This window comes from Amycolatopsis sp. VC5-11 (assembly GCF_037034185.1).
Lineage (GTDB): Bacteria > Actinomycetota > Actinomycetes > Mycobacteriales > Pseudonocardiaceae > Amycolatopsis > Amycolatopsis nivea.
This window is the reverse complement of record NZ_JBAGKF010000020.1, coordinates 1-56,097: the sequence shown is the minus strand read 5'-3', so window position 1 is coordinate 56,097 and position 56,097 is coordinate 1. Positions and strand designations below refer to the sequence as shown.

At 70.1% G+C, this 56,097-nt stretch carries 51 protein-coding genes and 1 pseudogene (1 of these 52 only partly in view); 26 read left to right on the top strand and 26 right to left on the bottom strand.

Annotated elements, in window-relative coordinates; all coding sequences use genetic code 11:
- On the top strand, positions 1–730 hold the 3' portion of the coding sequence (locus WA670_RS38015; RefSeq protein WP_336161046.1) for a PHP domain-containing protein. 254 nt of this gene lie to the left of the window's left edge; the window shows 730 of its 984 coding nt (coding positions 255–984); the start codon falls outside the window, past its left edge; it ends in the stop codon at positions 728–730.
- Here WA670_RS38015 and WA670_RS38010 read toward each other — a convergent pair.
- Positions 719–853, bottom strand: a complete 135-nt coding sequence (locus WA670_RS38010; RefSeq protein ID WP_255443417.1) for a hypothetical protein — start codon at positions 851–853, stop codon at positions 719–721. The two genes, WA670_RS38015 and WA670_RS38010, sit on opposite strands and share 12 nt — an antisense overlap.
- 109 nt (positions 854–962) lie before the next feature.
- The gene (locus WA670_RS38005) at positions 963–1,814 is read right to left on the bottom strand and encodes a chitosanase (RefSeq protein ID WP_043838950.1); all 852 of its coding nucleotides are present in this window, start codon (positions 1,812–1,814) and stop codon (positions 963–965) included.
- A gap of 290 nt (positions 1,815–2,104) precedes the next feature.
- Here WA670_RS38005 and WA670_RS38000 point away from each other — a divergent pair, with 290 nt between their 5' ends.
- The 3 genes from WA670_RS38000 (at position 2,105) to hrpA (ending at position 7,609) form a co-directional block, all read left to right on the top strand.
- Entirely contained in the window at positions 2,105–2,422 is a 318-nt protein-coding gene (locus WA670_RS38000) for a hypothetical protein (RefSeq protein ID WP_134730513.1), read from the top strand.
- A 41-nt stretch (positions 2,423–2,463) separates the two neighbouring features.
- Positions 2,464–3,657, top strand: a complete 1,194-nt coding sequence (locus WA670_RS37995) for a cation:proton antiporter (RefSeq protein ID WP_037817486.1) — start codon at positions 2,464–2,466, stop codon at positions 3,655–3,657.
- Between the two features lie 76 nt (positions 3,658–3,733).
- A complete protein-coding gene (hrpA, locus tag WA670_RS37990; RefSeq protein ID WP_134730515.1) occupies positions 3,734–7,609 on the top strand; it encodes an ATP-dependent RNA helicase HrpA in 3,876 nt (1,291 codons plus the stop codon).
- Positions 7,610–7,612: 3 nt separating this feature from the next.
- Here hrpA and WA670_RS37985 read toward each other — a convergent pair whose 3' ends face one another.
- The 3 genes from WA670_RS37985 to WA670_RS37975 all read right to left on the bottom strand — a co-directional run bounded on the left by WA670_RS37985 (position 7,613) and on the right by WA670_RS37975 (position 9,794).
- Positions 7,613–7,750: a hypothetical protein gene (locus WA670_RS37985; RefSeq protein WP_167754218.1), complete on the bottom strand. Its 138-nt coding sequence runs from the start codon at positions 7,748–7,750 to the stop codon at positions 7,613–7,615.
- 72 nt (positions 7,751–7,822) lie between these two features.
- On the bottom strand, positions 7,823–7,948 hold the full coding sequence (locus tag WA670_RS37980; RefSeq protein WP_276323737.1) for a hypothetical protein: 126 nt from the start codon (positions 7,946–7,948) through the stop codon (positions 7,823–7,825).
- 151 nt (positions 7,949–8,099) lie between these two features.
- Entirely contained in the window at positions 8,100–9,794 is a 1,695-nt protein-coding gene (locus WA670_RS37975; RefSeq protein ID WP_336161045.1) for a bifunctional 3'-5' exonuclease/DNA polymerase, read from the bottom strand.
- A 208-nt stretch (positions 9,795–10,002) separates the two neighbouring features.
- Between WA670_RS37975 and WA670_RS37970 the strand changes: the two genes are divergently transcribed.
- Positions 10,003–11,628, top strand: coding sequence for an acyl-CoA synthetase (locus WA670_RS37970; protein WP_134730517.1), 1,626 nt, complete (start codon positions 10,003–10,005; stop codon positions 11,626–11,628).
- Between the two features lie 6 nt (positions 11,629–11,634).
- On the opposite strand, the gene WA670_RS37965 is transcribed toward WA670_RS37970, so the two are convergent.
- A complete protein-coding gene (locus WA670_RS37965) occupies positions 11,635–12,231 on the bottom strand; it encodes an ATP-binding cassette domain-containing protein (RefSeq protein WP_134730519.1) in 597 nt (198 codons plus the stop codon).
- Positions 12,228–13,166 (bottom strand): hypothetical protein, encoded by a 939-nt coding sequence (locus WA670_RS37960; RefSeq protein WP_134730521.1) that lies wholly within the window; start codon positions 13,164–13,166, stop codon positions 12,228–12,230. Before WA670_RS37960 ends, WA670_RS37965 begins: the two co-directional genes overlap by 4 nt.
- Before the next feature lie 393 nt (positions 13,167–13,559).
- Here WA670_RS37960 and WA670_RS37955 point away from each other — a divergent pair, with 393 nt between their 5' ends.
- The 4 genes from WA670_RS37955 to WA670_RS37940 are packed head-to-tail and all read left to right on the top strand — an operon-like array spanning position 13,560 to position 16,786.
- Positions 13,560–14,315: an SDR family oxidoreductase gene (locus tag WA670_RS37955; RefSeq protein ID WP_134730523.1), complete on the top strand. Its 756-nt coding sequence runs from the start codon at positions 13,560–13,562 to the stop codon at positions 14,313–14,315.
- 13 nt (positions 14,316–14,328) lie between these two features.
- The gene (locus WA670_RS37950; RefSeq protein WP_134730525.1) at positions 14,329–14,985 is read left to right on the top strand and encodes a histidine phosphatase family protein; all 657 of its coding nucleotides are present in this window, start codon (positions 14,329–14,331) and stop codon (positions 14,983–14,985) included.
- 9 nt (positions 14,986–14,994) lie between these two features.
- Positions 14,995–15,915 (top strand): SMP-30/gluconolactonase/LRE family protein, encoded by a 921-nt coding sequence (locus WA670_RS37945; protein ID WP_134730527.1) that lies wholly within the window; start codon positions 14,995–14,997, stop codon positions 15,913–15,915.
- A gap of 49 nt (positions 15,916–15,964) precedes the next feature.
- On the top strand, positions 15,965–16,786 hold the full coding sequence (locus tag WA670_RS37940; protein ID WP_134730529.1) for a MerR family transcriptional regulator: 822 nt from the start codon (positions 15,965–15,967) through the stop codon (positions 16,784–16,786).
- On the opposite strand, the gene WA670_RS37935 is transcribed toward WA670_RS37940, so the two are convergent.
- Together WA670_RS37935 and WA670_RS37930 are read right to left on the bottom strand one after the other, a co-directional pair.
- Entirely contained in the window at positions 16,787–17,614 is an 828-nt protein-coding gene (locus tag WA670_RS37935) for an enoyl-CoA hydratase family protein (protein WP_134730530.1), read from the bottom strand.
- Complete coding sequence (locus tag WA670_RS37930; RefSeq protein WP_037817472.1) at positions 17,611–18,315, bottom strand: SDR family NAD(P)-dependent oxidoreductase; 705 nt, start codon at positions 18,313–18,315, stop codon at positions 17,611–17,613. The genes WA670_RS37935 and WA670_RS37930 overlap by 4 nt, the downstream gene beginning before the upstream one ends.
- An 88-nt stretch (positions 18,316–18,403) precedes the next feature.
- Between WA670_RS37930 and WA670_RS37925 the strand changes: the two genes are divergently transcribed.
- From WA670_RS37925 to WA670_RS37910, 4 genes are all read left to right on the top strand, one after another.
- Positions 18,404–19,177 carry a PaaX family transcriptional regulator gene (locus WA670_RS37925; protein WP_051173119.1) on the top strand — a complete coding sequence of 258 codons (774 nt, stop codon included), beginning with the start codon at positions 18,404–18,406 and terminating at the stop codon, positions 19,175–19,177.
- Between the two features lie 8 nt (positions 19,178–19,185).
- Positions 19,186–19,977, top strand: a complete 792-nt coding sequence (locus tag WA670_RS37920; RefSeq protein WP_037817470.1) for a tryptophan 2,3-dioxygenase — start codon at positions 19,186–19,188, stop codon at positions 19,975–19,977.
- Positions 19,974–21,173, top strand: coding sequence for a kynureninase (locus tag WA670_RS37915; RefSeq protein ID WP_134730534.1), 1,200 nt, complete (start codon positions 19,974–19,976; stop codon positions 21,171–21,173). The genes WA670_RS37920 and WA670_RS37915 overlap by 4 nt, the downstream gene beginning before the upstream one ends.
- A 147-nt stretch (positions 21,174–21,320) precedes the next feature.
- Complete coding sequence (locus tag WA670_RS37910) at positions 21,321–22,394, top strand: Glu/Leu/Phe/Val dehydrogenase dimerization domain-containing protein (RefSeq protein ID WP_037817468.1); 1,074 nt, start codon at positions 21,321–21,323, stop codon at positions 22,392–22,394.
- A 614-nt stretch (positions 22,395–23,008) separates the two neighbouring features.
- On the opposite strand, the gene WA670_RS37905 is transcribed toward WA670_RS37910, so the two are convergent.
- From WA670_RS37905 to WA670_RS37895, 3 genes are all read right to left on the bottom strand, one after another.
- On the bottom strand, positions 23,009–23,194 hold the full coding sequence (locus tag WA670_RS37905; RefSeq protein WP_037820589.1) for a DUF5302 domain-containing protein: 186 nt from the start codon (positions 23,192–23,194) through the stop codon (positions 23,009–23,011).
- Positions 23,195–23,265: 71 nt separating this feature from the next.
- Positions 23,266–23,682, bottom strand: a complete 417-nt coding sequence (locus WA670_RS37900) for a hypothetical protein (protein ID WP_134730535.1) — start codon at positions 23,680–23,682, stop codon at positions 23,266–23,268.
- A 93-nt stretch (positions 23,683–23,775) separates the two neighbouring features.
- Entirely contained in the window at positions 23,776–24,642 is an 867-nt protein-coding gene (locus WA670_RS37895) for an alpha/beta fold hydrolase (protein ID WP_134730536.1), read from the bottom strand.
- A 69-nt stretch (positions 24,643–24,711) separates the two neighbouring features.
- Here WA670_RS37895 and WA670_RS37890 point away from each other — a divergent pair, with 69 nt between their 5' ends.
- Entirely contained in the window at positions 24,712–25,422 is a 711-nt protein-coding gene (locus WA670_RS37890) for a TetR/AcrR family transcriptional regulator (protein ID WP_037820595.1), read from the top strand.
- A 204-nt stretch (positions 25,423–25,626) separates the two neighbouring features.
- Here the strand turns inward: WA670_RS37890 and WA670_RS37885 are convergent, their stop codons facing one another.
- The 6 genes from WA670_RS37885 to WA670_RS37860 form a co-directional block, all read right to left on the bottom strand.
- Positions 25,627–26,256 carry a TetR/AcrR family transcriptional regulator gene (locus WA670_RS37885; protein WP_037715077.1) on the bottom strand — a complete coding sequence of 210 codons (630 nt, stop codon included), beginning with the start codon at positions 26,254–26,256 and terminating at the stop codon, positions 25,627–25,629.
- Between the two features lie 106 nt (positions 26,257–26,362).
- A complete protein-coding gene (locus tag WA670_RS37880) occupies positions 26,363–28,057 on the bottom strand; it encodes a flavin monoamine oxidase family protein (RefSeq protein WP_134662496.1) in 1,695 nt (564 codons plus the stop codon).
- Complete coding sequence (locus WA670_RS37875; protein ID WP_134730538.1) at positions 28,054–28,830, bottom strand: carbon-nitrogen hydrolase family protein; 777 nt, start codon at positions 28,828–28,830, stop codon at positions 28,054–28,056. The genes WA670_RS37880 and WA670_RS37875 overlap by 4 nt, the downstream gene beginning before the upstream one ends.
- Entirely contained in the window at positions 28,827–30,212 is a 1,386-nt protein-coding gene (locus WA670_RS37870; RefSeq protein WP_037820601.1) for an amino acid permease, read from the bottom strand. Before WA670_RS37870 ends, WA670_RS37875 begins: the two co-directional genes overlap by 4 nt.
- Before the next feature lie 810 nt (positions 30,213–31,022).
- Complete coding sequence (locus tag WA670_RS37865; RefSeq protein WP_037820602.1) at positions 31,023–32,288, bottom strand: sensor histidine kinase; 1,266 nt, start codon at positions 32,286–32,288, stop codon at positions 31,023–31,025.
- A gap of 5 nt (positions 32,289–32,293) precedes the next feature.
- Positions 32,294–32,977 carry a response regulator transcription factor gene (locus WA670_RS37860; RefSeq protein ID WP_037820604.1) on the bottom strand — a complete coding sequence of 228 codons (684 nt, stop codon included), beginning with the start codon at positions 32,975–32,977 and terminating at the stop codon, positions 32,294–32,296.
- A gap of 91 nt (positions 32,978–33,068) precedes the next feature.
- Here WA670_RS37860 and pip point away from each other — a divergent pair.
- The 4 genes and pseudogenes from pip to lpdA all read left to right on the top strand — a co-directional run.
- Positions 33,069–34,007: pseudogene (pip, locus tag WA670_RS37855) on the top strand (prolyl aminopeptidase); the annotation flags it as partial.
- Between the two features lie 75 nt (positions 34,008–34,082).
- Entirely contained in the window at positions 34,083–34,487 is a 405-nt protein-coding gene (locus WA670_RS45265; RefSeq protein WP_439098613.1) for a nitroreductase family deazaflavin-dependent oxidoreductase, read from the top strand.
- A gap of 55 nt (positions 34,488–34,542) precedes the next feature.
- A complete protein-coding gene (locus WA670_RS37850) occupies positions 34,543–35,322 on the top strand; it encodes a lysophospholipid acyltransferase family protein (RefSeq protein WP_078870824.1) in 780 nt (259 codons plus the stop codon).
- Positions 35,323–35,513: 191 nt separating this feature from the next.
- Positions 35,514–36,899 (top strand): dihydrolipoyl dehydrogenase, encoded by a 1,386-nt coding sequence (lpdA, locus tag WA670_RS37845; RefSeq protein WP_037820608.1) that lies wholly within the window; start codon positions 35,514–35,516, stop codon positions 36,897–36,899.
- On the opposite strand, the gene WA670_RS37840 is transcribed toward lpdA, so the two are convergent.
- Positions 36,889–37,389, bottom strand: coding sequence for a GNAT family N-acetyltransferase (locus tag WA670_RS37840; RefSeq protein ID WP_037820653.1), 501 nt, complete (start codon positions 37,387–37,389; stop codon positions 36,889–36,891). The genes lpdA and WA670_RS37840 overlap by 11 nt on opposite strands.
- Positions 37,390–37,426: 37 nt before the next feature.
- Positions 37,427–38,620 (bottom strand): MFS transporter, encoded by a 1,194-nt coding sequence (locus WA670_RS37835; protein ID WP_238604947.1) that lies wholly within the window; start codon positions 38,618–38,620, stop codon positions 37,427–37,429.
- A 163-nt stretch (positions 38,621–38,783) separates the two neighbouring features.
- Between WA670_RS37835 and WA670_RS37830 the strand changes: the two genes are divergently transcribed.
- A complete protein-coding gene (locus WA670_RS37830) occupies positions 38,784–40,685 on the top strand; it encodes a S8 family peptidase (RefSeq protein WP_134730545.1) in 1,902 nt (633 codons plus the stop codon).
- Between the two features lie 45 nt (positions 40,686–40,730).
- On the opposite strand, the gene WA670_RS37825 is transcribed toward WA670_RS37830, so the two are convergent.
- Positions 40,731–41,363 carry a class I SAM-dependent methyltransferase gene (locus tag WA670_RS37825; RefSeq protein ID WP_134730547.1) on the bottom strand — a complete coding sequence of 211 codons (633 nt, stop codon included), beginning with the start codon at positions 41,361–41,363 and terminating at the stop codon, positions 40,731–40,733.
- Positions 41,364–41,421: 58 nt separating this feature from the next.
- Between WA670_RS37825 and WA670_RS37820 the strand changes: the two genes are divergently transcribed.
- Positions 41,422–42,159, top strand: coding sequence for an SDR family oxidoreductase (locus WA670_RS37820; protein WP_037370137.1), 738 nt, complete (start codon positions 41,422–41,424; stop codon positions 42,157–42,159).
- Here WA670_RS37820 and WA670_RS37815 read toward each other — a convergent pair.
- Entirely contained in the window at positions 42,143–43,174 is a 1,032-nt protein-coding gene (locus tag WA670_RS37815; RefSeq protein ID WP_134730549.1) for an SDR family oxidoreductase, read from the bottom strand. The two genes, WA670_RS37820 and WA670_RS37815, sit on opposite strands and share 17 nt — an antisense overlap.
- A 71-nt stretch (positions 43,175–43,245) precedes the next feature.
- Here WA670_RS37815 and WA670_RS37810 point away from each other — a divergent pair, with 71 nt between their 5' ends.
- Positions 43,246–44,124: a LysR family transcriptional regulator gene (locus WA670_RS37810; RefSeq protein ID WP_101433999.1), complete on the top strand. Its 879-nt coding sequence runs from the start codon at positions 43,246–43,248 to the stop codon at positions 44,122–44,124.
- Here WA670_RS37810 and WA670_RS37805 read toward each other — a convergent pair.
- The gene (locus tag WA670_RS37805; RefSeq protein ID WP_134730551.1) at positions 44,121–45,587 is read right to left on the bottom strand and encodes a peptide ABC transporter substrate-binding protein; all 1,467 of its coding nucleotides are present in this window, start codon (positions 45,585–45,587) and stop codon (positions 44,121–44,123) included. The genes WA670_RS37810 and WA670_RS37805 overlap by 4 nt on opposite strands.
- A gap of 101 nt (positions 45,588–45,688) precedes the next feature.
- Between WA670_RS37805 and WA670_RS37800 the strand changes: the two genes are divergently transcribed.
- Positions 45,689–47,020 (top strand): LVIVD repeat-containing protein, encoded by a 1,332-nt coding sequence (locus WA670_RS37800; protein ID WP_134730553.1) that lies wholly within the window; start codon positions 45,689–45,691, stop codon positions 47,018–47,020.
- 177 nt (positions 47,021–47,197) lie between these two features.
- On the opposite strand, the gene WA670_RS37795 is transcribed toward WA670_RS37800, so the two are convergent.
- Together WA670_RS37795 and WA670_RS37790 are read right to left on the bottom strand one after the other, a co-directional pair.
- Positions 47,198–47,602 (bottom strand): hypothetical protein, encoded by a 405-nt coding sequence (locus WA670_RS37795; protein WP_134730555.1) that lies wholly within the window; start codon positions 47,600–47,602, stop codon positions 47,198–47,200.
- A 2-nt stretch (positions 47,603–47,604) separates the two neighbouring features.
- Positions 47,605–48,531, bottom strand: a complete 927-nt coding sequence (locus tag WA670_RS37790; RefSeq protein WP_134730557.1) for a TetR/AcrR family transcriptional regulator C-terminal domain-containing protein — start codon at positions 48,529–48,531, stop codon at positions 47,605–47,607.
- A gap of 117 nt (positions 48,532–48,648) precedes the next feature.
- Here WA670_RS37790 and WA670_RS37785 point away from each other — a divergent pair, with 117 nt between their 5' ends.
- The 3 genes from WA670_RS37785 to WA670_RS37775 all read left to right on the top strand — a co-directional run bounded on the left by WA670_RS37785 (position 48,649) and on the right by WA670_RS37775 (position 51,762).
- Positions 48,649–49,710 carry an FAD-dependent oxidoreductase gene (locus tag WA670_RS37785; RefSeq protein WP_134730559.1) on the top strand — a complete coding sequence of 354 codons (1,062 nt, stop codon included), beginning with the start codon at positions 48,649–48,651 and terminating at the stop codon, positions 49,708–49,710.
- A gap of 100 nt (positions 49,711–49,810) precedes the next feature.
- Positions 49,811–50,773, top strand: a complete 963-nt coding sequence (locus WA670_RS37780) for an alpha/beta hydrolase fold domain-containing protein (protein WP_134730561.1) — start codon at positions 49,811–49,813, stop codon at positions 50,771–50,773.
- Positions 50,774–50,796: 23 nt separating this feature from the next.
- Complete coding sequence (locus tag WA670_RS37775) at positions 50,797–51,762, top strand: helix-turn-helix domain-containing protein (protein WP_134730563.1); 966 nt, start codon at positions 50,797–50,799, stop codon at positions 51,760–51,762.
- Here WA670_RS37775 and WA670_RS37770 read toward each other — a convergent pair whose 3' ends face one another.
- Entirely contained in the window at positions 51,763–54,360 is a 2,598-nt protein-coding gene (locus tag WA670_RS37770) for a bifunctional FO biosynthesis protein CofGH (RefSeq protein ID WP_336161044.1), read from the bottom strand.
- 135 nt (positions 54,361–54,495) lie between these two features.
- Between WA670_RS37770 and WA670_RS37765 the strand changes: the two genes are divergently transcribed.
- Positions 54,496–56,094, top strand: coding sequence for an IS1634 family transposase (locus tag WA670_RS37765; RefSeq protein WP_442893160.1), 1,599 nt, complete (start codon positions 54,496–54,498; stop codon positions 56,092–56,094).
- The last annotated feature ends 3 nt before the right edge of the window (positions 56,095–56,097 follow it).

Here is a 56,097-nt window from a genome sequence, read left to right as displayed (position 1 = left end):
GCCGGACGGCGGTGCGCTGCGTACGGCACTTCGCGGCGACTGTCACACGCACTCCGACTGGTCCGACGGCGGCAGCCCGATCCTCGAGATGGCCGAGACGGCACGCGACCTGGGGCACGAGTGGATCGTGCTCACCGACCACTCGCCGCGGCTGACCGTCGCGCGCGGTCTGTCTCCGGAGCGGCTGCGGGCGCAGATGGACGAGGTCGCGCGAGTGAACGAGCAACTGGCGCCGTTTCGCCTGCTGCACGGCATCGAGGTCGACATCCTCGACGACGGCGCGCTCGACCAGACCGAGAAGCTGCTGGACCGGCTCGACTTCGTGGTGGCGAGCGTGCACTCGAAACTGCGGATGCCCGCGCGGGAGATGACGCCGCGGATGCTGGCCGCCATCGAGAACCCGCACGTCCGCGTGCTGGGGCACTGCACCGGACGGCTGGTCGGCGGACGCAGCAGGCCGGAGTCGCAGTTCAACTCGGAGAAGGTGTTCACCGCGTGCCGCGAGAACGGCGTGGCGGTGGAGATCAACTCGCGGCCGGACCGGCTCGACCCGCCGATGCGGTTGCTGCGCCAGGCCGTCGAGCTGGGCTGCGAGTTCGCGATCGACAGCGACGCGCACGCGCCCGGCCAGCTCGATTGGCAGGCTTACGGCTGCGAGCGCGCGGAAAAGGCGGGCATCGGACCGGACCGGGTCGTCAACACGCGGACGGCCGATCAGTTACTGCGATGACCGCGCGGGATCGAGCCAGCGCAGCACCGCGATCAGGTCGTCTTGCGCGAGAGCGACACAGCCCGCGGTCGGCCCGCCAGTGGACACGTGCAGAAAGAACGCCGAACCGGCCTTCGCGCGCAACGCCGATTCCTTGCTCGCCGACGTCCGCTGGGTACGGGCCGAGCTCCCGTACCCAGCGGTCGCCGTCGCGGTCCCACGCGGAGGCGGAGTGCGAGAACCTGCTGCGGGCTCAGTTGATCTCGTACGGGTCGCCGTAGACCTTCCACTTCAGCGGCGTGTGCAGATCGAGGTTGCCGTCGTTGAGGAACACCAGCTGCTCGGTGTCGACGCGGGAGGTGTCCGCATGCGCTTCCTCCTTCTTCATGACCACCTTGCGCGCGTCGAGGAACGCCTTGAGGTAGGCGGTTTCGTCGCCGCCCTGGGACGGCGGCTTCGCCTGCGACAGCGCGGCGTCGCGGATCCCGCCGAAGCTGTCGGTGCTCGTGCCGGGGCCGTGCATCACGATGGCGTCGTAGTAGATGAACTGGCCGAGCGCGCCGAGACCGTCGGACTTGCCTTGGTTCACCGCCGGGTCGAAGTACACGCGGTCGCGCTCGCTGTTCTGCGCGGCCTGGAATTCCTCGGTGCCCGCGGCCTGCTTCCACGCGCTTTCGAAGGCCGAGCCGAGACCCTCGTGCGAATCGGAGCCGTTGACCTTTTCCAGCGCGGGCAGGAACTTCGCCAGCGGGTTGTCCGGCACGGACTTGGTGTAGGCCTGCACGAGTTCCAGCATGTCGCCGGTGCCGGAGCAGAACCCGATGATGCCCGCGGTGTACCCGCGCCCGTCGCCGATGTCCTCGATGTAGGAGTACTGCTTCTTCCAGTCGAGCGACGAGTTTTCCGCGCTCGACACCAGTTGCATCGCGATCTCTTTTTTCTCCGGGGAGGCGAGGTCGCCGCCCGAGCCGAGCACCGAGGACGCCGAGGCGGCGAGCGGGGCGGGCACGGCGGCGGCCGAGAGAGCGGGAGTGCTGAGGACGAGAGCGAGGGCCGAGGCAGCCGTGAGACCGGCGGCCAGCGCGGGCCGCATCGTCTTGCGCATGGGGGGAATCCCTTTCCGCGGTACGTGGGCAAGGCGGCCGGACCGGCGAATGAACCGGTTCCGGGTACTGCTGCGGCGTAGCGCCACGATAACCGAGCGTGAAGTGGCGAGGCAAGGGATACGAAAATTTTTCACGGATGTGAATGTCAGTGGTCCACTATGGACGATGAAGGTTGCCTGAAGCAGGCCGGAAAATGACTGGGACCACGGGATCCGGCCGTCATCTGTCTACTGTGGACTCAGGGTGGAGCTCCCGGCGAACCTTAAAGACATGGTAAACTCGTCCCGAGATGACGACTGCTGCCGCCGCTCCCGCGCCGCGGCACCGGTCCATCCTCGTCCTGCTGCTCGCCGCGCTGCTCCTGCTCGGCGTGGCCGTCCCCGGGCCAGGACCGGCTGGCCCGCGTCCGCACGACGCCGAACCCGCCCTGGTCCAGGAACAGGGCCCGCATCTCGTCGCCGCGCATCCGCTGCCGCTCGCCGACGCTCCCGGCGAGATCCGCCTCGCCCGGCCGGATTGGTGCACCGTCCCGTTTTCCGCCGCGCCGCCGGTCGAACTGGACCGCGCGCCCGCAGCCGCCGCGGCACGCGCTCCTCCGGGTTGCTGAGTACTCGTTTCCCACCTGTACCCGGCTCTCAAGAGGATCTCATGAGCAACGGTCATGCTTTGCTGGCCGTCGGCGGCGCGTTTCTCGCCGCCGGCGCCCTCGCCCGCGTCGGCGCCCGGATCGGGCTGCCCACGATTCCCCTGTTCATGCTTGCCGGTTTCGTCTTCGGCCCGCACACCCCCGGACTGTCCCTTGTGGACGATCCGGCCGAGTTCGGCGTACTGGCCGGGCTCGGTCTCGTGTTCCTGCTCTTCTATCTGGGACTGGAGTTCTCGCTCGACGACCTCGCCCGCGGCGGCGCCAGACTCGCCGGCGCGGGGGTGGCCTACCTCGTGCTGAACATCGGCGGCGGGCTCGCGTTCGGCTTCGCGCTCGGCTGGGGCACGCGCGAGGCGCTGGTGATCGCCGGCGCGATCGGCATCTCCTCGTCGGCCATCGTCACCAAACTGCTCCTGGAAACCCGGCGGATGAACAACCGGGAATCCCGCCTCATCATGGGCATCGTCGTGCTCGAAGACCTGTTCCTCGCGTTGTACCTGGCGTTGCTGCAGCCGGTGCTCAGCGGTGCGGACGGCTTCGGCGCGGCGCTCGCCGACTTCGGCAAGGCGTTCGGCTTCCTGCTCGTGCTCGCCGCACTGGCGCGCTGGGGCGGACGGCTCGTGTCGCGGCTCTTCGGTTCGGCGGACGACGAACTGCTCACCGTCTGCTTCGTCGGCGTGGCCGTGCTCGGCGCCGCGGTGGCCGAGGAGGTGGGCGTGTCCGACGCGATCGGCGCGTTCATGGTCGGCATGATGCTCGGCAATTCCCAGGTCGCGCCACGGGTGCACAAGCTGGTGCTGCCGCTGCGGGACGCGTTCGGAGCGTTGTTCTTCTTCATCTTCGGGCTGTCGATCGACCCGGGCGCGGTCGGCACGGTCGTCCTCCCGGTGCTCGCCGCGGTCGTGTTGACGCTGGTGCTGAACCTCGCCGCCGGCGCGTTCGCGGCCCGGTTGCACGGCTTCGACCGCCAGGAAGGCGTGAACATCGGCCTGACTGTGCTCACCCGGGGCGAGTTCTCGCTCGTCTTGGCGACGATGGCGACCGCGGCCGGGCTGGATTCGCGGGTGGCCCCGTTCGTCGCCGGGTACGTGCTGCTCCTGGCCGTGATCGGCCCGCTCGCCGTGCTCCGCTCGGACCGGCTGACCTGGCTGCTTCCGGCCAAGCTCGTGCGGCCGCGTCCGGCCCCGGTGCCGTGAGCCGGGGACGCCGGGCTGTCGCTCGCGGCATATTCGGAAGCCACGACGGTCACGCACGGCTATCCTTGGCCCAAGTATGTCCACTCCAGCCCCCTTCGCAGAGCTGCGCGCCCAGCTGCCCGAATTGATGCTGCGCGACGAGCACCGGCTGCGCCGCCGTCTCGACGGCGCGCGCCGGTCTCGCGACAAGCAGCAGACGGCCGAGCGCATCGCCGCCGACGTCGAAACGGCGCTGCTGCGCGTGCAGCAGCGCCGCGAAAGCGTGCCGAAGATCGAGTACCCCGCCGAGCTGCCGGTCAGCAGGCTCAAGGACGAGATCGGCGACGCGATCCGCGACCACCAGGTGGTGATCGTCGCGGGGGAGACCGGGTCGGGCAAGACCACGCAGCTGCCGAAGATCTGCCTCGAGCTGGGCCGCGGCGTGCGCGGGCAGATCGGGCACACCCAGCCGCGCCGGCTGGCCGCGCGCACGGTCGCCGACCGGATCGCCAGCGAGCTGAAGACCGAACTGGGCGACACCGTCGGCTACAAGGTCCGGTTCACCGACCAGTCCGGCCAGGACACCCTGGTCAAGCTGATGACCGACGGCATCCTGCTGGCCGAGATCCAGACCGACCGGATGCTGCGCCAGTACGACACGCTGATCATCGACGAGGCGCACGAGCGCAGCCTCAACATCGACTTCATCCTCGGCTACCTCAAGCAGCTGCTGCCGCGCCGTCCCGACCTGAAGGTGATCATCACCTCGGCGACCATCGACCCGGAGCGGTTCTCGCGGCACTTCGACGACGCGCCGATCGTCGAGGTCTCCGGCCGGACCTACCCGGTCGAGGTGCGCTACCGGCCGCTCGTGGACCCGGACGATCCCGAGGGCGATCCGGACCGCGACCAGACGCAGGCGATCGCCGAGGCGGTCCAGGAGCTGTCCGGCGAAGGTCCCGGCGACATCCTCGTGTTCCTCTCCGGGGAACGCGAGATCCGCGACACCGCGGACGTGCTGAACCGGCTGGAGCTGCGGAACACCGAGGTGCTGCCGCTGTACGCGCGGCTGTCCGCGGCTGATCAGCACCGCGTGTTCCAGCGGCACACCGGACGGCGGATCGTGCTGGCCACGAACGTCGCCGAGACGTCGCTGACCGTGCCGGGGATCAAGTACGTGATCGACCCGGGCACCGCGCGCATCTCGCGCTACAGCCACCGCACGAAGGTGCAGCGGCTGCCGATCGAGGCGGTTTCGCAGGCGTCGGCGAACCAGCGCAAGGGCCGGTGCGGGCGTACCTCGGACGGCATCTGCATCCGGCTGTACTCCGAGGAAGACTTCGAGTCCCGGCCGGAGTTCACCGATCCGGAGATCCTGCGGACGAACCTCGCGTCGGTCATCCTGCAGATGACGTCGCTCGGCCTCGGGGACATGAACGCGTTCCCGTTCGTCGAACCGCCGGACCGCCGCCAGGTCACCGACGGCGTCCAGCTGCTGCAGGAACTCGGCGCGTTCGAGACCGGCGATTCCTCGAAGCTCACCGAGGTCGGCCGCAAGCTCGCGCTGCTGCCGGTGGACCCGCGGATGGGCCGGATGGTGCTGGAGGCCGCGCAGAACGGCTGCGTGCGCGAGGTCATGATCATCGCTGCCGCACTGTCCATTCAGGACCCGCGCGAACGGCCCGCGGAGAAGCAGCAGGCCGCCGACGCGCAGCACGCCCGGTTCGCCGATCCGACCTCGGACTTCCTCTCCTACCTCAAGCTGTGGGAGTACGTCAGCGAACAGCAGAAGACGCTGACCGGCAACCAGTTCCGCCGGATGTGCCGCACCGAGTACCTGAACTACCTGCGGATCCGCGAGTGGCAGGACATCTTCGGCCAGCTGCGCCAGCTCGCCAAGCCGCTCGGCATCACGCTCAGCACCACCCCCGCCGAGCCGCAGCACGTGCACACGGCGCTGATTTCCGGGCTGCTGTCGCACATCGGGCTCAAGGACCCGGCGAAGGGCGACTACCTCGGTGCGCGCGGGGCCCGGTTCTCGGTGTTCCCGGGTTCGGCGCTGTTCAAGAAGCAGCCGCGCTGGGTGATGTCGGCGGAACTGGTCGAGACGTCGCGGCTGTGGGGCCGGGTCAACGCGCGGATCGAGCCGGACTGGGTCGAACCGCTCGCGCAGCACGTCGTGAAGCGTTCGTATTCGGAGCCGCACTGGGAGCGCAAGCAGGGCGCGGTGATGGCGACCGAGAAGGTGACGCTGTACGGCGTGCCGCTCGTGGCCGACCGGCGCGTGAACTACGGCCGGATCGACCCGGAGATCTCGCGCGCGATGTTCATCCGGCACGCGCTGGTCGAGGGCGACTGGCATACGAACCACCGGTTCTTCGCCGAGAACCGGGCGCTGCTGGACGAGGTCGAGGACCTGGAGAACCGCGCTCGGCGGCGCGACATCCTGGTGGACGACCAGACGCTGTACGAGTTCTACGACGCGCGAGTGCCCGAGGACATCGTGTCCGTGCGGCATTTCGACAGCTGGTGGAAGAAGGCGCGGCGGAACGAGCCGGACCTGCTGTCGTTCGAGAAGTCCATGCTCATCAACGAGGTCGCGGGCGCGGTCCGCGAATCGGACTACCCGGACTCGTGGACGCAGGGCACGCACGTTTTCAAGCTGACCTACCAGTTCGAGCCCGGAGCAGACGCCGACGGCGTGACCGTGCACATCCCGCTGCCGGTCCTGAACCAGGTGACGCCGGACGGTTTCGACTGGCAGGTGCCCGGTCTGCGCGGCGAACTGGCGACGCAGCTGATCAAATCGCTGCCGAAAGCGTTGCGGCGCAACTTCGTCCCGGCTCCGGACACGGCTGCCGACGCGTTGACGCGAGTGTCCCCTTCGGACGGTCCGCTGCTCGACATCCTCGGCGACGAACTGCACGCGATGCGCGGCATCGACATCCCGCACACGGCGTGGGACCTCTCAACGGTGCCGGACCACCTCCGGATCACCTTCCGCGTGGTGGACGAGCGCGGCAAACGGGTGGCCGAGGGCAAGGATCTGGACGAGCTGAAGCGCCGTCTCGCGCCGCGCGTGCGGGAGACGATTTCCAAGGCCGCCAACAGCATCGAGAAGGCCGGCCTGGTGCAGCCGGCGTTCGGCGAGCTGCCGAAGGTGTTCGCGTCGACCCGGCGCGGCCACGACGTGAAGGCGTATCCGGCGCTGGTGGACGAGGGCGCGTCGGTGGCCGTGCGGCTGCTGGACACGCCCGCCGAACAGCAACACGCGATGTGGTCCGGCACGCGGCGGATGCTGCGGCTGAACCTGAACTCGCCGATGAAGTTCATTACGCGGTCGCTGTCGAACTCCTCGAAGCTCGTGCTGAACCGCAACCCGCACGGCAGCGTCGCGGGCCTGCTGGAGGACTGCGTCGACTGCGCGGTCGACGCGCTGATGGCCGCGGCGGGCGGCCCGGTCTGGGACGAGGCGGGTTTCGCCGCGCTGCTGGAAAAGGTACGCGCGGGGTTGAACCCGAAGGTGCTGGAAGTGCTGACGGAGGTCGAGCGGATCCTGCGCGCGGCCATCGACGTGGAGACTCGTCTCGCGGACACTCGCGGCCCGGCCGAATCGCTGGCGGACATCCGCCGTCAGCTGGACGGTTTGGTGCACGCGGGCTTCGTGACGGAGACCGGCGCCGCCCGGCTGCCCAACGTGGTCCGGTACCTGCGCGGCATCGAGCGGCGGCTGGAGAAGCTGCCGCTTGAGCAGACGCGCGACCTGCAGCGGATGGCGGACGTCGCCTGGATCACGAAGGAGTACGAGGACGCGATGGCCACGCTGCCACCGGGGACGTCGTCGCCCGCGCTGGCGGAGGTGCGGTGGATGATCGAGGAGCTTCGGGTGAGCTTCTTCGCACAGACACTGGGGACGGCGCATCCGGTGTCGCTGAAGCGGATCACGAAGGCGTTGGACGAGGCGCTGGCGTAGCCGTCACTTCACCAGGAGCGTGATGGTGGCGGCACCGGCGGAAACCGTTCCGGCGACGGCGGAAAGCGAGGCTGCCACTCCCTTCACGTTGCCGAGCATCCTTCCGAGGGCTTTCGCTGGTGCTTGCGCCTTGAACGCCATTTTGAGCTTCTGCCATTTGTGCTGCCGGATGTGACAACCGAGCAGGATGCCGTTGGCGTTGTTGCGGCAGAACTAGTTCTTCCTGGTGTTCGCGACGCCCGGCCCGATCGACGGGATCGCCCACAGCGCGATGACCGCGATGAAGGCAAGAAAGCTCCAGAAGCTGCCAAGTGTGCGTTGTGTTTTTCTCCCCACCATGGCGCACGACGGTACTGATCATTTCCGATCCGCGGATAGCGCCTTTGCGGTGGAATGTCCCGCAGCGAGTGCGACCGACGGCAACTCCGCGTCCCCCGAACGGATTTCCCGGGTGCCGCCATGTGGTTGCTGGGAAACATGAGTCAGCTGATCACTTCGCCTCCGCGTAATTGTCCACCGATTTCGCTTCCATGGGAAATCGCACCGGGCACGCCTCGCCGAAGACCAGTCGGGCCGCTTCCTGGATCGCTGTCTCCACGATTTCCGCGACCTCATCAGCCAGCTCCGCAGGGGCATGCACGATCACCTCGTCGTGCAGGAAGAACACCAGATGCGCCGGTTCGGGCAGCCGACCGCGCAAAGTCGCCAGCAAGACCGCCGTCAGGTCGGCCGCACTTGCCTGCACCACGAAATTCCGCGTGAACCGGCCCCAACTGCGCGACGCCCGCCGCGCGCGGGTTTCTGTTGCCTCGTCTTCGGTGAGCCCGCCGGTCAAAGCACGCCAAGCAGCAGACGGAGCCGGAGAAGTACGGCCCAGCCTGGACCGAACCCGTTCACCCCGTTCGCCCGCCGCGGCGGCGTGCTCCACATAGGACACTGCGTCCGGGAAACGCTGGCGCAGCAACGCGAGCAGCGGACCGGCCTCGCCGGAGGTGCCGCCGTACATCGCGGACAGCATGGCGATTTTCGCGCGGGAACGGTCGTCTCGCGTGTCTCCGGGGCGGAGCGGGACGTAGCGGGTGCCGGAGAATAGCGCTTCCGCCAGCCGGGCGTACAGGTCGGTAGCCGCGGCGACTTCGGCAAGGCGGCGGTCGCCGGACAGCGCGGTGAGGACGCGCGGCTCCAGTTGCGCACCGTCGGCGACGACGAGTTTCCAGCCGGGATCCGCGGACGCGCACGAGCGCAGCGCGCGCGGGATCTGCAGCGCCCCGCCGCCCCGGGTAGCCCACCGGCCGGACACCACGCCGCCGACCACGTAGTGCGGCCGGAAGCGTCCGTCGGCTACCCATTCGTCCAGCCACGCCCAGCCGTTGACCGAGTGCAGCCGCGACAGTTCCTTGTACTCCAGCAGCGGCGCGACCGCGGGATGGTCGATGTCCTGCAGCAGGTACTTCCGCGCCGCCGGGATTTCGATGCCCTCCCTGGCGAGCGCGCGGACGACGCTGGCCGAGGAATCGGGATTGACCGGCCGCCCGCCCAGCGCCGCGGAGATTTTCGCGGCGAGCTCGACCAAGACTTTCGGGCGTTGACCAGCGGGTACGCGGGGGCCGAGGCGTTCTTCCAGCAGCTGCAGGTGCCGGTCGGCGCGCCAGGGCAGCCCGGCGGCCGAGATTTCCGCGGCGGCCAGTGCGCTGGCGGATTCGGCCGCGAGCAGCAGCCGCATCCGCGCGGGGGCCTCGGTGGCGGCGACGCGTTTCTCCTGTTCGGCCAGCACTCGCCGGGCCGCCGCGGCGACGGTGACTCCCGGCGGCAGCCCGGGGCCGCGCGGGGAGAACAGCGTGGGCTGCGCGTCCTCGCCGAAGGCCGGGCCGTCGTCGGGCGGTTCCTCCCCGTTCGCCCGGGCCCACGCTGCCCGCAAACTGCGCGATTCGCCCTCCCGGCCCTCGTAGGCGAGCAGCAGCCCTTCGGCGAGCGACAGGTCGTGGCAGCGACCCAGCCGCACCCCCGCCTTGATCAGCGTGGGATAGATCTCCTCGGCTGAGGGCAGCACCCAGCGCGGGCTCTCGGCCGCCTCCAGCCGGCGGACCTCGTCGGCCCAGTCGGCGCGCGAAAGCCCGCGGAGGGTCCCCGCGGGGCCCTCGATCGTGTAGCCGGAGTCCTCCTCCCGGCCGGTGATCACCTGCACCGTCCCATTGTGCGGACCAGCACCGACAATTTCTGAGCACCGGCTCTCGAAGCGCTTCCCGGACGGTCCGTGACCGGCATGGGAGATTTCCTCCCCGGCCGGGCACTGGTGCGCGGACGGGCCTTGCTTTACTGTCGAGTAACTCCCATACCGGCGGTACGGAGACCGTCGGCGTGGGCGCTCCCGCCGCAGCAATGGAGGTGCCCGGATGAGTGTGGCCGAGCTGGCCGGCCAGGTGGCAGGCAAGCTGACCGAGACCGTGCGCAGCGTCGAGGTGATGCGCCGCGCCGGCCTGGTGCCGTTTCCCCGGCTCGACGAGGGCCTGCGCTCCCTCGTCGCGATCCGCAAGTACGGCCCGTTCGCCGGCGCGAACCACATCGCCGCGCGGCGCGATTCGACGGCCGTCGGGATCGTCGACGACCTCGGCCCGCTCACCTTCAAGCAGCTCGACGACCAGTCCAACGCGCTCGCCCGCGCCTGGTCGCAGCGCGGGCTCGGGCCCGGTTCGGTGATCGCCGCGCTGTGCCGCGACCACCGCGGGCTCGTGCTCACGATGGCCGCCTCGGGCAAGCTCGGCGCGCGGCTGCTGCTGATGAACACCGGGTTCGCCAAACCGCAGTTCGCCGACGTCGCCCAGCGCGAGGGCGTCACCGCGCTCGTCTACGACCAGGAGTTCACCGGCCTGCTCGACGCGATCGACGAGAACGTCGACCGGTACCTGGCCTGGGTGGACGAACCGGCCGGGCACGAGATCCCGGTGCTCGCCGAGATCATCGCCAGCACCGACGACCGCCCGCTGCCCGCGCCCGCCAAACCCGGCGGTTTCGTCCTGCTCACCAGCGGCACCACCGGCACCCCCAAGGGCGCACCGCGACCGCACACGTCCGCGCTGGCGTCGGCGCAGTTTCTGGACCGCATCCCGCTGCGCTCCGGCGAAGCGACCTTCATGGGCGCGCCGCTGTTCCACGGCACCGGGCTGTCGCAGTTCATCCTCAGCTTCGCGCTCGGCTGCACGGTGGTGATGCGCCGGAAGTTCGACCCGGAGGCGACGCTGAAGGGCGTCGCCACGCACCGGTGCACCGCGCTCGTTCTGGTGCCGACGATGCTGCAGCGGATCGTCGACCTGCCGAAGGAGGTTCGCGACCGGTACGACACGTCGTGCCTGCGGATTATCTTCGTCGCCGGGTCCGCGCTGTCGCCGGATCTCGGCAACCGGGCGAACGAGGAATTCGGCGACGTCGTGCACAACCTGTACGGCTCCACGGAAGTCGCGGTGGCGACGGTCGCGACGCCGGAGGACTGGAAACGCGCACCCGGCACGGTCGGCCGCGCGCCGGTCGGCTGTCGCGTCGCGCTGTACGACGAACATGGCACCAAGATCACCGAGCCGCACGTGACCGGGCGGGTGTTCGTCGGCAGCGGGCTCAGCTTCGGCGGCTACACCGACGGCCGCAACAAGGAAATCATCGACGGCCTGCTCTCTAGCGGCGACGTCGGCCACTTCGACGAGGACGGTCTGCTGTTCATCGACGGCCGCGACGACGAAATGATCGTCTCCGGCGGCGAAAACGTGTTCCCGATCGAGGTGGAGAACCTCTTGGTGGAGCGCGAAGACGTCCTCGAGGCGGCGGTGATCGGCGTCGAGGATCCGGACTTCGGCGAACGGCTCAAGGCGTTCGTGGTGCGCACCGAGGGCTCGACCCTCGACGAGGACGGCGTGCGCGAGTACGTGAAGGCGAACCTGGCGCGCTACAAGGTGCCGCGGGACGTGGAGTTCCTGGACGAATTGCCGCGCAACGCGACCGGGAAGGTGTTGCGGACCAAGCTGAGCTGAGCGCGGTCAGGGGAAGAAACCCTGCACGTAGGGATCGGCGAGGGAGCGGATTTCGGCGGGGGACCCGGCGGCACCGGTGTCGGCGTACGCGCGCAGGCTGGCCCACACGTCGTACGCGGTGCCGCGGTCGAGGGACGCGCTAGGTTCGTCCACAACGAGCAGGTCCGGTTCGGACAGCAAGGCCGCCGCGAGCGCAGCGCGCTGAATCTGCCCGCTGGAAAGCTGGTGGGGAAAGAGCTCCAGCGTCTCCATGGAACAGACCGCTGCCTTGCAGGAGTCCTCGACGCTCCGTCCGCGATAGAGCTGCTGACGCTCGTCCAGCTGCGCGCCGACGGTTCGCTCTGCAGCGAACGCCGTGACCCCGGACTGCGGCACCAGGCCGACGGTGCCGTTGATCCGCACGTCTCCCGAGCTGCGCGCCACCGAGGGAAGCGAACCCGTCAACGCCGCCGCGACGATGGATTTGCCGCATCCGGATTCGCCGAGCAACGCGGTGATCCGTCCCGCTGGCACCGCGAAACACACCGAGTCCAGAACCGTCTCGCGCCACCGTCCGGTGTCGACCACGACGGTCAGCTCGCGCACCTCGGCTACCGGAGTCACGAACCCCAGCCGATGCCGAAGATCCCCGGCCCGAAATCCAGCGCGATCGCGTGCACGCCGTTGCCGCTGTCGAGCCGCAGCCGGCGCCGGGCCGGTGCTTCGTCGGTGGCGTTCGCGTACTGCCAGCACCGGGCGGGCACTGCGGTCGGGTCGAAGCGGATCTCCAGCAGGTACTCGCGGACCGGGCGGCGGAATTCCCGGTAGTGCGTCGCCCGGCATTGCGGGTACGGCGGCCCGGAGTTGCGCAGGGTGTACTCGATGAGGTGCGTTTCGCCGCGTTCCAGCGCGCGGTCGAAGAGCAGTTCGGCCACCAGGATGCCGTGGTCGTCGTCCACTTCGGCGCGGCCGACGCGGCAGTTGCGCACCGGCTGCAAGTCGGGCACCGCCGTCGCGTCGCCCTGTGCGTACACCAGCAGCCAGCGGTCCTGACCGTCCGCACCGGACTGGAACACCGCGCGCGAGGTGACCGAGAGCTGGCCGCCGTCGGCCGCGATGTCGCAGCGGTCGTGCAGGCCGATCAGCTTCAGCTGGTGCTGCTGGTCCAGCGCGTCGGGCGCGCCGACGCGTTCCAGCAGCGGCTGCAGGATTTCGCGGGTGAAGGTGACCGGTTCCTCGCCCGCCCGGTCGCGTCTGCTCGCGCCGCGCGGGCGGGGCGGCGGCAGCAAACCGAGCAGCGCGCCGTCGGGGACGTCGAGGATTTCCTCCAGCACCCGCACCGCCGAAAGCGATCCGGCCCGCTCCGGCTGGCGTTTGCCCGACTGCCAGTAGCTGAGCGCGGTGACGCTGACCGTCGCGCCCCGCGCGCGCAGCCGTGCCTGGATCCGGTCCAGGGAAAGCCCGCTGGCTCCGATCGCGGCGCGCAGCGCGCTCGCGAACGCGGTCCGGCCACCTCCGTCGGTGTCCGGACCGGCGTGGTCCGCCTGCCGCTGCGTCATGTCCCGCCGCCCGCCCCCGCTGGTAACCGACCGTGCCGAGCCCGACACAGGCACGGTAGCAGCCGTCCGACCAGGTTGTACCGCCGTGCCATTCGGACGAACGGGCTAGTACTGGCAACTGGGAACCATTGCCGTGACCTGCGCGGTCGCGCTTCCATGGCCAGGACGGAACGCGCCGCCCCCGGCGCGTCCGGAGCCTCGGCCCCGGCAGCGCGGACCGCGCCCCGCGCCCGGCCGGCGGCCGCGCCCGGAACCGGTGGCCCGGCATGCCCCCAGAGGCCGGGCCACCGGTCATCCGCCGCGGCGAGCGCGAAACTCCTTCGGTTTTCTCCCGGGCCTTCGACGGGATCACACGGACCGCCAGGTGCGGTTACCAGCGGGTAGGCTCCGGGCATGGTCTTGCGGCAGAACATCCTGATCACCGGAGCCAGCTCCGGTCTCGGCGAGGGAATGGCCCGGCAGTTCGCCGCTCGCGGCCGCAATCTCGCGCTGTGCGCCCGGCGCACCGAACGGCTCGACGACTTGGCCGCGGAACTGCGTGCCGCATACCCCGGGATCACCGTCGCCACGCGCGCGCTCGACGTCACCGACCACGACCGCGTCTTCCAGGTATTCGAGGAATTCCGGGCGGAACTCGGCAGGCTCGACCGCGTGATCGTCAACGCCGGGCTCGGCAAGGGACAGCCGGTCGGCGCGGGACGGTTCGACGCCAACCGGCAGACCCTCGAGACCAATCTCGTCGGCGCGGTGGCCCAGATCGAGGCGGCGGCGGGCATCTTCCGCGAACAGCGCGACGGGCACCTCGCGGTGATCTCGTCGTTCATGGCGCTGCGCGGTTTTCCCCGGAATCTCACCGCGTACTCCGCGTCCAAGGCGGGGATCTCCGCGTTCGCCGAGGGTGCGCGGCTGGAGCTGAGCAGCCACGGCATCACGGTCACCGACGTGCGGCCCGGCTACATCAGTTCGGAGATGACCGCTCGCTCGACCAAACGCAACCCGCTTATGGTGTCCGCCGAAGCCGGTGCGCACGCGCTGGTCAAGGCGATCGAAGCGGAACCGAAGCGCGCGTACGTGCCTTCGTGGCCCTGGGTGCCGCTGAGCCTCGCGGTACGCTTGGCTCCTGGCCGGTTGCTGCGGATGTTTTCCTGACGGGACGGGATAAATGGGTGCGATTTACCTGATCCGGCACGGCCAGGCGTCGTTCGGCGCGGCGGATTACGACGCGTTGTCGCCGCTGGGGTTCGAACAGTCCACATTGGTCGGCGCGGAGCTGAAACGGCGCGGGGTCGAGTTCACGCAGGTGCGCTCGGGAACGCTGGCCCGCCAGCGGGACACCGCGGCGACGGCGTTGAAGGCCCTCGGCTGCGACGTGCCGGCGATCGAGGACGAACGCTGGAACGAATACGACCACGTCGACATCGCCGCGCACCACGCGGGCGGTGCGCCGCAAGAGGATCCGCGCGAGTACCAGCGGTTGCTGGACGCCGCGCTGACCGCGTGGGTCGACTCCGGCGACAGCGGCCCGTGCACGGAAAGCTGGCCTGCTTTCCTCGGCCGCTGCACGGCGGCGCTGGCCGAGCTGGCCGGTTCGCTGGGCAAGGGCGAGAACGGGCTCGTGTTCACCTCGGGCGGAGTGCTGGGCGCGGTCGCCGGGTCGTTGCTGGGCACGCCGGGGCCCGGGCTGCTGAAGCTGAACCGTGTCACCGTGAACACCGGCATCACGAAATTGACGTCCGGCCGCGGCGGCGTGAACCTGTTGTCCTTCAACGAGCATCCGCACCTCGAAGGCGAGAACGCGCGGCTGCTCACCTACCGGTAGGAGGCCGGCGTGCAGTTCGGTGAGGTCACCATCGTGCCGGTGAACGGGCACGGTCCGGAAGACGTGGTCGTGGACGCCGAGGGCCGGGTCTACACCGGTGTCGACGACGGCCGGATCCTGCGCGTTTCGCCGGACGGACGGCGGATCGACCTGCTTGGCGACGCCGGCGGCCGCCCGCTCGGGCTGGAGCTGTACGGCGACGACGAGCTGCTGATCTGCGACGCCCGCGCCGGTTTGCTGACCATGCCGCTGGCCGGCGGCGAGACCACGACCCTCGCGACGTCCGGGGCCGGGCTGGACTTCGTGTTCTGCAACAACGCCGCGGTCGCCGCCGACGGAACGGTCTACTTCACGGATTCCTCGCGCCGCTTCGGCATCGACAACTGGCGCGACGACCTCATCGAACAGACCGCGGGCGGACGGCTGCTGCGCCGCACGCCGGACGGGCACATCGACCTGCTCGGCGACGGTCTCCAGTTCGCGAACGGCGTCGCGCTGCCGCCGGACGAGTCCTATGTGGCGGTCGCCGAAACCGGCGCGTGCCGGGTCAGCCGGGTCTGGCTGTCCGGACCGCGCGCGGGCGACCGCGACGTCCTGATCGACGACCTGCCGGGCTTCCCGGACAACATCGCGACCGGTTCGGACGGGCTGATCTGGATCACCGAGGCCAGCCCGCGCCTCCGTGCCCTCGACGTCGTGCGCCGCCTGCCCACGGCGGTCCGGACCGCGGTGCGCGCGTTGCCGGATTCGCTGCAGCCCGCCCCGAAACGCCAGGTGGGCGCCGTCGCCGTCACCCCGGCGGGCGCGGTGGTGCGGGAATTGCGCGGCGAGATCCCGGGATTCCACCTGCTGGTGGGGATCCGCGAGTACCACGGCCGGCTGTGGTTCGGGTCTTTGGAAGAGAACGCGATCGCCTACACGGATCTCTGAAAGGCTTCTTGACTCTCACACCGTGTCAGGCGGTCAACTCGAAGGCGTCATGTTCAGTATCGGAGACTTCGCCCGCCACGGCCGCGTTTCGGTCCGCATGTTGCGGCACTACGACGCGACCGGGCTGCTGCGCCCGGCTCAGGTCGACCTCGCCACCGGTTACCGCTACTACGCCGCCGCCCAGCTGGCGCGCCTCAACCGCGTCATCGCGCTCAAGGATCTCGGCTTCACTCTCCAGCAGGTGCAGGAGATCCTCGACGAGAAGGTCACCACTGAGCAGCTCGGCACCATGCTGCGGCTGCGCCGGGCAGACCTGGAAGCGGCGATGGCAGCCGCGGCGGCTCGGCTGGTCCGGGTCGAGGCGAGGCTCCGAGCGATCGAAAGCGAGGGGCACATGCCCGAGAACGACGTCGTCGTCAAGAACGTCCCCGCGGTGCGGGTCGCGGAGCTGACCGCGATCGCCGCGAGTTTCGAGCCGGAGGACATCGGTCCCGTCATCGGACCGCTCTACGACGAGCTTTTCCGGCGAATGGAGGCGGCGGGCATCGCCTGCACCGGCCCTGGGGTGGCCTATTACGAGGACGTCCCGGAGGGCGACGGCAAGGTCGTCGTCCACGCCGCCGTCGAGGTTTCCGCCCCGCTGCGGGACGGCGACATCCGGGTCCTCGACCTACCGTCGCTGGAGCACGCGGCGACCATCGTGCACCGCGGTTCCATGGAGACGATCGATCCAGCGGCCCAGGCTCTGGCCCGCTGGATCGACGCGAACGGCTACCAGTCGGCCGGCTACCCGCGCGAGGTCAACCTGGAGTGCCCGGAAAACCGCGACGACTGGGTGACGGAACTCCAGGTCTCGGTGACCCGGGCCTGATCAGCGTCCGGTCCACTGTGGACTGCGGCCGGCGGCCCAGGCGGCGTAGAACTCCTTGTGGTCCTTGGCGGTCATCAGCAACGCCTGCGTGATGGCTTCCAGTTCGATCGAGCTGCCGAGGTCGCTGTCGAGTTCGCGGGTCAGCAGCACCTTCGTGGTCGAGTACGCCAGCGCCGGACCGTCCGCGAGGCGGCGCGCTAGCGCGGCGGCCTCACCGGCCAGTTCGGCGTCTGGCACGACCCGGTTCGCCAGTCCGATCGCCTCGGCGCGCGCGGCGGGGAGTTTGTCGCCCAGCATCAGCAGTTCCGTCGCGCGGCCGAGGCCGACCAAGCGCGGCAGCAGATACGCCGAACCCATGTCCGCGCCCGCCAAGCCGACCTTCGTGAACAGGAACGCGAACTTCGCCGATTCGGCCAGCAGCCGGAAATCGCTCGCCAGCGCGAGAACCGAACCGGCGCCCGCCGCGACGCCGTTGATCGCCGCGATGATCGGGATCGGCGTCTCGCGCATGGCTTTCACCACCGCGCCGGTCATCCGGGTGAATTCGAGCAGTTCCGCGGTGTCCATTTTCTGGAGTTCGCCGATGATTTCCTCGACGTCGCCGCCCGAGCAGAACCCGCGGCCCTTCCCGGTGAGCACGAGCACCCGCACGTCGCCGCGGTGCGGCAGTTCGGCGACGAGGTCGCGCAGGTCGGCGTAGACGTCGAAGGTGAGCGCGTTGAGCTTCTCCGGCCGGTCGAAGGTCACCGTCGCGACCCCGTCGTCCACCGTGAACTCGAAGTGCTCCCACGATTTCGTGAGCGGGACACTGGCGCGGAACGGGCTCATTTCTGGATTCCTCCACCGTCGAGTACGAGGGTCTGTCCGTTGATCGCGGCCGCCTCCGGGGCGGCGAAAAACTCCACGGCGTACGCGATTTCGCCGGGTTCGAGCAGCCGTCCGAGCGGGGACGCGGCAGCGAGCGCGGCTTCCGCGTCGGCCTCGTCGCGGCCGGTGCGCTCGCGGATCCGGGCGACCGAGGTCGCGGTCATGTCGGTGCGCACGAACGACGGGCACACCGCGTTCGACGTGACGCCCGTGCCGGCCACTTCCGCCGCCACCGCGCGCATCAGGCCGACCGCCGCGTGCTTCGACGCGGTGTAGCCCGAGGTGTAGCGCGCCCCGGCCAGACCCGCGGTCGACGCGACCGTGACGATCCGCCCGAAGTCGCGTTCGCGCATTCCCGGCAGCACCTCGCGCGTGCACAGGAACGCGCCGGTCGCGTTCACCTCGAACTGGCCGCGCCAGTCGTCGAGGCCGGTCTTCGCCAGCGGCGCGCTCGAGGACACCCCCGCGTTGTTGACCAGCACGTCGACCGGTCCGAGTTGGGCGAAATACGCGCGGACGGCGGCCTCGTCGGTGACGTCGCATTCGGCTCGGCCAGGGGAGTGCACGGTCGCACCGGCGCCGCGGAACCGCTCGGCGACGGCCGCGCCGATGCCGCGGGTGCCGCCGGTGACCACGACGACTCGGTCGGAAAAACTGCTCACTCCCGAAAGCTACACCGCAGCGGGCTGAGGTGTATAGAGTTGGCTCGTGCCCGACACCGAACCCGCCCGCACGCCCCAGGAGCTCGTGATGACGCTGCTGGGCAGCTACGTGCGCCCGCGCGAGAGCAGGCGCGTGTGGTCCGGCGGGCTCGTCGCGCTGCTGCACGAGCTGGGGTTCTCCGACGGCGCGGCGCGGATCGCGCTGACCCGGCTGGTGCGCCGCGGTCTGCTGTCGCGGCACCGCGAGGGCAGGCTGGTGCACTACTCGCTGACCGCGCGCACGGTCGCCCTGCTCGACGACGGCGACCGGCGGATCTTCGGCCTCGGCCGCCGCGACGAACCGGCCGGGACCTGGACCGTGCTGTGGCAGAACATCCCGGAAACCCGGCGCAAATCCCGCGAACGGCTGGTGCGGCGGCTGCGCTTCCTCGGTTTCGGCCCGGTCCAGGACGGCACCTGGCTCGCCCCGCACGACCGCGAGGCCGAGGTGCTCGCCCTGCTCACCGAACTCGAGGTCGCCGAACACGCCGGTCTGATGCTCGGCACGCCGTCCGCCGCGCTGGACGTGCGCCGGCTCGCCGGACGGGCCTGGGACCTCGACGGGCTGTCCGCCCGCTACGCCGCGTTCGTAGCGGAATTCGGCGACTGCCCGCGCGAGCTCGGCGATCCGGAAGCGTTCGCCGTGCGCACCCGCCTGGTGCACACCTATCGCGAATTCCCTTCACTGGACCCGGAACTGCCTGCCGAGCTGATCCCCGCGCCGGAGACCAGGGCCGCGGCGGTCAAGCTGTTCCACGACCTGTACTCGGCGCTCGCGCCACCCGCCCAGCGCCACTTCGACCGAACCCTGTCCACGAGATGAGGAACCCGATGACCGGAACCGACGACACCCAGGCCGCACTCAGTTACACGTCCTATCTGGCCCTCGACGAGGTGCTCGGCGCCCAGCGCCCGCGCTCGGACGAACACGACGAACTGCTGTTCATCGTGATCCACCAGGTCTACGAACTGTGGTTCAAGCAGATCCTGCACGAGGCCGAGTTCCTGCAGGAAAGCCTCGAAGCGGGCAAGACCGCGCATTCGATCCGCACGCTGCGCCGCATCCTGACCGTGCTGAAGGTGGTGGTCGCGCAGATCGACGTGCTGGAGACGATGACGCCCAGCCAGTTCACCAGCTTCCGCGCCCGCCTCGACGCTTCGAGCGGTTTCCAGTCCGGCCAGTTCCGCGAACTGGAGGCGGTGCTCGGCCGCCGCGACGAGCGCGTCTTCGCGCACTACCCGGACGGCGGCGAGCAGCGCACCCGGATCGCCGACGCGATGCGCCGCCCGTCGGTGTTCGACTCGTTCCTGACGTATCTGTCCGGAAAGGGCTATCCGGTCGCCACCGACCGCGACGTGACCCGTCCGCTGGAGCCGTCGCCGGAACTGCAGGAAGTGCTGCTGAAGGTCTACCAGGACGACGGCGGCCCGTCGGTGCTCGCCGAGGCGCTGGTCGACCTCGACGAGGGCCTGCAGGAATGGCGCTACCGGCACGTGAAAATGGTCGAACGCACGATCGGAGACAAGACCGGCACCGGCGGTTCGTCCGGCGCGGCCTACCTGCGCACCACGCTGTTCAACCCGATGTTCCCGGACCTGTGGGCCGTCCGGAGCCGGTTGTGAGCACAGTGGAGTCCTTGCGCGCCAAGGAAAACGCACTCGCCCCGCACTATTCGCGGTTCCGCGTCGCCGACCGGCTGCTGCTGTCCGCGCATTCGCACCAGGCCTGGCCGGACGTCGCCGAGGAGGGGCTGCGCGAAGCGTTCGCCGACGCCGCGGAGGAGGTGGACGAGAAGTGGGGCCGGGCGTTCGCGAAGGCAGGCGAGCTGCGGAACGGGTTCCGGCAGTGGCTGTCCGATCCGCACGGCGACTACGCGCTCGGCCAGAACACGCACGAACTCGTGCTGCGGTTCCTGTCCGCGATCGAGCTGCGGAAGCGGCCGCGATTGGTGACCACGGACGGGGAATTCCACACGCTGCGCCGCCAGCTCACCCGGTTGGCCGAGGAGGGCGTCGAGGTCGTCCGCGTGCCCGCCGCGCCGGTCGCGACGCTGGCCGAACGGCTCGCCGAGCAGGTCGACGACCGCACTGCCGCGGTGCTCACGTCGGCGGTGCTGTTCGAGACGTCGTGGATCGTGCCGGGCCTCGCGCATCTGGCTGACACGTGCCGGAGCCGCTCGGTCGAGCTGGTCGTCGACGCGTACCACGCGGTCGGCGCGGTCCCGTTCTCGTTGCACGACCTCGGCCTCACCAACGCGTGGGTGCTCGGCGGCGGCTACAAGTACCTGCAGCTCGGCGAGGGCAACTGCTTCCTGCGCCTGCCCGCGCACGCCCAGGAGCTGCGCCCGGTGATTACCGGCTGGTACGCGGAATTCGGCGCCCTCGCCGACGACCGCCGGCCGGACGAAGTCGCGTACGCACCCGGCGGCGACCGGTTCGCCGGAGCCACTTACGACCCGTCGAGCCACTACCGCGGTGTACGAGTGCAGCAATTCTTCGCCGAGCAAGGACTCACCGCCGAGTTCCTGCGCGAGGTTTCGCAGCACCAGGTCGGCCTGCTGGCCGGCTGCTTCGACAGCCTCGGCCTGCCGGACGACGTCGTCACCCGCGACCGCGAGACCCCGCTCGACGGCATCGGCGGCTTCCTCTCGCTGCGCAGCCCGGTCGCCGGGCAGCTGTGCGAACGCCTGTCCGCGCGCGGCGTGCGGACCGACAGCCGGGGCCATTACCTCCGGTTCGGACCCGCGCCGTACCTGTCGGATGAACAGCTCGAGACCGCGATTTCCACGCTTCGGGAAGCTGTCGCGGATCTGGGGTGAAGCTCCCGGGATGCGGGTGGTGGCCCGGAGAACGGCGAAGTAGGTTGACGGTGTGCACTGCGGGACGGGCAACCCCCGTTCCCCGGTGCGCACCGTTCACACATTTGCGCGGCCACGAGCCGCGTGGGAGACAAAGGAGTCACCACCGTGACCGAAGGCGTGTTCGGCCGTCACACCGGCCATGAACAAGTCGTGTTCTGCCACGACGAGGCCAGCGGGCTGAAAGCCATCATCGGCATCTACTCCACCGCTCTGGGCCCGGCCCTCGGCGGCACCCGGTTCTACCCCTACGCCACTGAGGACGCCGCCCTCGACGACGTTCTCGCGCTCTCCAAGGGAATGGCGTACAAGAACGCACTAGCCGGCCTCGACCTCGGCGGCGGCAAAGCCGTCATCATCGGCGACCCGAACACGCTGAAGTCCGAAGCGCTCCTGCGCGCGTACGGCCGCTTCGTGGAATCGCTCGGCGGCCGCTACATCACCGCCTGCGACATGGGCACGTACGTCCGCGACATGGACGTGGTCGCCCGCGAAACCCGGCACGTCACTGGACGTTCCCCTGAGGACGGCGGGGCAGGCGACTCCTCGGTGCTCACTGCTTTCGGCGTGTACCAGGGAATGCGCGCGTCCGCCGACCAGGTCTGGGGCGTACCCGAACTGACCGGCCGCCGCGTCGGCGTCGCAGGTGTCGGCAAGGTCGGCCACATCCTCGTCGGCCACCTCGTCGAAGCCGGCGCGCACGTGGTGATCACCGACGTCGCGCCCAGCGCGGTGGAACGCACCCGAGCGGCGTACCCCGGGGTCGAGGTGGTGTCCGATGTGGACGCCATGATCGGGACCGAATTGGACGTCTTCGCCCCCTGCGCGATGGGCGGCGTGCTCACCGACGAGACAGTCGCCGCCCTGCGCACGCAAATCGTGTGCGGCGCGGCGAACAACCAACTGGCGCACCCCGGCGTCGACAAGCTCCTGGACGACCGCGGCATCCTCTTCGCCCCCGACTACCTGGTGAACGCGGGCGGCGTCATCCAGGTGGACGACGAACGCCACGGCTTCGACTTCGCCCGCGCCCAGCGCAAAACGGCGGCCATCTTCGACACGACGAAAGCGGTGTACGACCTGGCGAAGGACGACGGCGTACCCCCTGCCGCCGCTGCCGACCGCCTTGCCGAACGCCGGATGACCGACGTCGGCCGCCTGCGCTCGATCCTCACGGTGTAGCTCGGCCGAGTACGTGAGGGGAACCCCCACGGAACCAGATTCCTTCAGGGTTCCCCTCACGACCCACCACCGGTCGTGCCGGTCGTGAGGGGCCCCTTCACGGACTTGGATTCCCTCAAGGAGCCCTTCACGGCCCGCCACCCGCGCTCGCCCGGGATGCGCTCGCCCGTCCGCCTCGCGCGCGCCCGCCTGTGCTCGCTCGCCCGCGCACGCCCGGGATGCGCGCGCTCGCCGGAATGCGCTCGCCCCGTGCCAGCCCGACCTGAGTTCGCTCGCCCCGCGCTCGCCGGAATGCGCTCGCCCGCCCCGCGCTAGCCCGACCTGAGCTCGCCAGGATGCGCCCCAATGCGGCATTGGGTGCATCCCACGCACCGAACGCCACATTGGGTGCATCTGACGCACCCAATGCCACATTGGGGCGCTAGCCCCGCCCACCCAACCGCAGCCAACACACCCGACGAGCGAGGCACCCACACCACCCCCGCACCCCGATACGAAGCCAAAACACGGGCGGAGGGTGCTTGTCAAGGCATCTTTCCCGCCTTGACAAGCACCCTCCGCCTGTAGTCACAATCAAGCTTCGGGGTGCCCCACGCCACCCTCAGGAACGGCGATCAGCCGCTCTTCCGCCGAAACGTCCGCTTGTTCGCCGCGGGCCCGTGCGCGTGCTGGCTCTGCTGCCCCGCGTTCTCGTGCGCGGCCCCGTCCCGCGCCTTGGCCTGCTTCCGTTCCAGCGCCTCGCGGAACTTCCGCTTGACGTCGCCCTCCCCGTCGCTGGGTGCCGGTTGCGCTTCACTCATGGCTGACCTCCGAAGGTGACGACGTGATACCCCGTCAGCCTGGCACCCTTCCCGCACCTTGGCGAGCCATTTCAGAGTGACGCCACCCGGCGGTGGCTCGATTCGACCGCCTTCCGCGGCACCGGCACGACAGCTTCCGCGACCACCGGAGGATCCCGCCGGACCGCGCGCCATCCAGCACCGGCAGCGAGCCCGAACCCGGCCGCACCAGCCAAGATCACCGCGACCCAGCCGGTCGCCGCGGTGAAAACTAGGGTCCCGGCTCGGCTGTAGACGAAGCCGGAAAGCACCGCCCAGCCCACTATCGCCGCGCCGCCCGCCGCGAGGGGAGTCGTGATCACTGCCACTGCACCGACCGCGAGCGCGACGGCCGCCACGGCATAACCGGGATGCGCGGGCGCGAGCTTCGCCGCGATCGCAGCTGCCACCACCGCCACGCAACCGAGCGGGAAACCGAATCCGCCAGCCAGCCGTCCGTCAATACGCATGCCCCATGGCACCTCGCGCGGGCGCGTAAGGGAGGGCGCGCGGACAGGTTCCGTACGCTCCGGAGCGAGGTATTGACGGCTTCTTGACCCCGGTCAGGCGCGGGCGGCCGCGCGGACGATCGCCGCCACGATCTCCGGCCACAGCGGCTCCGGCAGGTCGTGCCCCATGCCCGGGACGATGACCAGTTCCGCGTCCGGGATCGCCGCCGCGGTCGCCTTCCCGCCGCTGACGTCGATCATCACGTCGGAGTCGCCGTGCAGCACGACGGTCGGCACCCGGACGTCGTGCAGTCGTTCAGTGCGATCGCCCGACGCGACCACGGCGGCGGCCTGCCGCTGCATCCCGACCGGATGCCGTCCCCGGTCGTAGTTCCGGGTTGCCTTGCGCCGCAGGTATTCCTCGGTGGCCGGATAGCCCGGCGACCCGGTCACCCGGTAGTTCGCGACGCTCAGCTCGATCTGCTCCTCGCGCGTTTCCGGAGCCGGCTTGGTGAGCGTTTCCAGCGCGGCGGGCGAGACCTGGCCGACCGACGGGTCGCCGGTCGTCGACATGATCGAGGTCAGGCTCAGCAGCCGGTCCGGGTGGTCGATCGCCAGCTGCTGCGCGACCATTCCGCCCATCGAGGCGCCGACGACGTGCGCCTTCGCGAAACCGAGCGCGTCGAACAGCCCGACGACGTCGTCCGCGAGGTCCGAGAGCAGGTACGGCGCCGGGGCCGTGCCCGCCATGATCCCGGCGAGGTCCGGCGCGCCGAGTTCGTCGAACCAGGTGGACAGGCCCGCGTCGCGGTTGTCGAAGCGCACCACGTGGAAGCCGCGGCTCGCGAGCAGCTCGCAGAAACCCTCCTCCCAGGTGATCATCTGGGCGCCGAGTCCCATCACCAGCACGATCGGCGGCGCGGCCGGGTCGCCGAACGTGTCGTACTCGAGTTCGAGGCCGTTGGCCTGTGCGCGTGGCATGCCCCGATCATGCCGCAGCGCGGAACCGCGTGTGGCCGAGCCGGGCGGTCGCCGGTTACGGTGCACGCCATGCCGACTTCGCGTGCCGGACAGCGCGCCCGGTCCCGTTCCGCCGCCGGGCTGCCCGCGGTCACCGCGAAGAAGGTGATCGACGCGGCGGTGAAGCTCACCGTCGAACGCGGCCTGGAGAACTGGACGCTGCGGCAATTGGCCGCCGCGATCGGGGCGTACCCGGCGGTCGTCTACCACCACGTCGGGGACCGCGACGCGGTCGTGTGCGCGGTGCTCGACCGGGTGGTCGGCCAGCTGCGGCTGCCCGACGAGAAGCTGGACTGGCAGGAGTGGTTCGTCGAACTGCTGACCGGTCTGCGCGAGGTGCTGCGCAAGCACCCGGGCACGGCGCGCCGGATGGCGTCGTTCGGCCCATCGGTCGCCGCGGCCACGCCCACGGTGGACCGCGGCGTCCGGATGCTGTTGGACGCGGGCTTCGGCGACGAGAGCGCGCTCGCCTACACGATGCTCACCACCACCGCGTGCCAGTACGTCGCGCTGGAGGACGACCGGGACTGCAGCCTCGGCCTGCGCCTGGACAACACCGAGGAGTACGCCTCCTACCACGACCGCGAGGACCTGCCCGGGATGGCCGCGCACGGCCGCGCGATGCGGGAGCTGCTCGCCGACCCCGCGGCCGCCGCCGGTTACCATCCGCAGCTGTTCGACTTCGCGATCCGCAGCTGCCTGGACGGGCTCACGTGCCGATTGGCCCGGTTGCGCGGCTGAAATTCGCGAAATTGCCCGGCCGGGGCGTCCGCGCTGGGCCGTCCGCGTGGTCGTGGTGAAAAGTCGGGCTGTCGCCGCGCCGACCGACACCGATTCGACGCCTTCCCGGCGTAGCGTGGACAGCTACCGGGGGCCTCGCCTCCGGAAGGGGCCCCCGGCACTTTCCTCCCCCCTCGTGGTGCCGGGGGTTCTCCTTCCGGTACGTCAGTGCTGGGGCGGGTGCTGGATCGCGGGGAAGACCTGGCCGACCACGGTCACGAGCGACATGGTCAGCAGCGTGTGCACCTGGCGCCGGTCCAGCGAGCGGTGCACGAGCCATTCGCGGCCCGCCGCCTTCACCATGCCGGCGAACGCGCGCACCGCCGCGTTCAGTTCCTCGCCGTGCGCGCTGTCGCGGGACAGCCCGACCGCCTCCAGGACGCGGTCGGCGGACGCGCGGTCGGCCTCGGCGACGATCCGGTCCACCTCCGGGTCGCGGCCGATGCCCTCCGGCGCGATCGCGGCGAGCCACAGCTTCTCCTGCCCGCGCACCATGTCGAGCAGCCAGTCGATGGCGGCGTCCGCGCGTACTTCCAGCGGGCCGTCCGGCAGAATCTGCACCGCAATCCGTGGCACGGTAAGCGCGCGCCGAACGATTTCGAGGTACAACTCCCTTTTCGTTCCGAAATAATGATTGATCAGTCCGCGGGCCACGCCTGCCTCGGCCGCGATGTCCGAAGTGGACACTTCCGAATACGGTCGTTCGCCGAACAGCCGCGCCGCACAGGCGTAGATCTGCTCTTTGCGTTCGTCCGGTTCGAGTCGCCGCCACTTCGGCGCCGGATCGGTGCTCATGGCATCAGTTTGGCATGATCGGTTCAGTAAGGCGGAACAGCCGGGCGGAATGTCGCGGCGGAAACACGTTCGGCTGCTACCGCGCGGTATGGGTTGACGGCTTTGCTCAGTCCGGGAGTTCGATCGGCGCGAGGTCCGCGAAACGGTCGCCGGGGCCGGGATTCGCCGGATCGCTCGTGCCGCCGAAGTGCCGCTGCACGCCCCATACCGCGTTGAGCGCGGTCTGCACCGCGCCCTCGGCCCAGCCCGCCGTCCACGAGATGTCGTCGCCCGCAAGGAACAAACCGCGATAGCGCTCGGGCAGTGAATCCTGCACGAAATGCGTGAAAAGCCGGTGCTGGTACCGGTAATGCCCGGGCAGGTTCGCCTTGAACGCGCCCATGAAATGCGGTTCGGCCTCCCACGACACGGTTACCGGGTCGCCGACGATGTGCCGCCGCACGTCGACGCCGGGGTAGATCTCGCGCAGCGACTGCAGCATCACCTCGACGCGGTCGGACACGCTGAGCGGCAGCCACTTCAGCGAATCGTCGGCCCACGTGTAGGACAGGCAGATCACCGCGGGCCGGTCCGGGTCGTCGCCGAGAAGATAGGTGCCGCGCGGCATCCGGTCGGTCAGCGTCATGCTCATCGTGTCGCGGCCGGTGACCGGGTCGCGGTCGAGCCAGAACGGGCGGTCGACCGGCACGAACACCTTGGAGGAGGCCATGTAGTGGGTGCGCTCGATGGCCGTCCAGTGGTCGATCGGGAACAGCGCCTCGTCGCATTCGATCTTCGACAGCAGCATCCAGCTCTGCGCGGTGAACACCGCCGCGCCGAACGTGCGGATGTGGCCGGAGGCGTCGGTGACGGTGATGTTGTTCGGCGCGGTGCGGTGCAGTCGCGTGACCCCCGGCCGCGGCGCGCCGTTTTCGTGCAGGGAAGCCAGATTCGTCCCGGACGGCCAGTGCGCGAGCTTCTCCGGGACGTGCTCCCACAGCCGTTTCGGGAGCTGCCCGCTGCCGCCGACGATGCTGCGGTGCTCGTCGTCCGCGCCGGTATAGACGACCCGGAGGATTTCCAGAATCGAGTTCGGGAAGTCGGTGTCCCAGCCGCCGGTGCCGAATCCGACCTGGCCGAAGATCTCGCGATGTTGGAACGAGGAAAACGCCGGGGAATCGCACAGGAATCCGTAGAAGGTCTGGTTGTCGAGCCGGGGCACCAGCTCGTTCCAGATCTTTTTCACCGTCGCGACGTCGCGATTGCGGATCGCGGTCTGCATCTCGGCGAACGAGGCGTGTTCATCGAGCGTGCGTTGCCATGCCCGCGCCACTTCGCCGTACACGTCGGGCAGATCTTCGGGCGTGCGCGCGTAATGGCTGCGGCCCTTGAGATCGACGACGGTGCTCGGCGTGGCGGGGGAAAGCGGGTTCGGGAACGGCGTGGTTTCCAGCCCGGCCTTGGCGATGTAGTGGAACAGCGACGTCGACGACGGCGGGAACCGCATCGCGCCCATCTCGGCGACCACGTCGTCGGGCAGCCCGGGGAAGCGGTGCGTGCGCAGCCGCCCGCCGATGCCGTCGATCTCGTAGACGACCGGCCGCAGCCCGAGCTTCATCAGCTCGTAGGCGGCCACGATGCCGGAAAGGCCGCCGCCGATCACCGCGACCTCGGTGCCGTGCGCCTGCTCCGGCACGCTGCCGAGCCCGGCCGGATGCGCGAGGTAGTCGTCGTAGGCGAACGGGAAATCGGGGCCGAACATGGTGATCGGCCGGCCGGCGGGTTCCTCGGCGTGGATCGCGGCGGGAACTGCGGAGGTCATGCCCGGGGTCCTTCGGTGAGAGAGCGGTACAGCGACGGCCGTCGGTCGGCCAGGTACGGGGTTTCGGCTCGCGCCTGGGCGAGCACAGCGGGGTCGAGCTCGGCGAACAGAAGCTCTTCGTCCGGCCCAGCCTTCGCGACGACTTCATCCGGCGACGCGACCGTCGAGCGTCCGCAGTAGGTGAGTTCGCCTTCGGTGTCGCAGCGGTTCGCGTACACGAGGAACAGCTGGCTTTCGTGCGCACGAACCGGAATGAGCAGGTCGGCGATGCGCTCGTACGGCCGCATCAGCGCGGTGGGCACGAGCAGCAGTTCGGTACCCGCGAGCGCGTGCGCGCGGACCAGCTCGGGGAACTCGACGTCGTAACAGATCAGCAGACCGGCGCGGAGACCGTTGAAATCGGCCTGCACCACCGGCTCGTCACCGGGCGAGAACTGGTCGCGGTCGAGATCGCCGAACAGATGCGTCTTGCGGTAGTTCGCGAGCCGTTCCCCTTGCGCGGACAGCAATTGCGCCGAGTTGTACACCGCGTCGCCGGCGCGCTCGGGATAGCCGTAGACCACCGCGATCTGGTGCTTGGCGGCCAACGCGCCCAACTCGGCGGCTCGCGGTCCATCCGCTGGTTCGGCCAGCTCCCCGACGGCTTTCGCGCCGATGTTGTAACCGGTCGTGCCCATCTCGGCAGTCACGATCAACTCGGCACCGCGCTCCGCCGCGGCCGCCATCGCCTCGGGCAGCTGGTCGAACGGTCCCTGGTGGACAGCGATGATCATCGGACGCCTTCCGCGAGCCGCGAGCGACGGATGCTGTAGCCGAAGTAGATGACGAGCCCGACCAGCATCCACGCGCCGAACACGACCCAGGTCGCCCCGTCGAGGCTGAACATCATGTACGCGCAGCAGGCCATCCCGATGATCGGCGTGACCGGCGAGAACGGCACCCGGAACGTGCGCTGCGCCTCGGGACGGCGTTTGCGCAGGATCAGCACGGCGACGTTGACCAGCCCGAACGCGAACAGCGTCCCGATGCTGGTGGCGTCGGCGAGCTTGCCGAGCGGGATGAACGCGGCGAGCAGCGCGACGAACCCGGACACCACGAAGGTGTTGGTGCGCGGCACGCCGGTTTTCTCGTGCACGGTGGACAGCGACTTCGGTACGAGCCCGTCGCGCGACATGGCGAAGAGGATCCGCGTCTGTCCGTACAGGACGGTCAGCACGACGCTGGAGGTCGCCACGATCGCACCGATCGCGAGCAGGATCGCCCAGAGCGGGTTCCCCGAGATCGTGGCGAGCACGTGCGACAGCGCGGCCTGCTTGTCGCCGAACTGCTGCCAGGGCATCGCACCGATCGCCGCGACCGCGACGAGGCAGTAGAGAACGGTCACGATGCCGAGCGACAAGAGAATTGCGCGCGGCAGGTCGCGCTGCGGGTTGCGCGCCTCCTCGCCGGCCGTGGAAGCGGCGTCGAACCCGATGTAGGAGAAGAACAACTTCGCTCCGCCCGCGCTCACCCCGGCCATCCCGAGCGGCACGAACGGCGTGAAGTTCTGAGCCCGGATCGCGGTGAACGCGATGGCGCAGAACAGGATCAGCGTGCCGATCTTCACCACGACCATGATCGCGTTGGCCCGCGCGCTTTCCTTCGCGCCGGCCAGCAGCAGCACCATCGCCAGCAGCACCACGACGATCGCCGGGATGTTGACCAGCCCGCCGTCGCCCGGAGGCCCGCTGAGCGCTTCCGGCAACGTGACGCCGAAGGCCAGGTGCAGCAGTTCGTTGACGTACTGCCCCCACCCGACCGCGACTGACGCGACGGAGACGCCGTACTCCAGCACCAAACACCAGCCGCACACCCAGGCGACCAGCTCGCCGAGCGTCGCGTACGCGTAGGAGTACGAGGAGCCGGAGAGCGGGATCATGCCCGCCAGCTCGGCGTAGGAAAGCGCGGAGAACAACGCGGTGATCCCGGCCAGCACGAACGAAACCACGACCGCGGGCCCGGCCACCGGAACGGCCTCGCCGAGCACGACGAAGATCCCGCTGCCCAGGGTGGCCCCGATGCTGAGCATGGTGAGCTGACTGAGCCCGAGCGTCCGCTTGAGCGGCCCGTGATCCGCCTCGGCCACCAAATCGGTGACCGGCTTGCGGCGCAGCATCGCCGTGCCGAGCCTCCCGCGCGCAGAAGTGGGACTGGTGCTCACCGGGCGGCTCCTAGCGATTGATTGTGACGCCACTGTCGACTTCGAGCCACGGTATCGATCGAAAATTGCCCCGAGAACCGAGATGTGTTGTGGATTGCTGACGGTGACAGGTGATTCATTGCGCTCTCGGGGTCGGTTTCTGCGGGGTTGCTGCTGGGGGTGGGCGGGGTTGCGGGCCGTCGATGACTGTAAGTGATCGGGGTGAGGGGGCTGGGGTGGCGGGTTTGTTTGCGCAGTTCAGGGCCGGGTTATCCGGAGTTGCTCGGGATGAGGCTGAGGAGGATGCGGGGCCGGGCGGTTGCTCGAGGCCCTGCTAGGGCGGCCGTGGGCGGCGGGCCGGGGTGGGCATCGCTGGGGTGGCTGTGAGCGGCGGGCCGGGGGTCGGCATCGCTGGGATGCGGGCAGGGCCGTCGTCGTGGCTGCGGCCCCTCGCATGGGGCTGGGGAAGTGAATGAAGCTGGGCCGCGGGTGCCGTGGCGCGTGCCCGCGTGCTGCTTAGCGGAGGTGTCCGGAGTGATGGGCGGGGCTGGGTTGCGGTTCCGGCGGATCGGGGCAGCTCCGTGATCGGGGCTGGTCGCGGGGGCGGGCGAGGAATTCTGCGGTCAGTGGCGGCGGGTGAGGCGTGCGGTGTTGCCTGGCGGTGAGCCGGGAGAGCAGCACCCGGTCGTCTGCGGCGTGCGGATCTTGGCGCGGAGGGCAACTGCTCCGGCCGCATGCCGCGGACGCTGCGCGAGAGCAAGCACTGCACCGCCCGGCAAGGGCTGGTCAGGAGGCGGGAGCTTCCGGAAGCAGCAAGGTGAACGTCGGCGGATCGGGGCGCGACAGGCGCAACCGGCCGCCTTCGGCTTCGGCCAGGCTTCTCGCCAGGCGGAGGCCGATGCCGTGCCCGCCGGGGGTGTGGTCGGAGAACGGGTCTCGTTCGCCCAGGTCCGGGCCTTCGTCGACGACGTCCACGGCCAGGGCGCCGCCGGCGTCTCGGGCTCGGACGGTGATGGTTCCTTCGCCGTGGTTCACCGCGTTGTCCAGCAGGACGGCCAGCACCTGCCGCACCGCGGGGGCCGACGCGCGGACTGGGGGCGGGTCGGTGATCTCCAGGCGCAGTTCGCGGTGGTCGGGCAGCGGGACGTCGGTCAATTCCGTCAGGAGGGCGGAAAGGTCCAGCTCGTCGCGAGGGGTGCGGCGTTCCCGGGACAGCGCGAGCAGGTCTTCGACGGTCCTTTCCAAGCGGTCGGCGGCGGTGATTCCGGCGCGCACGGCCGCGTACGGGTCTCGGCCGGGGGTTTCCAGCGCGGATTCCAGTTGCAGGCGCAGTCCGGCCAGCGGGGTGCGGAGCTGGTGCGAGGCTTCGGCGGAGAAAGCGCGTTCCCGTTCCAGGGTTTCGCCGATGCGGGTCGCGGTGACGTCCAGGGCGGCGCCGACGCGGTCGATCTCCGGGATCGCCGAACGCCGGGACCGGGCGGAGAAGTCGCCTTCGCCTAGCCGGGCCGCCGTGCAGGCCAGGTCTTCCAGCGGACGGGTCAGCCGGGCGGCGATCCGGCGGGCCACCAGCCAGCTCGCGAGCACCGCGCCGATCGCGCAGCCGGCCATCACCAGCCAGGTGATGCCGACGTCGCGGGTCAGCGCCGAGCGGGGGAGCGCCGCGCGCACGATGCCGGTGAGCCGGGCGCCGGTCAGCACCGGGACGGCCAGCACGTCCTCGTCGCCGACCTTCTGGTTCAGCATGTCGCTGCGGGTCACGGCGACCCCGCGCACGACGTCGTCCGCGGTGGGCGGGCCCTCCCCGGCGAGGAGGTGGCCCTTCGGGTCGTAGACGCCGACCTCCGCGCCGTCCTCGTTGTCCGGGATCTGGAAGCGCTCGCCGGCGGCGAGCGCGTCGGACACGACGACGGCTGTCCCGTCGGCGGCCCGCTCCAGCGCGGCCGTGGTGTGCGTGCGGAAGTACCACAGCGCACCGACGGCGAGCGGCAGCCCGAACAGGCTCGTGGCCAGGACCGCCGCGAGGACGGTGAGCGTCACGATCCGGCGGCGCACCCCGTTCAGTCCCCCTCTAACCGGTATCCGTGCCCGCGCAGGGTGGCGATCCTCGGCACCTCGTACGGCGACTCGGCGGCCGAGGCGAGCTTGCGGCGCAGCGCGGCGATGTGCACGTCGAGCGTCTTGGTGGAGCCGTGCCAGTGCGAATCCCACACGTCCGACATCAGCGTGTCCCGGCTCACCGCCTGCCCCGGCTGGACGGCCAGCCGAGCGAGCAGGTCGAACTCGCGTGCCCGCAGCACGACCTCGCGGCCGTTCAGGCTGACCCGCCTGCTCGCGATGTCGACCTCCAGCGCGCCGATCCGGACGACCGGCGTCGACGGCGCGGCGGGCGCTCCCCGGCGGAGGTGCGCGCGCACCCTGGCGAGCAGTTCGGCCAGCCGGATGGGCTTGGTGAGGTAGTCGTCGGCGCCAGCTTCGAGCCCGACCACGACGTCCATTTCGTCCGCCCGCGCGGTAAGGATCACCAGCACCGCGCCCGGCAGGGCCGAACGCAGCCGCCGGCACACCTCGACGCCGTCGACGTCCGGGAGGCCCAGGTCCAGCAGCACGAGATCGGCCGCCGTCTCGCGCAGCGCGCTCCGGCCGTCCCGGCACCATTGCACTGTGTGGCCGTGCCCGCGCAGCGCGGAGTCGAGGACGCTGCCGATCGCCGCGTCGTCCTCCACCACCAGTACCTTCGCCATGCGGGAAGCCTAACCGGAGCATCCCGGCCGCGTCCGCACGTCCACAGTGGACCCCCAGCGGGACGCGGCCGAGGTCGGGCATAGTGGCTGCATGCTCGGTCTGTACCCGGAACTCGATCCGTACGACCACGGGATGCTGCCGGTCGGCGACGGCAACACGCTGTATTGGGAGGAATGCGGCAATCCCGAAGGCAAACCGGTCGCGTTCCTGCACGGCGGGCCCGGGGGCGGCGCGTCCGCGCGGCACCGGCGGCTGTTCGACCCGGAGCGCTACCGGATCGTGCTGTTCGACCAGCGCGGCTGCGGCCGGAGCACGCCGCACTGCAGCGAACCGGACGTCGACCTCTCGGTGAACACGACCTGGCACCTGGTGTCCGACATGGAGCAGCTGCGCGAGGACCGCGGCATCGACCGCTGGCAGCTGTTCGGCGGCTCGTGGGGCAGCGTGCTCGCGCTCGCCTACGCCGAGACCCATCCGGAGCGGGTGACCGAGCTGATCCTGCGCGGTGTCGCGACGCTCCGGCTCAAGGAAGTGCAGTGGCTCTTCGGCGGGGGCGCGGCGTGCGTGTTCCCGGAGGCGTGGTCGCGGTTCCTCGCGCCGGTGCCGTACGCGCGCCGCGGCGGCGACCTGCTCGAGGTGTACCACGAACTGCTGAATCACCCGGACCCCAAGGTGCACGGGCCCGCCGCGCTCGCGTGGAGCCGGTGGGAGGGCGAGACGGTGAAGTTCACCCCGCGGGAAGAGGTGGTGGCGGCGTTCGCCGAGCCGGAGTTCGCGCTCGCGATCGCGCGGATCGAGAACCACTACTTCCGCCACGGCGGCTGGCTCGCCCCGGACCAGCTGATCCGCGGGGCCGGGAAGCTGTCGGGCATCCCGTGCGTTCTGGTGCAGGGCAGGTACGACGTGGTCACTCCCGCCACCACCGCCTGGGAACTCGCGCAGGTGCTGCCGGGCGCCGAGCTGAAGATGATCGGCGACGCCGGGCACGCCTTCGACGAACCGGGCACGCTGCACGAGCTGATCAGCGCGACCGACCGGTTCGCGGCAGGGTGGGAGGGCAGGTCCGGGCTGTCGAGCGCGGAAGTCGAACGAAAGGAAATCCGCATGCTGTTCGGTGACGAGCACGTTCGCCGTTACGAGGAGACCGACGGGGAGGTCGGGCACGACTGGCAGGAGGGCGTGCCGACGCTGGTGCTCACCACGAAGGGGCGCAAGACCGGGCAGGACCGCAAGTTCGCCCTGATCTACCAGGAGGACGACGGCAACCCGGTGATCGTCGCGTCGAAGGGCGGCGCGCCGAACCACCCCGGCTGGTACCTGAACCTGCAGGAGAACCCCGAGGTCCGCGTGCAGGTGCGGGCGGACAAGTTCACCGCGCGCGCCCGGACCGCGACCGGCGAGGAACGCGCCCGGCTGTGGGACAAGCTCGCCGCGGTGTGGCCCGCCTACAACGACTACCAGAAGAAGACCGACCGCGAGATCCCCGTGGTGGTGCTCGAGCGGGTGTGATTCCCGCCGCGTCCTGAGGTCGCGCGGCACCGAACCGGAGCGTCTTCCGCTACGAATGACGCTCATGGCGCTGCGCACCCGGACCCGGGACCACTGGACCCCGCTCGAAGGGGAGCTGCTCGGCTTCCGCGGCATGCAGAGGTACGGCAGGCGCTTCGCCCGCTCCGGACGGGGCGCCTGGTACCACTTCGCGATCGAGGTCGTGTGGCAGCTGCTCGCCCTCACGAGCCGCTTCCGCGTGCGCGGCGCGCGGAACATCCCGCAATCGGGCGGGGTCGTGGTGGCTTCCAACCACCTGTCGAACGCCGACCCGACGACGCTCACCGCCTTCTGCCTCGGCTCCGGCCGGGTGCCGCGGTACCTGGCGAAGGCGAGCCTGTGGAACGCCCCGGTGATCAAGTCGGTGATGCGTTCGGGCAAGCACATCCCGGTCCACCGCGGCGCGCCGACCGCCGCGGGCGCGTACCGCGACGCCGTCGCCGCGGTGCGGGCGGGCGAATGCGTCGCGATCTTCCCGGAGGCCGGGCTCTCCGCGCACCCGGACGGCTGGCCGGCGAAGGGCAAGACCGGCGCGGCGCGCATCGCGCTGGAGACCGGCGTGCCGGTGATCCCGGTCGCGAACTGGGGCACGCACGAACTGCTGCCCGCCGGTTCCTGGTTCCCGCGCGTGCTGCCGCGGCGGAAGATCGAATTCGTCGCCGGCGAGCCGGTGGACCTCGCCGACCTGCGCGGGCGGGAGCTGACCAGGGACGTGCTGGAGGAGGCGACCGCGCGGATCATGACCGCGGTGACCGAGCTGCTCGCCGGGATCCGGGGCGTGCGCCCGCCTGTCTGACCGGCGGACTCCGCGGTACCCGCGGGTGCCACTGTGGACGATCCGGTTGCACTGGAAAAGGTTTCGCCGCGGATCAGACGGCGGAGGACACGCCGCAGCAGCGGGCGGGCCGCCCAGGACGAGCGGCGGCCGGGCGGAAAGCGGGCGCCGTCACGCCGCCCCGAGCGGGCGCGGGAGGTAGTTTCAACGGTATGAGCGCAGACTATGACGTGGTGGTCCTCGGGGCCGGAGTCGGTGGGTACGTCGCGGCGATCCGGGCTTCGCAGCTGGGCCTGAGCGTGGCGGTCGTGGAAGAGAAGTACTGGGGCGGGGTGTGCCTCAACGTCGGCTGCATCCCTTCGAAGGCGCTGCTGCGCAACGCCGAGCTCGCGCACACGGTGAAGGAGGAGGCCAAGACCTACGGCATCTCCTCCGACGGGGAGATCCGGTTCGACTACGCCGCGGCGTACGAGCGCAGCCGCAAGGTCGCGGACGGGCGCGTCAAGGGCGTGCACTTCCTGATGAAGAAGAACAAGATCACCGAGTACAACGGGCGCGGCACCTTCGTGGACGCCAACACCCTCGAGGTCAACGGCGAGCGCATCACCTTCACCTACGGCATCATCGCCACCGGCGCGACGGCCCGGCTGCTGCCGGGCACGCAGCGCAGCGAGCGCGTGGTCACCTACGAAAAGCAGATCCTCGAAAGCGAGCTGCCGGGCAGCATCGTGATCGCCGGGGCAGGCGCGATCGGCGTCGAGTTCGCCTACGTGCTGCGCAACTACGGCGTGGACGTGACGATCGTCGAGTTCCTCGACCGGATGGTGCCGCTCGAGGACGCCGAGGTGTCGGCCGAGCTGGCCAAGCGCTACCGCAAGCTGGGGATCAAGGTGCTGCTGGGCACCAAGGTCGAGTCGATCGACGACTCGGGAGCCAAGGTGGCAGTGACCGTGTCGAAGGACGGCGAGCAGCAGGTGCTCGAGGCCGACAAGGTGTTGCAGGCCATCGGGTTCCGGCCGAACGTGGAGGGCTACGGCCTGGAGAACACCGGCGTCGAGCTGACCGAGCGCGGCGCGATCGCGATCGACGGCCGCGGCCGGACGAACGTGCCGCACCTGTTCGCGATCGGCGACGTGACGGCGAAGCTGATGCTGGCGCACGCGTCGGAGTCGATGGGCATCGTGGCGGCGGAGACGATCGCCGGCGCGGAGACCATGGAACTGGACTTCGTGATGATCCCGCGCGCGACCTACTGCCAGCCGCAGATCGCGAGCTTCGGCTGGACCGAGGAGCAGGCGCGCGAGAAGGGCTTCGACGTGCAGGTGTCGAAGTTCCCGTTCACGGCCAACGGCAAGGCGCACGGCCTCGGCGACGCGGCGGGCTTCGTGAAGGTGCTGAGCGACGCGAAGTACGGCGAACTGCTCGGCGCGCACCTCATCGGCCCGGACGTCACGGAGCTGCTGCCGGAGCTGACGCTGGCGCAGCAGTGGGACCTTACGGTGCACGAGGTTTCGCGCAACGTGCACGCGCACCCGACACTGGGCGAGGCGGTGAAGGAAGCGGTGCACGGACTGGCTGGTCATATGATCAACTTCTGATTCCTCGACGGTCGCCCTGGCCCGCGGTGGTTTCGCGGTCCGGGGCGCTGTCGTTTCCGGACAGGGAGAACACCAGTTCCGGCCGGGACCACGAGATCTTCGGCGGTTTCGGCGGGACGGTCCCGATCTGCCGGGCGCCCATGCGTTCGTAGAACTTCACCGCGGGCGGATGCGACACCACGCGCACCTCGGTCAGCCCGTTTTCCGCTGCCAGCTCGAGGACTCGCTGCACGAGCCGGGCACCGAGCCCGGTTCCCTGCGCTTCGTCGGCGACGAACAGCAGGTCCAGTTCCGCGTCGGCGAGCGCGGCGAAACCCACTGGCCCGGACGGGCCCCGGGCGACCAGAACCTGGTGCTGGCGCAGGTAATCCGGCGTGACGGCGTATCCCTCCAGGATCGAGGCGTACTGGCCTTGGTAGGCCGACGAGGCGTGCATGAGGTCGGTGAGCGCGGCGGCGTCGGCAGCGGCCGCGCGGTCGATCTTGAACATGGCAGCCACGGTAACCTGCACCACCGACAAAAACTGATCATCGGCTCCGGCGGGCGGGCAACGCGGCGGCGCTGAGCAGACAGAGCACGGCGCCGATCCCCAGCGAGAAGCGCACGCCGACCACTCCGGCGGCGATCCCGCCGAGGGTGATGAAAATGGGTTTGGCGGTGCGGGTTCCGGTGGACCAGGCGGTGAGTGTCCGCGTCAGGACGGTGTCGTCGATCAGCGACAGCCGGTACGCCGAATAGGTCGGGTTGAAGATGCCCGCCACCAGCAACAGCCCGAAGTCCGCGGCGATCAGCAGAACGACTCCGGCCGGTCCGGGAAAGGCGAACGGAGCGGCGAGCAGCCACGGAGTACGCGCGAAACTGGTCCAGAGCAACACTTTCCGCGCGCCGTACCGGGAGCTGAGCGTCGGCGCGAGCCGCGCGCCGAGTAGCCCGCCAAGGCAGGGAACGCCGAGCACCAGCCCGTATTCCCAAGGCGCGAAGCCGAGATCCCGCAACATCAGCACGGTTTGCAGCGGCGTGACCCAAAGAACCGCGCCGCTGAACAACACGGAGTTGAAGAACAGCGGCCGCAGTTCAGGGCTGCGCAGCAGGAAACGCCATCCGTCGGTGAATCCGCGGCGAGCGGGCCCGGAAGCAACCGCAGGCGGTGGTTCCGGCGTACGCAGACGACGGATTCCGAGTGCGGACAGCAGAAACGAGAACGCGTCGATGAGCATCGTCGCGGTCGCGCCCAATCCACTGATCAAGACGCCGCCCAAGGGTGGGCCGGCCGACCAGCAGACCCAGTCGGTGCTTTCGAAGCGGCTCAAGGCGACAGCCCGTTCGTCCGGCGCGACAAGGGCTTTGAGGTGTGCGCCGCTGGCTGCGGAAAAGATGACGGCCGCGGTGGCGACGACGATGTCGACCGCATAGAGCTGCGGCATGGTCAGCACGTGCAGCGCAGCCGCCAGCGGCACGCTCGCCAGCGCGGCACAGCGGATCAGGTCTCCGGTGATCATCGCGGGACGCTTCCGGGCGAATTCGACGCGAGGCCCGAGCGGGAAAGCGAGGACCGCGCTGGCGGCGGCCGAGATGGCGGTGATCAGGGAAACCTGCCACGCGGGAGCGTCGAGCACGAGCACCGCGACGAGTCCGAGGGCACCCGCGCCGACCGTGCTGCCTGCCGTGCTGATCGCGTACGCAGCCCACAGCCGCGCGAAATCCCTCCCCAGGTTCGCCACGAGAGCAGAGTGCCAGCTCCGCTTCGGGCCGGGAAGCGCCCGTTGACGTCTCACCAGGTGGGCCATCCGGGCAGATACCACTTTGGTCGGTGGTATTGGCCGCGGTCGCTATTTAGATTCACGTGACCACAGTGGGTGGCCGGGGGCGAGGACAGGAGTTGTCATGAGAAGAACGAGCCGGGTAGCCGCGTATTCGGTGCCCCTCGCGGTCGGGGTGGTGCTCGCCGGGAGCGGGGTCGCCGTCGCGCAGCCGTCGGCGGCGGACGCGGCGAACGCGCGCGCTGGGACGGGGATCAGCGCGTTGCAGGGGATCAAGAAGACCCTCACCCCGGCCGAGCGGAAGCAGTCCAGCCAGCTCGTCGTGGAGAAGCGCCTGCGCGCGGACCGCGGTCTCGCCGCGCTGCTGCCGGATTACCGCACCGGTCTGCCGGTCACCCAGGCCGGCACGGTTTCGGTCGACATCGCCGGTACTGCCGGAGCCGTGATCGCGAAGGCCGTGCGTGCCGCGGGCGGCACCGTCCAGTCCACCTCGTCCAATGGCTCGGTTCGCGCCCAGTTGCCGCTCAACGCGGTGGACCGGATCGCGGCGCGCGGCGACGTCCGCCAGGTCCAGCCCGCGACGCAGGCGATGACCTGGAACGAGCCCGACGCGCAGCGCCGGCAGCTGGCCAAGAAGGCCGTCGCCGCCGTGCAGGTGTCCGAAGGGGACAAGACCCACGGCGCCGACACCGCGCGCACGCAATACGGCGTGAACGGCACCGGCGTGAAGGTCTGCGTGCTTTCCGACGGCGTCAACTCGCTGAAGAAGTCGCAGGACGCGGGCGAACTTCCCGCCGTCGACGTGCTGCCCGGCCAAGCCGGCAGCGGCGACGAGGGCACCGCGATGCTGGAGATCGTCCACGACCTCGCCCCGGGCGCGACGCTCGGTTTCGCGACCGCGTTCACCAGCGAGTCGAGCTTCGCGGACAACATCCGCGCGCTGCGCAGCACCGGCAAGTGCACGGTGATCGTCGACGACGTCGCGTACTTCGACGAGTCGCCGTTCCAGGACACGCAGGTCGCGCAGGCGGTCAACGACGTGACCGCGGCCGGCGCGCTCTACTTCTCCTCCGCGGGCAACTCCGGCAACCTCACCGACGGCACCAGCGGTTACTACGAGGGCGACTTCCGTTCGTCCAGCACCGCGCTGCCGGGCGTCACCGGCACCCCGCACGACTTCGACCCGGGCAGCGGCGTGCAGACGACCGACCCGCTCTCGCCGGGTTCGCTCGGCAGGCCGGTGACGCTGTTCTGGTCGGACCCGTGGGGTCACTCGGCCAATGACTACGACCTGTTCCTGCTCAACGCTTCCGGCGGCGTCGTCGCCTCCAGCGCCAACTCGCAGGACGGTTCGCAGAACCCGTACGAGAGCCTGACCGTGCCGACGTCCGGCTCCGGCTACCGCGTCGCGGTGGTCAAGTACAGCGGCGCGGACCGGTTCTTCGCGCTGAACGTGATCCGCGGCCGGTTCGTCGACTCCGGTTCGCTCAAGGGCTTCAGCACCGCGGGCGTGACCTCGGGCCACTCGGCGGCGGCAGCGGCGTTCTCGGTGGCCGCGGCCCCGGCGGCGACCGCGTTCGGCCGTCCGCTGGAGACCGGCGACCCGGCGAACCCGGCCGGCCCGTACCCGGGCCTGTTCACCTCGGCCAGCAAGTGGGAGCGCTTCACCTCCGACGGCCAGCGGCACGTCTTCTACAACGCCGACGGCACCGAGCTGACCCCGGGCAACGTGTCCTCGACCGGCGGCGCGACCCGCGCGAAGCCGGACATCACCGCGGCCGACGGCGTGGCCACCTCGGTCGCCGGCTTCCAGCCGTTCTACGGGACCTCGGCGGCCGCCCCGCACGCGGCGGCGATCGCGGCGCTGCTGCTGTCCGGCAAGCCGGCCGCGACCCCGGCGGACGTCCGCACCGCGCTGGTGTCGAGCGCGATCGACCTCGGCGCACCGGGATTCGACGCGGTGACCGGCAACGGCGTGATCATGGCGGGTCCGGCGCTGGCCGCGCTGGGCGTGCCGAAGAAGTAGCGGTTGCGGAAAGGGCGGGCTCCTCGACCGGGGAGCCCGCCCTTTTCAGCGTCCGGCGACCAGCAGGTGGAACGCCCTCGGCCCGTCGCCGAGCCGGTCGTGGCGGCGCAGTTCCAGCCCCGCGTCCGCGAGCGCCTTCTCGATCTCTTCCGGCGGCCGCAGCCGGAAACCGTGGCTGGTGAAGGGCATTTCGCGCATCATCGCGGGATCTCCGATGCCGACGACGAACCGGCCGCCGTTCGCGAGCACCCGCGCGACCTCGGCGAACGCGGGCACCAGGTCGGGGATGAAGTAGACGGTGTTGACGGTCAGCGCCGCGTCGATCGTCCCGTCGCCAAGCGGAAGCTCGGCCATTCCGGCCTGGTGCAGCACCAGCCGTCCGGCGGCGAGGTTCTTCGGGAACGTCCGCCGCGCCCGGGCCAGCGCTGTTTCGGAGATCTCCGCGCCGTGCACGGTGCCGCCTTCGGTCGCGCGCAGCAGGAGGTCCAGGCCGAGACCGCCGCCGAAACCCAGGTCCAGCGCGGTTTCGCCGCGGCGGATCTCCAGCGCTTCGACCGCTCCGGTGACCGGCCCGCGGTTGACGTTGTTGAGCAGCCGGACGACAGCCTGTCCGGCCCGGCCCCGCGGATGGCCCAGCTGTTTGGCGAACCCGGCGAGCAGCGTGTCACGTGGTCCCATGAACCCAGTGTGCCGCGATATGGCAACGTGCGGGCGAACGGACTTTTGAGGAGGCGACATGTCGGAGAAGACCGCTGTGGTCACCGGGGCCGGTTCCGGGCTGGGCCGCCGGATCGCCGGAGCGCTGCTCGACGCGGGTTACCGGGTCGCGCTCGCCGGACGTCGCGAGGACGCCCTGCGCGAGACGGCCGGTTCCGCCGAGAACGCGCTGGTCGTGCCCGCGGATGTCGCCGATCCGGCTTCGGTGGAGGCGCTTTTCTCGGCCGTGCGCAGCGAATGGGGCCGGTTGGATCTGCTGGTGAACAACGCCGGGGTGTCGCTCGGCGGCACCGTCGCGGATCTGTCCGTCGAGGACTGGCGGCGCACCGTCGACACGAACCTCACCGGCATGTTCCTGTGCGCGCAGCAGGCCGTGCGGCTGATGCGCGACCAAGACCCCCAGGGCGGCCGGATCATCAACAACGGCTCGATCTCCGCGCACGCGCCCCGTCCGGCGAGCGTCGCCTACACCGCCACCAAACACGCCGTCACCGGTCTCACCCGCTCGATTTCGCTCGACGGCCGCGCCTGGAACGTCGCGTGCGGACAGATCGACATCGGCAACGCGGCCACCGAGATGACCGAGCGGATGGCCGCGGGCATCCCGCAGGCCGACGGGCGGCTCCTGGCCGAGCCGACCTTCGACGCGGGCCACGTCGCCGACGCGGTGCTCTACATGGCGGGATTGCCGCTGGACGCCAACGTCCAGTTCCTCACCATCACCGCCACCACGATGCCGTTCATCGGCCGGGGATGACGTGGTCGCGGCGCAACTCGTCGAACAGCCGGTAGAACATCTGCTCAGTGTCCACATAGGAGTGGAAACCGGCGCGGCGTGACTTCGACGTGTCCGCGAACATGTCGTAGTCCCACGAGAACACGAAGTCGCCGAAGGCCCACGAAGAGACGTCGGCGTACGAAGCAGTGAGGCCGTGCTTCGCCGCCATCTCGGTCCACAGTGGTTCCTTATCGGCCATCACGGTCGTCAGCGGCAGCTGCAACGGCGAAGCGACTTCGAGGTCGAAGTACGCGGCCAGCTTCGGCCACAGCTCTCGCCAGCGGAAGAGGTCACCGTTGGCGATGTTGAACGCTTCGTTCTGACTGGACGTCGCCGCCCACACTGTGCCCTCGGCGAGCAACTGTGCGTCCGTCATCTCCAGCAGGCTGTCGTACGCGCCGGGCTTGCCGGGAAAGCGCAGCGGCAGGCCGAGTTCCTTCGAGATCGACGCGTAGACCGCGATCACGAGCGCGAGGTTCATTGGGTTGCCGAGCGTCGTCCCGCCGACCACGGACGGCCGGATCGCCGACCACGACCAGCCTCCTGCCGCGGCTCGGCGTTCGAGGAACTTCTGCTGGTCCACGTTGAATTCCGGCGGCATGTGCTGTCCGGCGTCGGCCTCGCGGGCGGGAGTCTTGAACGGGCCGAGGTGCGCGCCGTAGACCTTGTAGCCCTGCATCAGGCTGACGTGTTCCAGCGGGCCTTCGTCGAGGCCGTTCACCAGGTTCTCCAGCATCGCGACGTTCGGCGGTACGAGTTCCGCCCACGTCGGCCGGTCCTGGTAGGCGGCGTAGAACAGGTGCGTCGCGCCGACACCGGCCAGCGCCGCCCGGGTGCCCGCCGGGTCGAGCAGGTCCACGGCGAGGCTGCCCGGTCCGCCGCGCCGGGAGAGCCCGAGCACCTCCCAGCCGTCGAGAGTCCGCAGGTGGGAGATGAGTTTCCGGCCGATGATCCCGTTGGCCCCGGCCACGAGGGCCACGCGTGTGCTGCTCATGTCTTCGATCCTGACCTCGCTCGCGCGATGAGTCCAAGGCTTACTTCTCACCGCTTCGATAAACTATGCTTATGACAAGCCTTCGGCAGCTCGAGTACCTGGTCACGGTGGTCGACACCGGTTCATTCACCCGGGCCGCCGAGCAGTTGCACGTGACGCAGCCCGCGCTGTCGCACCAGATGCGGGCGCTGGAGCACAGCGTCGGCGGGCCGTTGCTGGAACGGTTGCCGCGTTCGGTCCGGCTCACGCCGATGGGGCGCGCGATGCTGCCGCATGCCCGCGCCGCGCTCGCCGATGCCGAACGTGCCCGGTGCGCCGCGCGACAGGCTTCCGGCCAGGTAGCCGGAGAACTGCTGGTCGCCACGGTCTACTCGGTGAGCCTCGGGGTGCTGCCGCCTGCGCTGCGCGTGTGGCGGCGCGAACGGCCGGACGTCGACGTGCGGCTTTTCGAGTACCGCCACGCCGACGAACTGCGCGACGCGATGCTGGCCGGAGAAGCGGATCTCGCGATCGGCCCGCGTCCGGCCGGGTGGACGGGCCCGGTGCGGACGCTGGGCACCGAAGAGTTCGTCGTCGTGCTCCCGGCCGACGGCGCCACGGAGTCCACTTCGGACGGTACGGTCGACCTGGCGGAGCTTGCCGACTGCGCGTGGGTGCACTACGCGCCTGGCCACGGCTTAGCCGAACTTCTCGACGCCGCTTGCGCAGAAGCCGGGTTCCGGCCGCGACCCGCGGTGCGCACGGAACAGACCGCCGCCGCACCGTTGCTCGCGGCGGCCGGATTGGGGCCCGCGCTGGTTCCGGCGAACGTGCTCCCCGCCGAGTTCAGCGGCCGGGTTTTGCGCCCAGGCAAACCGATTCGGCGAGAGCTGGTCGCTTACGGCCGCAGCGAACCGGATCCGTTGACGGCGGCGTTCGGCGAAGTGCTGGCGCAACACGCGCGGGTTTAGTCGCGCAGCCGCGTCAGGTCGATTCCGGCGAACGGCGTCGTCACCGCGTCGTGGACCCGGGCGGACCAGACGGCGTGGCCGTGCGCGGTCCACAGTGGAATCGCCGGAAGATCGCGCAGCGCTTGGTTTTCGGCGACCCGGAACAGCTGCGCGGCTTCTTCCGGTGACGCGGTGGTTTCGGCGGAATTGAGATCGGCGGCGAATCCGGCATCGGTGTAACCGGCGGCGTCCGCGAGCGTGTGGAGGAGGTCGGCCGGGCTCGGCGAGACCGCCTTGACCTCCAGCGCGGACGGACCGGTCGGCTTGCCTCCGGTGGCTTTTCGCTGTGCGGTAACCGAAATTCCCAGACTCTTCGACAGGCCCGCGGCCAACGCCTGCGGCCAGGTGCCGTCGAAGCTGTCGTAGTACACGGCCGCGTCGCCGGTGAATCCGGCTTGGTCCAGCAGGGATTTGGCGGCCGGACCGTCGAAAGTGCACGGACGGCAGTTCCCGGACCGCTCGCCGGGCGCGACTGCCGGCGGCAGCAGTCCCTTGGCCGGGTCCGCCTGGTGCGCGAGCGGACCGGATTCCAGTGCGGCGCGGTCGGTGCCGAGCGCGAAGGCATGCCGCACCGCGGGATCGGCGAATCGCGTTGCTTCGGCGGAAAACACCAGGTATCCGGCGCGGGGGAGCGCCCACATCGCGTGCCGGTCGGCGAAATCGGCGTGCATCGCTTCGTGCCGGTCGCCCGGGACGGACGTGGCGACGTCGAGTTTGCCCTCCTTGACCTCGTCGTACTGCTCCGCCGGATTGCCGACGCGCAGCTCGATTTCCTTGGCCCGGACCGGATCCGCGGCGACCCGGACGAGCTTGCCACCGGAACCGGACTGCCAGTCGCCCTCCAGCCGCAGGGGACCGTTGCCGATCGGATGGCGGGCGAATCCGTTCCAGTCGCGCGATTTCAGCACCGACTCGGGCAGCGGCACGAGCCCGGGCGCGGACAACCAGGCGGGCACCTGATTCGACGGCCGGTCGAGCACGATCCGCAACTGCTTCGCGTCGACTGCGGTTATTTCCTTGGCCCGAAAGGACTTCGTGAGCACCGGTGTGCTGGCCCAGTGGTGATCCGCGATCGCCTTCCAGGTGTCCACATAGGACTGCGCGGTGACCGGCGTGCCGTCGTGGAATTTCCCGGGCCGCAACCGGACGGTCCAGGTCACCCGGTCGGTGCTGGTGATCGACTCGGCCGCGCGCGGGGTGACTTTTCCGCTGGCCGGATCGTAATCGGCGAGCGGAGTCCACAACGCGCCGGTGACGAGCCGCCCGGACGGATCGGTGACGTCGGCGGGCAGCAGCGTGCCGGGTTCGCCGAGGCCGACCGACAGGACGCCGGGCCGGGCGGGTTCGGCCGACGACGAACAGCCGGAGAGACCGGCCGCGACGACGGCGGCGAGCGTGAGCGGGACCAGCAGACGCGATCGCATGCTGTCTTATTACCAGGTGGAAAGCAACGAAAGGCGGTTGTGTCCGGTTAGGGACCGTCTTAAAGTACTTCAGTCACACTGGGGTCTCTTGGAGGTTTCGCGTGCGCCGTTGGTGGATTCGCTCCGGACTGGCAATCGCGACCGCGGCGGCGACGCTCGTCGCCACCGGATTGCCCGCCGCGGCTTGCGAGGACGACAAGCCGGTCACCGAAGCGAAGCACAGCCTCGGCGATCCGGGCGCGGTCAAGGGCGTGCGGCCGGTCGGCAGCGTGCCCGACGCGCAAGGGGCCATTTCGGCGAACTTCCTCAGCTACGGCAAACGCGACGTGATGGTCGTGTCCGGCCAGTTCGGCCTGAAGGTGTACGACCTCACGGAGAATCCGGCGAAGCCGCGCGCGATCGGCGAGCTGAGCCTGCCCGGGCTGTGGGAAACCGAGGACACCGAGGTCGACGCGAAACGCAAGCTCGTGTTCCTGTCCCGGGACCCGCGCGCGTTCAAGGGCAACACGCACACCGGCGAGTCCGGCATCTACGTGGTCGACGTGGCGCGTCCGGAGAAACCGGAGATCCTCAGCTACGTCAAGGTCCCGGCGGGCCACACCACCAGCTGCGTCGACGACTGCCGCTATCTCTGGACCGGCGGCCCGGCGAAGGCCGACGACCAGCCCGCGGACTGGGGCGGCAGGCCGATCTGGGTCACCGACGTGCGCAACCCGCGCGCCCCGAAGGTGCACCCGGACCCGATCGAACTCGCCCGCAACGACGGCAAAACCGACTACGTGCACGACGTGCAGGTCGACAAGATGGGCGTCGCGTGGGTGTCCGGCGCGGGCGGCGTGCGCGGCTACTGGACGTCCGGCCTCCATCGCGACCCGGTGCAGAACCGCTACCGCCTGGCGAGCGCGCTCAAGCCGGTGCCGTACGCGGGCGGCGGAGTGTCGGAAACCGCGGCGCCGTCGAAGTTCCTGCACAACAGCTTCCACCCGGTCGGCTCCCGCGACGACGGCGCCTGGCGCGGGCACGACCTCGTGTACGCCACCGAGGAAAGCTTCCTCCCCGGCTGCGCGGGCGACGGCGTCCTGACCATTTCCTCGCTGGACGGCTCGTACCAGGGCGAAGGCTGGCGGTCGACGCCGGAGAAGCCGTTCCGGATGCGCAGCATCGGCACCTGGAGCGTCGCCGGGCAGGAAGGCAGCGACCCGGTGTCCGACGACTGCTCGGCGCACTACTTCGACCTGCGCGGGCACGTGCTGGTGCAGTCGTTTTACGCGCAGGGCACGCGATTCCTCGACGTGAGCGACCCGTCGAACCCGACGCAGATCGCGTACTTCCGCCCGGCGGACGCGGCTTCGTGGGCGCCGTACTGGCACGACGGGTACGTGTACGTGGCGGACAACAAGCGGGGGATCGACATCCTGAAGCTCGGCGTGTAGCGGCGGGTCAGCCGCGCACCGCGGTCCAACTGGGCCTCGATGAGCGGCAGAAGGGGCTCCTGGAACCGCCTCGGTCGTGGGTCTACGGCAAGTCGGGGGTCTCGCGGGGCACGCTCGGTGCCTGGGCCTGGGACGTACCGCTCGGCCGCATCGGCGTTCATGCCCACGCTTGACCGCTCAGCGGCCCGCCAGTTCGCGGAGGAACTCGCGCGCGGAGAAGGTGACCGCGCGCTCGGCGTACTCGTTGTCCGCCTCGTCTTCCTCCGGTATGCCGAAGTCTCGCCAGGTGACGATGTCGCCTCGCCGCGACACTTTGGCGGCGATGGCGCAGCACTCGATGTCTTCGCATTCGGGGCAGACGTACAGCAGCGTCCGGCCATCCGGTGCGTCACCCGGCGCTTCGCCGAGCACGCGCGCCAAGCGCTGCGGGTCGTGCGGATGATCGGTTGCCAGCACCGAGATCAGATCCAGCTCGGCGTTGACCAAGCTGCGCACGCTGACGCCGTCGATCTCGAAGTCGAGATACCTGCGCTCGCGCTGATACTTCCGGCGCTCGCGGACGGTCGGGACTAGGCGGATCACGCTCACTGATTCTGCCGTCCGGAACCCGCCCCACCAACCGGATATCGGACAGCCAGCCCGTCCAGCAGCGCCTGCAGTCCGATCTCGAACAGGTGGTCCAGATCGAGGTCGTACCCCTCGGCAAGGTCCGCCACCATCCGCGCCAGCACCGGATACCGCCCGGACCCGGTCAGCGCCGCGTATCCCCGCGCCTGCGTCTCCATCCACTGGTCCTCGGTGATCCCGGTCGCCCCCATCGCGTGCCGCTCGCGTTCCAGATGGATCGCCGTGCCCTGGATGTGGTTGTAGAACAACACGTTCAGATCGCACAGGTCAGCCGCGTTCAGGCCGAAGACCGACAACGCGGCCAGCGCGCGTTCGTTGTGCGCTGCGAGGTTCGGCAGCGGCCAGGGCCGGGTGAGCGGGACGAGATGCGCCAGCCACGGATGCCGCCGGTGCACGGACCACAGCGTGCGCGCCGACAGCTCCAACTGCGCCCGCCACCCCTCCGGTTCCCGTGCCGGGTAACCGGTTTCACCGTAGACCGTGTCCGCCATCAGGAAGACCAGTTCGTCCTTTCCGGACAGATACCGGTACGGCGCCATCGCCGGAACACCCAGCCGCGCGGCGAGTCCGCGCATCGACAGCGCCGCGACGCCTTCCGCGTCGGCGATCGCGATTGCCGCGCGCACCAACCGATCCCGGGTCAGCACTGGCCGCTTCGCCTCGGTCTCAGCCTGCTGGCCAGCGACGACATAACCCGACCGCGGTTCAGCACGGAGCACTCCCTCGCGGCGCAACACGTCGAGCGCCTTGGCCGCGGTGGCGTTCGCGACGCCGTGCGTCGACGCCAGCTGACGCGTCGAGGGCACCTTCGCGCCCGGCGGCAGCTGCGAGATCTCGTCTCGCAGCGCGGCGGCGATGCGGAGGTACGGCGGTTCGGTCGGCATCGGGGTCCTGTCTGTACTAGGTCAGGGTGTCATCTGTACTAGGTCAGTTTTGGCGGCGGAAGCCAGGTCACGGCAGGTTCATCAGGGTAATGATGCACCGTACCGAGGGGTGAGGACATGCCTGAAGCACTGGTTTGCGGCGCGGGAGTCGCTGGTTGCGCGTCGGCCTACTGGCTGCGCCGCAGCGGCTACGACGTGACGGTCGTGGAGCGCGCCGAGGGGTTGCGCAGCGGAGGTCAGGCGATCGACATCCGCGGGGTCGCGCTGGAGGTCATCGACCGGATGGGCATCGGCGAGCAGGTCCGCGCCAAGCGCACGCGGATGCGCGGGATGTCGATGCTGGACGCGTCCGGCAACGAGGTGTTCCGTTCCGAGGAACGCACCTTCAGCAGCGGCCGGCTGGACAGCGCGGACATCGAGATCCTCCGCGACGACCTGGTCGAGCTGCTGCACGACGCCGCCGATGTCGAGTTCCGCTTCGGCGACGAGATCACCGCGCTCGACGCCGAGTCCGGCCGGGTCGAGTTCGCCAAGGCGCAGCCGCGCACGTTCGACCTGATCGTGGGTGCGGACGGCGCGCATTCGGCGGTCCGGCGGCTCGCGTTCGGGCCGGAGGACCAGTTCCGCCGCTACCTCGGCCAGTACCTGGCTGTTTTCCCGGCGGCCAACACGGTCGGCCTCGAGGACTGGCAGATCTGGTTCCAGGGCGAGGGCGTCGGCGGCGCGGTCTACCCGGTGCCGGGCAACGAGGAGATCCGGGTGACGCTCGGCTTCGCCGAACCGGAGTACCGCGCGATCCGGGACGTCGCGGAGCAGAAGAAGCTCATCGCGGACCGGCTGAGCGAGGTCGGCGGTCCGGTGCCCGAGCTGGTCAAAGCCATGGAAGATTCCGAGACCTTCTTCTTCGACGCCATGCTCCAGATCCACCTCGACCGCTGGACGACCGGCCGGGTCGCGCTGGTCGGCGATGCCGGGTACTGCGCGTCCGTGCTGTCCGGGCAGGGCACGAGCCTCGCCTTGGTCGGCGCGTACGTCCTGGCGGACTCCGCCGCCGACTACGAGACCCGGATGCGCCCGTTCGTCGAGCTGAACCAGGCGCTGGCCACGGAAAACACCGCCGGACCCGCGTCGGAGGAATCGGTCGAGCGGGCGAAGAACGCGATCAGTCTGGACCGCTGACCCGCCAGCTGGCGGGAGATTCCCGCCGCCCGGCTGGCCCGGTCCGGCTTCCGGGCGGCGAGGATGGGTCCCGCACCCCGATTCCTTGGAGGCTCCCGCGATGACCGCCTATCCGCCGCTCCCGTTCGACCCCGAGCTCGCCGCGGCGCTCGAAGTGCTGGCGGCCGAGCGGCCGCCGATCAAGACGCTCGAGTCGATCCCGGCGGTGCGCGCGGCCGCGGCGAAGCGGCAGATCTCGCTGGAGGAGATCACCACCGACGGCGCCCTCGAAGTGTCCGAAGTGGACGCCGAGGGTCCGCGCGGCCCGATCCCGCTGATCGTCGCGCGGCCGGCCGGGGCGGTCGACGTCCCGGTGCTGTACTGGCTGCACGGCGGCGGCATGATCATCGGCGGACACAAGGGCGGCGACCTGTACTTCCTCAAGGAGTACGCGACCGAACTGGGCCTCGGCTTCGTCTGCGTCGACTACCGGGTCGCGCCCGAACACCCGCATCCGGCGCCGGTCGAGGACTGCTACGCGGGCCTGGAATGGACGGTCAAGCACGCCGCCGAGTACGGCTTCGACTCCTCCCGCGTCGTGATCGGCGGCGCGAGCGCGGGCGGCGGCCTCGCGGCGGGAACGGCGCTGCTCGCCCGCGACCGCGGCGGACCGGACCTGATCGGCCAGCTGCTCGTGTACCCGATGCTCGACGACCGCAACGACTCGCCGTCGGCGATCCAGATGGCCGAGATGGGCAGCTGGGACCGCGCCGCGAACCACGTCGGCTGGACCGCGCTGCTCGGCGACGCTCGCGGCGGCCCGGACGTATCGCCCTACGCCGCGCCCGCGCGCGCCGAAGACCTGTCTGGCCTCCCGCCCGCGTTCCTCGACGTCGGGAGCACCGAGACCTTCCGCGACGAGGTCATCGCCTACGCGAACCGGCTGTGGCTGTCCGGGGTGCAGGCGGAGCTGCACGTCTGGCCCGGCGCTTTCCACGGCTTCGACGGCTCGGCTCCGCAGGCGGCGCTGTCGCAGCAGGCCCGCGCCGAGCGGACGCCGTGGCTGCGGAGGCTGCTCGGCTGAACCGGACGAGCGATGATGGACTGATGAGGGAGCTGGTCACGCATCTGAGCGCGCTCGATCCCGGCGCGGCCGAGACGGTCAAGGTCATCGCCTATTTCGACCGGCTGGTCGAGGGCCGCGCCGGGCTGGAGCCGATCGTGCGCGGGGCGGCGGTGCTGTCCGGCTGCCCCGCGCGGCTGGCCGACGACGAACGCCGGGTGCGCGTCCGCGTCGAACCGGATGGGCGCGTCGTGCCGTCGGACGGACCGCCCGATCCGGAGTGGCCCGCCGCTCCGGTGCGTCCGGACGGGCCGGTCGCGCTGTGGCTGGAACGGCCCGGTCCGGCGAGCCCGGTGGACGCGATGGTGCTGGAGCGCGCGTCGGCCGCGGCTCGGGCGGTGCTGGACCGCACCCGCGGCCGGGTCGTCGATCCGGCGTCCGTGGAAGTGGTGCTCGACGGGTCGGCGGACGAACGAACCCGGCTCCGCGCTGCACATCGGCTTGGGCTCGGCGCCACCGCGCGAGCTGTCGTGACCGACGCGGTCCCGCTGGTCGTCCCTCCACAGTGGACTCCGCCGGAGCGGGCCCGGGTCGGCCTTGGCACTGTCGTGGACCTGGCCGACCTGCCGGTGTCCGGCGAACAAGCCCGGACGGCTTTCCGGTTCACCGCTGCCGAAGACGACCCAGGACCGTCCGTTGTGGACTACGCCGAACTCGGCGGACTGGCCGTGCTCGCCGACGCGGTCGGACCTCGCACCAAACCGGTCGCGGACGTCGCCAGCCTGGAGAACGCCCGCGCGGCGGCCCCGTGGGTGTTGCCCACGCTGGTCGCCGTCGCGGGCGCTCCGAGTCTGCGCGGCGCCGCGAACACGCTGGTAGTGCACCATTCGACCCTGCAGGAGCGCCTGGCCCACGCCGAGCACCTGCTCGGCTGGCCAGTGCGCGATCCCGCCGGCCGGTTGCGGTTGCAGCTGGCTATCGCCCTGTGGCGGCTGCACCGCACCGGTTGATCACGGCGTGAGCAGCGGCAGCAACGGCTTCCGCACCGCCGTCGCGACCCCGTCCGACTCGGCAGCCGCGGCGATCCGCTCGTCCGTCGGCGTTCCGTAGGACGTGGTCCGCTGCCGCAGCGGACGCCCGAGCGGCTCGACCATCGCGCGCATGTCGCTGATCGTCTTGTACGACCCGTTCGCCGCGCCCGCCATCCGGCTGATCGTCTCCTCCATCAGCGTGCCGCCGATGTCGTTGACGCCGCCCTGCAGCACCGCCCGGCTGCCTTCCTCGCCGAGCTTCACCCAGGAACTCTGGATGTTGTCGAACGTGCCGTGCAGCAGCAGCCGCGACAGCGCGTGCACCGCCCGGTTCTCGCGCAGCGTCGTGCCCGCGCGGGCGAGCCCGGCCAGGTAGATCGGCGAGCTCTGGTGGATGAACGGCAGCAGCACGAACTCGCTGAACCCGCGCCGCCCGTTGCGTTCCACGCCCTCGCGCTGCAGTTTGGCCAGCAGTTTCAAGTGCCCGACCCAGTGGCTCGGGTTGTCCACGTGGCCGTACATCATCGTCGCCGTGGTCGGCAGCCCGACGTCGTGCGCGGTGGTGACCACCTCGATCCACGCGTCCGTCGGCAGCTTGCCCTTGGTGAGCACCCACCGGACGTCGTCGTCGAGGATTTCCGCCGCGGTGCCCGGCAGCGAGTCCACTCCGGACTCCTTCGCCCGGATCAGGAAGTCGCGAATGGACAGATTCGTCCGCGACGCGCCGTTCACGACCTCCATCGGGCTGAACGAGTGCAGGTGGATGTCCGGCTGCCGCCGCTTCACCTCGGCCGCGAGGTCGAAGTACGCGGTGCCCGGCAGATCCGGGTGGATGCCGCCCTGCATGCAGATCTCGGTCGCGCCCGCGGCCCACGCCTCGTCCACCCGGTCGCCGACCTGCTCCAGCGACAGCGTGTACGCGTCCGCATCGGTCTTCCGCTGCGCGAAGGCACAGAACCGGCAACCGGTGTAGCAGACGTTGGTGAAGTTGATGTTCCGCGTGACGACGAAGGTGATGTCGTCCCCGACCACCTCACGACGCAGGTCGTCGGCCAGTTTCGTGAGCGCCTCCAGCTCCGGCCCGTCGGCATGCAGCAAGGCGAGCGCGGCGTCGTCGGACAGCCCGGCGGGGTCCTTTTCCGCGCTGCGCAACGCATCCCGGATGTCGGTGTCGAATCGCTGCGGTCCGGTCTTGATCTTCCGGCCGATCTCTTTCCAGTCGCCGTAGACCGAGTCGAAGTCGCCCCGGCGGTCCTCGGCGCGGCCGGTGGTGTCGATCTCGGTGTGCAGGTCGGTGCGGCCGGACTCCTGCCAGCCGCCGTCCGGCTCCTGCCACGGGATCCCGACCGGCATCGCGCCGTCGCGGGCCAGCCCGGTTTCCCCGTCGACCAGCGCCGCGACGTGCCGCGTGACGCGCGGGTCGAGCCACGGCTGGCCGCGCTTGACGTACTCCGGGTAGATGGTCAGCCGCTCGCGCAGCTCGAAACCGGCCTTCTCGGTCTGCCGCGCCAGCAGGTCGATCTGCGGCCACGCGCGTTCCGGGTTCACGTGGTCCGGGGTGAGCGGCGAAACGCCGCCCCAGTCGTCGATGCCCGCGCGGATCATCAGGTCGTACTGGTCGCCGATGAGGTTCGGCGGCGCCTGGATGCGCATCCGCGGGCCGAGCACCAGCCGGGCCACGGCGATGTTCGCGGCCAGTTCTTCGAGGTCGGCGTCCGGGGTCGCGCGCATCTTCGTGTCCGGCTTGGCCCGGAAGTTCTGCACGATGACTTCCTGGATGCCGCCGTACTCGCGGGCGGTCTTGCGGATCGCGAACAGCGCGTCGGCACGCTCCTCGTGCGTCTCGCCGATCCCGATCAGCACTCCGGTGGTGAACGGCACCGAGCTGCGGCCGGCGTCCTCGAGCACGCGCAGCCGGACCTCGGGATCCTTGTCCGGCGAGCCGTAGTGCGGCCCGCCCTTCTCGCTCCACAGCCGGCGCGCGGTGGTCTCCAGCATCATGCCCATCGACGGCGCGACCGGCTTGAGCCGCTGGAAGTCCTGCCAGGACAGGACACCCGGGTTGAGGTGCGGCAGCAAGCCGGTCTCTTCGAGCACCCGGATCGCCATCGCGCGGACGTAGGACAGCGTGTCGTCGTAGCCGTGCGCGTCCAGCCATTCGCGCGCGGCTTTCCAGCGGTCCTCCGGCCGGTCGCCGAGGGTGAACAGGGCTTCCTTGCAGCCCATCTCGGCGCCCTTGCGGGCGATGTCGAGGACCTCGTCCGGCGACAGGAACGGCGATTCGAGCCTGCCGGGGACGGTGACGAAGGTGCAGTAGCCGCACCGGTCCCGGCACAGCCGGGTCAGCGGGATGAACACCTTGCGGCTGTAGGTGATGATCCCCGCGCGACCGGCTTCTTCGAGGCCCGCGTCGCGGATGCGGGAGGCGTGGTCGGACAAAGTCTTGAGGTCGTCGCCGCGGGCGTGCAGCAGCACGGCCGCCTCGGCGACGTCGAGCGTCTTCCCGTCTCGCGCCCGCGCGAGCGCACGGCGCATGGCCGACGGGGTGGGCGTGGTCACGCCAGCTTCGGGCTCCATTCCCGCCACGCTAGGACCCGGCCGCCGCGACCAGCCAGCTCTTAGCCCGCCACCCGCCGCGCGACCGGCCCGAGGTGATCATTAGCGCAGGTTGCGGGCTTGTCGGTGACGGCTGGCGGCGGTATTACCTAAAGGGTGGCGTCAGTGATCGGGAAGCGCATCGGCGGGCGGACGTACTACTACCTCGCCGAGTCCGCGCGCGTCGACGGCAAGCCGCGCGTGGTCGGCCAGCGGTACCTCGGGACAGCCGAGGACATCGCGGCGGCGGTGGCGGGCGGCGATCCCGAGGCGGCTGGCGCGCGCCATCGGTCGTTCGGGGACGTTTCCGCCGTGTGGGGGACGCTGCAGCGGCTCGACCTCGTCCGGCGCGTTGATTCCGTGGCTGGGCCGCAGCGTGCTCGGCCGACACTCGGTCTCCATGTCGCGCTTGCCGTGCTGCACCGGGCGACCGCGCCGGAGACGGAGTTCGAGGAGTGGTGGACCGGCTGTCTCGCGCAGGATCTGGTTCGGCCCCGGCCGCCTAAGGGTTCGATTACGACGGCTGGGCATTGGCGGGCGTTGCAGCGGCTTACCCCGGAGCGGATCGCTGCGGTGGAAAGTGTGGTGGCGGAAGCGGTTCTGGAGCTTCTTGGCGATGACGGGACGGAGGCGCTGGCGGTTGATGTGGCGCAGTTCGCCGCGTTTACCGCTGCGGATTGCACGTTGCCGTCGGCTTGTCAGGACGTGCTGGCCGGGCTCGGGTTGGTCGTCACGCGGGATGGGGCGATTCCGTTGGCGTCCCGGGTTTATCGGAGGGAGAACGCGCCGACCTTCGGTGCGCTGGCCGCCGAATTAGGGGAGCGGCATACGTTGGTTTTCCACTCCGGGCAGGCGGCGCAGCTCGATCTCGGCGCACGGACCGGGTTTGTCGGGTCGCTTCCGTTGGCGGATCATCCGGAGTTGCTTGCGCGGCCCGCGTCCGTGCGACGGCGGGTGGATCCGGAGCGGTTTGCCGGGCTGACTGCTTTTGACACCGTGGCGACTGTGGACGGTGCCCGGCGACGGGTGATCCTTCTTCATTCCGCGACGCTGCACGCGGCGCAGTATCGGGCGTTCACCAGTGAATTGAGTACTACGGTGCGGGAGCTTGACGGGCTGGCTGCGGCGTTGGCGGCTGGGACGCATCGGGGGGACCGGACGCAGGTGCACGCGGAGATGTCGCGGATTATCCGTGGTCGGCGGGTGGAGCGGGTGCTGAATACTGCTCTTACTGGCAACCGTGCTGGGGAACTGCGGTTGGAGCGGCGGGTTGACGAGGCTGCGGTCGCTCGGTTGGCGGAGGAGTTTTTCGGGAAGCAGATTTTGGTGACTGATCGGGATTGGCCGGTTGCTGAGGTTGTGACTGCTTATCGGGCTCGGACTTACCTTGACTCGACGTTTCGCTGGTTGACTGGGTCTGCGGTGGCTGGGCCTTCGCCTCGGTGGGAGTGGACTTCGCATCGGATTGCGGTGCATGCGTTGGTGTCTGTGCTTGCTGCGACGGTCACGCACCTGATGCGGCGGGAGGCGGATCGGGCTGGGATGAATCTTTCGGTGGCCGAGTTGCTGGATCAGTTGCGGGGGATCGGGGAGACCGTGTTGCGGCATCGGTCTACTGGGGGGAGGCCGCGGACTCGGCGGATTTTGTCTGATCGGACTTCTAGGCAGCAGGCGTTGTTTGAGTTGTTCGGGTTGGAGAGGTTTGCGCCTGCTTGAGGT

Bases quoted from the DNA above. Each gene is read 5' to 3' on its own strand.
- WA670_RS38005 (WP_043838950.1), bottom strand. From the start codon at position 1,814: ATGCGCAAGACGATGCGGCCCGCGCTGGCCGCCGGTCTCACGGCTGCC.
- WA670_RS38000 (WP_134730513.1), top strand. From the start codon at position 2,105: ATGACGACTGCTGCCGCCGCTCCCGCGCCGCGGCACCGGTCCATCCTC.
- WA670_RS37995 (WP_037817486.1), top strand. From the start codon at position 2,464: ATGAGCAACGGTCATGCTTTGCTGGCCGTCGGCGGCGCGTTTCTCGCC.
- hrpA (WP_134730515.1), top strand. From the start codon at position 3,734: ATGTCCACTCCAGCCCCCTTCGCAGAGCTGCGCGCCCAGCTGCCCGAA.
- WA670_RS37985 (WP_167754218.1), bottom strand. From the start codon at position 7,750: ATGGCGTTCAAGGCGCAAGCACCAGCGAAAGCCCTCGGAAGGATGCTC.
- WA670_RS37980 (WP_276323737.1), bottom strand. From the start codon at position 7,948: ATGGTGGGGAGAAAAACACAACGCACACTTGGCAGCTTCTGGAGCTTT.
- WA670_RS37970 (WP_134730517.1), top strand. From the start codon at position 10,003: ATGAGTGTGGCCGAGCTGGCCGGCCAGGTGGCAGGCAAGCTGACCGAG.
- WA670_RS37960 (WP_134730521.1), bottom strand. From the start codon at position 13,166: ATGACGCAGCGGCAGGCGGACCACGCCGGTCCGGACACCGACGGAGGT.
- WA670_RS37955 (WP_134730523.1), top strand. From the start codon at position 13,560: ATGGTCTTGCGGCAGAACATCCTGATCACCGGAGCCAGCTCCGGTCTC.
- WA670_RS37950 (WP_134730525.1), top strand. From the start codon at position 14,329: ATGGGTGCGATTTACCTGATCCGGCACGGCCAGGCGTCGTTCGGCGCG.
- WA670_RS37940 (WP_134730529.1), top strand. From the start codon at position 15,965: ATGTTCAGTATCGGAGACTTCGCCCGCCACGGCCGCGTTTCGGTCCGC.
- WA670_RS37935 (WP_134730530.1), bottom strand. From the start codon at position 17,614: ATGAGCCCGTTCCGCGCCAGTGTCCCGCTCACGAAATCGTGGGAGCAC.
- WA670_RS37925 (WP_051173119.1), top strand. From the start codon at position 18,404: ATGACGCTGCTGGGCAGCTACGTGCGCCCGCGCGAGAGCAGGCGCGTG.
- WA670_RS37920 (WP_037817470.1), top strand. From the start codon at position 19,186: ATGACCGGAACCGACGACACCCAGGCCGCACTCAGTTACACGTCCTAT.
- WA670_RS37905 (WP_037820589.1), bottom strand. From the start codon at position 23,194: ATGAGTGAAGCGCAACCGGCACCCAGCGACGGGGAGGGCGACGTCAAG.
- WA670_RS37900 (WP_134730535.1), bottom strand. From the start codon at position 23,682: ATGCGTATTGACGGACGGCTGGCTGGCGGATTCGGTTTCCCGCTCGGT.
- WA670_RS37895 (WP_134730536.1), bottom strand. From the start codon at position 24,642: ATGCCACGCGCACAGGCCAACGGCCTCGAACTCGAGTACGACACGTTC.
- WA670_RS37890 (WP_037820595.1), top strand. From the start codon at position 24,712: ATGCCGACTTCGCGTGCCGGACAGCGCGCCCGGTCCCGTTCCGCCGCC.
- WA670_RS37885 (WP_037715077.1), bottom strand. From the start codon at position 26,256: ATGAGCACCGATCCGGCGCCGAAGTGGCGGCGACTCGAACCGGACGAA.
- WA670_RS37880 (WP_134662496.1), bottom strand. From the start codon at position 28,057: ATGACCTCCGCAGTTCCCGCCGCGATCCACGCCGAGGAACCCGCCGGC.
- WA670_RS37875 (WP_134730538.1), bottom strand. From the start codon at position 28,830: ATGATCATCGCTGTCCACCAGGGACCGTTCGACCAGCTGCCCGAGGCG.
- WA670_RS37870 (WP_037820601.1), bottom strand. From the start codon at position 30,212: ATGCTGCGCCGCAAGCCGGTCACCGATTTGGTGGCCGAGGCGGATCAC.
- WA670_RS37860 (WP_037820604.1), bottom strand. From the start codon at position 32,977: ATGGCGAAGGTACTGGTGGTGGAGGACGACGCGGCGATCGGCAGCGTC.
- WA670_RS45265 (WP_439098613.1), top strand. From the start codon at position 34,083: ATGCTGTTCGGTGACGAGCACGTTCGCCGTTACGAGGAGACCGACGGG.
- WA670_RS37850 (WP_078870824.1), top strand. From the start codon at position 34,543: ATGACGCTCATGGCGCTGCGCACCCGGACCCGGGACCACTGGACCCCG.
- lpdA (WP_037820608.1), top strand. From the start codon at position 35,514: ATGAGCGCAGACTATGACGTGGTGGTCCTCGGGGCCGGAGTCGGTGGG.
- WA670_RS37840 (WP_037820653.1), bottom strand. From the start codon at position 37,389: ATGTTCAAGATCGACCGCGCGGCCGCTGCCGACGCCGCCGCGCTCACC.
- WA670_RS37830 (WP_134730545.1), top strand. From the start codon at position 38,784: ATGAGAAGAACGAGCCGGGTAGCCGCGTATTCGGTGCCCCTCGCGGTC.
- WA670_RS37825 (WP_134730547.1), bottom strand. From the start codon at position 41,363: ATGGGACCACGTGACACGCTGCTCGCCGGGTTCGCCAAACAGCTGGGC.
- WA670_RS37820 (WP_037370137.1), top strand. From the start codon at position 41,422: ATGTCGGAGAAGACCGCTGTGGTCACCGGGGCCGGTTCCGGGCTGGGC.
- WA670_RS37815 (WP_134730549.1), bottom strand. From the start codon at position 43,174: ATGAGCAGCACACGCGTGGCCCTCGTGGCCGGGGCCAACGGGATCATC.
- WA670_RS37810 (WP_101433999.1), top strand. From the start codon at position 43,246: ATGACAAGCCTTCGGCAGCTCGAGTACCTGGTCACGGTGGTCGACACC.
- WA670_RS37805 (WP_134730551.1), bottom strand. From the start codon at position 45,587: ATGCGATCGCGTCTGCTGGTCCCGCTCACGCTCGCCGCCGTCGTCGCG.
- WA670_RS37790 (WP_134730557.1), bottom strand. From the start codon at position 48,531: ATGCCGACCGAACCGCCGTACCTCCGCATCGCCGCCGCGCTGCGAGAC.
- WA670_RS37785 (WP_134730559.1), top strand. From the start codon at position 48,649: ATGCCTGAAGCACTGGTTTGCGGCGCGGGAGTCGCTGGTTGCGCGTCG.
- WA670_RS37780 (WP_134730561.1), top strand. From the start codon at position 49,811: ATGACCGCCTATCCGCCGCTCCCGTTCGACCCCGAGCTCGCCGCGGCG.
- WA670_RS37775 (WP_134730563.1), top strand. From the start codon at position 50,797: ATGAGGGAGCTGGTCACGCATCTGAGCGCGCTCGATCCCGGCGCGGCC.
- WA670_RS37770 (WP_336161044.1), bottom strand. From the start codon at position 54,360: ATGGAGCCCGAAGCTGGCGTGACCACGCCCACCCCGTCGGCCATGCGC.